Source organism: Acinetobacter sp. ANC 4216 (assembly GCF_004331195.1).
In the GTDB taxonomy this organism is placed as follows: domain Bacteria; phylum Pseudomonadota; class Gammaproteobacteria; order Pseudomonadales; family Moraxellaceae; genus Acinetobacter; species Acinetobacter kookii.
Window position 1 is genome coordinate 1 of sequence record NZ_SJOC01000018.1, and the last position, 49,718, is coordinate 49,718.

The following is a 49,718-nucleotide window of genomic DNA, read 5'->3' on the forward strand; positions in this document are numbered from 1 at the left end:
TTCCAATAAGTTGCTTCAAATTTAATAAAGAAATCATCAATTACACAGAATAATTGGGTACTATTAAACATCAGGACTAGAGTTGTGAGTTTTGTGTGGTAACTCAACTGATGGCTCTAGTCCGCTTATTTTTCAAGTCAATTTCTTATCCGAGATTCGGGTTATAATTAATTTTTTTAACAAAAGATAATTATTTTTTAATAATTAATAACTTACACACATAAAAAACCAAAAAAACTTTAAAAATTATGTCAATTTTTTACCTAAAATTTCACTTTTTCGACTGAAATTGTCAGGCATAAAAAAACCCGGCCGAAGCCAGGTTTTTCTCAATTTTTATCTTTTAGTAAAGACAAGTAACTAACTTAATTTCATTTTCTCGAACTCGAGATGACCATTTTCACCCTTAACATGAATGGTATCTCCTGGGATAAATTCACCACCCAGGATTTTTTGAGCCAAGCTATTTTCAATTTGCTGTTGAATGGCACGTTTCAATGGACGAGCACCGTACACCGGATCAAAACCAGCTTCAATCAACTGATCAAACGCACTGTCATCCACTGTTAGTCTCATATCTTTTTCACTTAAACGTTCACGTAAACGCTCCAACTGAATATCGGCAATACCACGAATTTGTGCTTTTTTGAGTGAATGGAACACGACCAACTCATCAATACGGTTAATAAATTCCGGACGGAAGTGTTGAGATACAGCACCCATCACCACTGCACGAACTTCATCATCAGATGCGTTGTCCCCCAATTCACGAACATCTTGTGAACCCAGATTGGAAGTCAACACAATCACCGTATTTTTAAAGTCCACTACACGGCCTTGTGAGTCGGTTAAGCGGCCATCATCCAGTACTTGCAGCAAGATGTTAAACACATCTGGATGCGCTTTCTCGACCTCATCGAATAACACCACGCTATAAGGCTTACGGCGTACCGCTTCAGTCAAGATCCCGCCCTCTTCATAACCAACGTATCCCGGAGGCGCACCCACCAGACGGCTGACCGAATGCTTCTCCATGAATTCACTCATGTCAATACGCACCATGGCATCATCACTGTCGAACAGGAAGTTTGCCAAAGCTTTGGTCAATTCGGTTTTACCTACCCCGGTTGGACCGAGGAACAGGAACGAACCACTTGGACGGTTCGGGTCAGACAAGCCTGCACGTGAACGGCGCACCGCATTGGACACAGCCACCACAGCTTCATCCTGCCCAACCACACGGCTATGCAGGAATTCTTCCATATTCAGCAGTTTTTCACGCTCACCTTGCAGCATTTTCGCAACAGGAATACCCGTTGCAGCACTGACCACTTCTGCAATTTCATTTTCAGTGACTTTGGTACGGATCAGTTTCGGTTCCTCACCGTTTTCCTCTGCGACTTCTTCAGCGGCAAGACGTTTTTGCAATTCAGGAATCACCCCGTATTGCAAACGGCTGGCTTCTGCCAAATCACCTTCACGCTGGGCTTTTTCAAATGCGGTACGTGCCTTGTCCAGTTCTACTTGCGCCTGACTGGTGCCTTCAACCAGCCGTTTTTCAGCAATCCACTGTTCTTCCAGATCGCTGTATTCTTTCTGCACTTCTGCAATCTGTTTTTCCAGGTGTGAAACTTCTGCTTTGCTGCCTGAATCTTCATCCTGCTTCACCGCTTCCAACTGCATCTTCAACTGGATTAAACGGCGGTCCAAGCGGTCGAGTGGTTCAGGTTTGGAATCAATTTCCATTTTAATCCGTGAAGCTGCTTCATCAATCAAATCAATGGCTTTATCCGGCAATTGACGGTCAGTGATGTAACGGTGAGACATTTTCGCAGCAGCAATAATGGCTGAATCCAGAATCTGCACCCCGTGATGGGTCGCATATTTTTCTTTTAAGCCACGCAGAATTGCAATGGTATCTTCAACGCTTGGTTCATCCACCAATACTTTCTGGAAACGGCGTTCCAGTGCGGCATCTTTTTCAATGAACTGACGATATTCATCCAGCGTGGTTGCACCTACACAGCGCAGCTCACCACGGGCCAATGCAGGTTTCAGCATATTGCCTGCATCCATGGCACCCTCACCCTTACCTGCGCCCACCAGGGTATGCAACTCATCAATGAACAGAATGATTTCGCCTTCATGTTTGGCCAGGTCTTTCAGAACAGCTTTTAAGCGTTCCTCAAACTCACCGCGATATTTTGCACCCGCCAGCAATGAACCCAAGTCCAAAGATAAAACGCGTTTACCTTTCAGGCCTTCTGGAACTTCACCATTAACAATACGCTGTGCCAAACCTTCAACAATCGCCGTTTTACCTACACCAGGTTCACCAATCAGTACCGGATTGTTTTTGGTACGACGTGACAACACCTGAATGGTACGTCGGATTTCTTCATCTCGCCCAATCACCGGATCCAGTTTGCCGGACATGGCGCGTTCAGTTAAGTCTATGGTGTATTTATTGAGTGAATCACGTTGATCTTCATGGGTATTACTCATGACTTTTTCGTCACCTCGAATTTTTTCAATCGCTTTGCGTAAACTTTCACTGGTTACGCCGACATTGTTGAGTAAAGTTTTGGTTGCACCGGTTTCAGCCAAAGCGAGTAGCACCCAGTCGGTAGATAAAAATTCATCTCCGGCTTTTTGGGCATAACTGTCTGCCAGATTCAAAGCGCGTACTGCTTCAGGATTAAGGTTGATATCTCCAGTCGGATTGGCAATGGTCGGTGCATCATTTAATGCTTGCTGCACTTTGGTTTGCAGATCACGCAGATTTGCCCCGGCTTGCTGAAACAGGCTGATATTGGCAGGCTCTTCCAGTAGCACCGATAAAATATGGATACCCGCGATGGCAGTATGGTCTTTACCCATGGCCAGAGATTGAGCATCTGATAGAGCTTGCTGCAAGCGGTTTGTAAATTTTTCAAAACGCATTCTTATTTTCCTCACAACAAATTTTGTACTTGGATAAAAGATGGGAATGGTTTGATATTTTTCAATAATATTTTTAAAAAATATTTTTAAATTTCAAGAACTAATATAATTAAAGTTAAATATAAACCTTAATTATAATATGGGTATTTAAGCTAGTTTTTTCAAGTTCATTTGGGTCATTTATATATGAAATTTTATTCCATATATATTTTTTTGTATCTTTTAAATAAATGCCATGAGACTTTTGAAAATTTATTTTGACTATGAGTCAATTCATCTGCTTGATGAACCTTCTAGGATTGAATGTTTGGAGGAAAAGATCTATTAAAATGCTATAGATTATTTTTAAATCCTTCTCAGGAGGGAATCTTTATCTTTATGGGTATTTTTTAATGCTGATACAGCATAAAAATGGCAATCCGGAAATGAATTGCCATCTAAAGTGGATTATTCCGCTTCAATAATTTCAAAATCGTGGGTAATTTCTACACCACCATCCGATAACATTTTGCTTGCAGAACAATATTTTTCAGCTGAAAGTTCAACTGCTTTAGCGACCTGTTTTTCTTTGACTGCTTTACCCGTTACCACGAAATGTAAATGGATTTTGGTAAACACGGCTGGGATGCTATCCGCACGTTCAGCTTTGAGCTGACACACGACATCCGTCACATCTTGGCGTGATTTTTTTAAAATCGTCACAATATCAAAGGAAGCACACCCACCAAGTCCCATTAATATCAATTCCATAGGACGTGGTCCACGGTTTTGACCGCCATATGCTTCAGCCCCATCCATCACGATTTGGTGACCACTTTCCGATTTTGCCTCAAAAGCAACATTCTCTAGCCAATGAACGCTTGTTTGCATTGCAACTACCTGAAAAAAACTATAAATTTACGATGTACCTGTACACTAACATAAATTGAGTTGAGAAGGAATTTCAGCTCTTCTGTGTGACAAGTTCACTTTAGGTCTTGTGCGATCTATTAATTATCCATATTCGGAACCGTTAGCATGACTTCAAACTTTTCACAACTTAGCACTGATGCACTGTCTCCAGGTCAACTTCCAGAGTCAGTGAAAGCATTATTAAAACGTGCCTATATAAATCGTTATCCAAAACGCACTGCAATTGTAGATGCAGGCTCAGAATCAAAATCGCTTTATTTGATTTTAAAAGGTTCAGTTTCCATTATTTTACGTGAAGATGATGAACGTGAAATTGTAGTTGCTTATTTGAATGCTGGAGACTTTTTTGGGGAAATGGGTCTTTTTGAAGCAAATCCACAACGTACTGCAGAAGTTCGTACACGTGACGTATGTGAAATTGCCGAAATCACCTATGAAAACTTCCACGAATTAAGCAAACAGTATCCAGACCTGAGCTATGCCGTATTTGCCCAGCTTGTACGTCGCTTAAAAAATACGACACGTAAAGTGACTGACCTGGCATTTATTGATGTATCCGGCCGTATTGCACGCTGCCTGATTGACCTTTCTTCACAACCAGAAGCCATGATTTTACCAAATGGCCGCCAAATCCGTATTACCCGTCAGGAAATTGGCCGTATTGTGGGTTGTTCGCGTGAAATGGTCGGCCGTGTCCTAAAAACCTTGGAAGAACAAGGCATGATTCAGACCGATGGTAAAGCCATCCTGATTTATGATGTTTCTGCTGAAGAAAATGATGCGTCTTTAGAAGACGAGGATGATGAAGAATAAGTTTTCTTCCATTCACCATAAAAGCAAATCCTGAGATTTGCTTTTTTTATGTCTATGTTTCTGAGCTGTTCTTTTTAAATTTTTATGACAACTTTAAAACAATTCATGATTTAACGCCGATCCGAAAATCAGTTAGCCTAGTGCACGATTTCAAACTTGATAAAAATTAAAGGATCCACCTTTATGCGACTCAAACCTTTAGCCAACACCGGGATTCTGCTTCCTGAAATTTGTTTGGGCACCATGACCTTTGGCGAACAAAATACCCAGGCAGAAGCCTTTCAACAGCTTGAATATGCTTTAGATCAAGGGTTATTTTTCTGGGATACGGCAGAAATGTATCCGGTACCGCCAAAGCCTGAAACTCAAGGAGCAACTGAAACCATCCTGGGCAACTGGATTGCACAGCGTGGTCAGCGCGACCAGCTGTTCATTGCTTCAAAAATTGCCGGTCCTTCACAAGGCGGCAGCCATATCCGTGACGGCAAAACCCGCTTTACTGCAGCTGAGATTAGCTCGGCACTTGATGGTTCCTTAAAACGTTTACAAAGCGATTATATCGACCTGTATCAGTTACATTGGCCACAACGCCCAACCAATTTCTTTGGCAAGCTTGGCTATGGCAACACAGAAGCGCAAAACCAGCAGCAAGTCACTGCCCTGGAAGAAACCTTAAGTGCCTTAAGTGATGAAATTAAAAAAGGCCGTATCCGTTATATCGGGCTGTCTAATGAAACCCCGTGGGGAACTTTAAAGTTTTTACATCTGGCTGAAAAATTAGGCCTGGAAAAATTTGTCAGCGTACAAAACCCTTATAACCTGCTGAACCGGACTTATGAAATTGGCATGTCTGAAATTGCCCATTATGAAAATGTCGGCTTACTTGCTTACTCACCTCTCGCTTTTGGTTACCTGACCGGTAAATTCCGTCATGGCGCTCGTCCAGCCAATGCACGGGTTACCCTATTTTCCCGTTTTAGCCGTTATAGCAATCCTGAAAGTGAATGGGCAAACGAACAGTATGCTCAGCTTGCAGAACGGCATGGTTTAACCCTGACCCAACTGGCATTGGCATTTATCAAGCAGCAATTCTTTGTGACCAGTACCATTATTGGCGCAACCAATCTGGATCAACTGAAAGAAAATATTCAGGCTTTTGACATTGATTTATCGGCAGAAGTTTTACAGGGCATTGAAGAGATTCACCGCCAGCAGCCGAATCCGGCACCATAGATATTCCGCCGCAACTCATTAAGGTGAAGCGCTGCTTCACCTGCGTCAAATAACTTATATTTTTTAAAATCAAAAACTTTGCATACAAAAAAAAGGATGCTTATTGCATCCTTTTTTGCTTAACGACTGATTAACGTCTGTTATAGATGGCTTGAGCAGCTGGCAAGTTTTTACGCATTGCTTCAATACGCTGACCATTTGAAGGGTGAGTCGACAGGAATGATGTACCGCCCGCACCTTCTAACTTGTTCATTTTTTCCCAAAGCGTGATTGCGGCTTGAGGGTTATAACCGGCACGCGCCATCAGCATCAAACCACCTTGGTCAGCACGGCTTTCAAGGCTACGTGAATAGGGCAAACCTACACCCACCTGTGCACCTAACTGAGCTGCTGCTGCGCCCAATTGACCGACATTATTGCCTGCATAGCCCAAACCAATGTTTAACGCCAGGTCCGTTAAAGCCTGTGCACCAATTTTTTGTTTGGAATGTTCTTCCAAGGCATGCACCATTTCATGGCCCATCACCGCTGCAATTTCAGCATCGGTCAGATTTAACTTATTCACAATACCAGTGTAAAACACCACTTTACCACCTGGTGCCACATAAGCATTGATCTGGTCTGATTTCAACACAGCCAGTTGCCAGTCGAACTTTTGACCTGTCTGGTTGATTTGGTCGCCATAAGGTTTTAGACGTAAAAATACCGAATTAATTCGCTTATAAGTCGCAGATGAAGTATCTAAGGTTTTATTGGCACTCGCTTCCTGAACAGTCTTATTAAAGCCCTGCGCAGCAGTAACATTTAATGTGGATGAGTCTGCCCCTGCCATGTCCGCTACAGTAGTACAACCGGAAATCGTGATTACACTTGCTGCACACAAACTTAAAATCAGCTTGCTGTTCATTATAATAATCTCCACCTTGAAAATAGATATCTCTTTTCAAGAGATTATATGAAATAGTGGATAATCTTTAAATTAATATTATCTCCACAATCATATCATTTATGTAAACAGGCTTATTTAAGAAATTGAAAACTAAGCCAATAAATTAAACACAATACATTCAGCCCCAAATATATCTGGCAAAGTGGTTTAATTTTCTGTTCCAGTTGTTCATTTTTACGCTTAAAAAATAAAAACGCATTTTGAATAAGCACGACCGGAACCAAAATACATGCAACGATGACACTTAATCCAATGAACGCCGCATTAATAATTGCGGGATCCTGTGTTTGTGCCTGAATAACCAGCATGGCAATCGTCGGTGCACCACCCATTGCAAACAGTAATGAATAAAACATCGTCGCTGATATATTTTTATGCATCATGCACAACCTTGTATTTGTTTTATATTCGACATTCTAGCAAGTGCAAGTGAATTAAACAGTATGCTCAGATGCAACTTTAGTCTGGCAAAATCCTTCGCATATGTCATGTTGCTATCTTTTCCAAATAAAACCGGCAAAAAAAAAGCCCCACAATTGTGGGGCTTTTTATACGTCCTGATTCTGGGCAGATTAAGCTTCGAATGGATGGCGAAGAATAATTGTTTCTTCACGGTCTGGACCAGTTGAAATGATGTCGATTGGACATTCAATCAATTGCTCAAGACGTTTTACGTAGTTAAGTGCAGCTTCTGGTAACTGATCAATTGATTTAGCACCAAAAGTAGACTCAGACCAGCCTGGCATGGTTTCGTAGATTGGTTTTAACGTTTCGAATGCAAGGGCATCAGAAGAACCTACGCAACCAGAATCAGCAGCTTCGTAACCGACACAGATTTTCACTTCTTCTAAACCGTCAAGAACGTCAAGTTTAGTCAAGCAGATACCAGAAAGTGAGTTTACTTCTACTGAACGGCGAAGAATTTCAGCATCGAACCAACCACAACGACGTTGACGGCCAGTAGACGCACCAAATTCTGAACCTACAGTACCCAAGTGTTTACCGATTGCATCACCAACATCGTTCGCAGCATCGTAAACAAGTTCAGTTGGGAATGGACCAGCACCTACACGTGTTGTATAGGCTTTAGTAATACCCAATACATAGTCAAGGTGTAATGGACCAAGACCTGAACCTGAGCTTACGCCACCGGCAGTCGTGTTTGAAGACGTTACATACGGGTATGTACCATGGTCAACGTCAAGAAGTGAACCTTGCGCGCCTTCAAACATGATGTTGTCACCGTTTTTACGGTATTTATGAAGTTCACCTGTTACGTCCACAACTAATGGAGCAACAACTTCACGCCATTGGTCGCAAAGAGCAAGTACATCTTCAACATTAACCGCTTCTACACCGTAGAATTGAGTCAACTGGAAGTTATGGTATTCAAGAAGCTCGGTAAGTTGAGCTTTAAGATGTTCACCACCACGTACCAGGTCAGCAACACGAATTGCACGACGTGCAACTTTATCTTCGTACGCAGGACCAATACCACGGCCAGTTGTACCAATTTTTGCATTGCCACGTTTTTTCTCACGTGCCTGATCAAGTGCAATGTGGTTTGGAAGGATTAACGGACAGTTTGGAGAAATACGTAAACGCTCACGTACTGGCACGCCTTCTTTTTCAAGAATATCCATCTCTTTAATCAGCGCTTCCGGTGAAAGTACAACACCGTTACCAATTAAGCACAGTACGTTTTCACGTAAAATACCAGATGGAATGAGGTGTAATACAGTTTTCTTACCACCAACCACAAGAGTATGGCCTGCGTTGTGTCCGCCTTGATAACGAACGACCGCTGCCGCTTGATCTGTGAGCAGGTCGACGATTTTGCCTTTACCTTCGTCGCCCCATTGGGTACCGAGTACCACAACATTCTTGCCCATAATAGCCTCATTGCATCATGCTGTTAAAATAGAAAACACAACTGAATGACATGAACATCCAGTTCTGCGATTAAATCGGTTCGACTGTCCACTCACCCGCCTTGTTCACCAACTGGTGAGTCGCAAACGGAATCGAGTTTAAATCATCATTACCTAATAACTGAATCACACTTAAGCCTTGTGCACGCAGAGCAGCGATCGCCTCAAGCAATGCTTTGTCTGTACCTTTCGGTGCAACCACTTTTTGAACCTGTTTGAACTGACCTGCACTGAGTGCATATAAGTCACAAGAGAAGCCTGTTGCCGGGCGCGCGCGTCCAAAATGTTCGCCAATGCCGTCATAACGACCACCTTGGGCCAGCGGTGCTGCACGGTTTGGCGCATAGACGGCATACATTAAACCAGTGTGGTAGTGATATGAACGAAGTTCCACAACATCAATACCAATATGCAAGTCTGGCCAACGTGTCTGAATTTCAGACCGGGTCGTTTTTACTGCATCAAATGCCTGTTTGAATGCCAGGTCTGCAATAATTTCAGCACTGAGGTTGGCTTCTAAGGCATTCAAATCACTTGAATAGCGGCCTAGTGCATAAAAATCTGCACCGAATTTTAATTCTTGTGTGAATTCAGCCAGTTCAGGCAAGGCTTTGCGCTGGTAAAGATCCGAAAGCTGATTTTCTTCCGCCTTGGTTAAACCAGCATGTTTAACCAGACTGCGGAACAAGCCCACATGCCCTAAATCCAGATGGATGCCATCCGCGAAGCTTGCTGTTTTTAATAAGTTGAGCATTACGTCAATCATTTCGACGTCAGCATCAATACTGTCTGAACCAAAAAGTTCCGCACCCAGTTGCAACGGGGCACGCGTGGTATTAAAACCTTGAGGCTTAGTGTGTAAAACCGTACCAGCGTAGCAATAACGCGCTACACCTTCGACCGGATATACATGCGCATCGATACGGGCCACTTGCGGTGTCATATCGGCACGCACACCCAGCAAACGGCCAGAAAGCTGGTCGATGACTTTAAAAGTGGCTAAGTCTAAATCTTGATTCGATTCTGAAAGAGAAGAAAGAGATTCGATGTATTCGATAAATGGCGTGTACACCAGCTGATAACCTCGAGATGCGAGGAAATCCAATGCTTCACGGCGCAAAGCTTCTATTACTTGCGCTTGTTCTGGTAATACATCAGCTACACCATCAGGTAATAACCATGTCTCTGAAATGGGCATGTTGTAAACCTAAATACTTGTCAGCGCGGAAGTAATCCGCATAAAAAAATCGGGAGCACACCCGATTTCTCCTAGTCTAGCACGATCATCTTTACTGTGCATCAGACTTTTGCATAAAAGATGTGATTCATTGCCAATTAAATAATTTTTATACTTTGACTCTATCTCGCGACTTTAAAATCAAATATAAGTTAGCCACTCCAGGCACTGGGATCACGTTATTTTGCCTGGATTAACATCAGAAATGCCCTCTGTTTTGCAATATAACTGGTCACTCTCCATGCTTGTGATGAACATTCATGTTACATGGGGAGCGCTAACAAGCACATCGCGCTCGAAGACTTTTTAGAGGGAATCAAGAAAACCCAGAAGTAGAGCATTGACCACATCGCACGATTCCTGCTGCAGCCAATGACCAGCCTTTGGGATGACTTGAGATATTTGGAGCTGAGGCACTAAAAAAGGCATTGCATTGATGATATCTTTCATCCCAGGAATGGCAAGTCCGGTATCTCGTTCACCAAAGAGATACATTGCGGGCACATTGACATGCAAGCCTTGAAAGCAACTTCTGATTCCCATTTTTGGTCTAGGTTGCGCTAGTAATTCAGACCACCGAAAGCCACTTTGCTCGAATGAGCGCACAAATAAGGTAAAGTCATCAAGACCAAGCCAACCTGGTAGGGTTTGAGGATCAGGCAGAGTGCTGAGCAATCCGCCAGAGCGAGGAACCATTCCAAACGGATTCGGTGTTTTGGGATCATCACGCGGGCCGGCATCCCCTGAAGCGGCAAAGTATATTTTTCGCAGGGTTGCAGCAACATTGGCTTCCAGCTCACGCTCCGCAAGCCCCGGTGATGCAAAGTAATGTGTGTAGAACCAAGCATCGGAAGTTTGTGGGAAAAGCTTGCTGGGTAGCATGGGTGCACGTCCCATCATAGGCACGCCCAGTGCCGTGACCGCACGAAATCGGTCTGGCCGGATAAGTGCTGCTTGCCAAGCTATCATCGCACCCCAGTCCCCTCCAACAATGACGGCTTGCTTCTCTCCAAGCGCATCCATAAGAGCGACCATGTCACCGATCACTTGCAGCACCGTATACGCGCCGACTGCCTCTGGCCGGTCGCTACCCCCATAACCACGGAGGTCAGGTGCGACAGTACGGTAGCCTGCAGCGGCTAGTGCGGACAACTGGTTACGCCATACATGGGAAGTTTCTGGAAATCCGTGGCAGAACAGGACCAGCGGGCCCTGACCTTTTTCTATCAGATTCAAGCGTATGCCATTTGCTTCGACCCGGCGATAAGAAGGTATGTCATGTTGCTTTCTTTTCAGGTGAACCTATGCTGTTCTGTAATATCTATCTGACACGTATCCTGCGCTATGTTTGACTCAAAAATAAAACACTCAGCAATAAGCAATCCCAAATTATAGAAGTTGTGCCCGGCAGCGTGCTGAACTCAGTCATTGCAACATATTTTGTCAATGACAACCCCGCGAATATGATTGCTATTACCATTATCCTGCTGGCAGCATCACGTTTTTCTTTATCACCTACGCTGGCCATAAGTATGGCATCCGCAGCAGTTTTAAGAATGCTACGGGCATAAAGCTTGCCTTTAAATTTTTAAATTAAAGTGAGGTTTTGTCGGTTGAATGAACCGTTTTTGCCAATAGTCCAATCAATTCGGCATTTTGGGATTCCACCTGACTCAGTTTAGTCGTGGTCTTATCAATTACCTCTTGCTGAATATGCATTTTCTTCGCCAGGTCCTGCATAATTTCCAGGGTTTTTTTAAGGTTTTCTTCCAGATGAATCACTTTTGTTTCCAATTGTTGATTCAATTGAATTTCACTGAGGGCAGCACCTTGATTGGTAAATTGTGCCCAAATCAAAAAAATTACTGCTATGGCTAAAAGGAAAATAAATCCCCAGATAAATATCAACATAGGTACGCTGCTCGTGTTATTGATTGATGACTGATCTGTGTCATGAATCGATGGGATTAAATTTCAAAAGCTTATAATTTTCATATAGTAATCGAAAATTGATTATAAAATTAACCGTGCTTAGATTTATATTTATTATAAGCATCATTATAAGTCGACTTCGGGTCGGCAATTCACTGCCACTGCTAAATCATCAAATAAAATGTAACTTCATGGCAGCCTATTCATCCTACTGAAACCTGCATCTTTACTCAAGAATTAACAAACCATTCGAACAAATTGATAATAATTGAGTTACAGGTCGCATTATTTACCCCATACGCTATAAAACCCCATGTCTTTCAAAAGTAAGCAAGATGAAAAATCCATCTTGCACTCTCTTTTAAACAAGGCCCACTATTTATGGGTAAAGGATTCGCAGAGGTCCAGCAAGCGATTCGCATAGCCCCATTCATTGTCATACCAGGCAAAGACTTTGGCCTGATGTCCCACCACCATGGTTTGGCTTAAATCCACGATGAGTGAATAAGGCGAATGATTAAAGTCTGAGGAAACCACCGGTTCATCGGTAACATCCATAATTTCCGCATAATCCTGACGTGCCGACTTGATCAGGATCTCATTGATTTTATGTGCTGTGACATGCGACTGCGCAACAAAAGTGAGGTCAATGGCAGCTACATTAATGGTCGGTACGCGTATGGAATAGCCATCTATACGCTCTGCCATTTTTGGCATCACCCGTTTTAATGCCCCCAGCGCCGAAGATGTGGTTGGAATAATGTTATGTCCCGAAGCACGGGCACGGCGTAAATCGCGGTGGGCATGATCCAGCACCGACTGATCTGCCGTCACTGCATGAATTTCTGTCATCAGTGCGGTATCAATGCCAAAAGCATCATCAATAATTTTAACCAAAGGCACCAAGGCCTGCGTGGTGCAGGATACACTGGAAATGATCTGGTCTGTGGCTTTGACTTCGTGATGGTTGACCCCATACACAATGGCCACATCCACCGTATCAAAGGGTGCAGCACCAATAATGACGCGTTTTGCCCCTGCGTGAATATGCCCTGTGGCTGCTGCACGCGAACGGAATAAACCGGTACATTCCAGCACCACATCAATATTTAAGTCCTTCCAAGGCAGGCTTTCAGGCTGTTGCTGACCAAAGACCTGTACTTTTAATTGCGCCAGACCTGCAGAAATGTGCAAAAAAATCTGTTCATCCTGTAAAAGCACTTCAACCTTGCCCTTAAAGCGGCCATGGGTGGTGTCGTATTTAAATAAATGCACCAGTGTTTCTACATCTGCAATATCGTTAATGGCCACGATATCAAAATGAAAATCCTTAGGATTTTCAAACCAAGCCCGTAATACATTGCGACCAATTCGCCCGAAACCATTAATGGCTACTCGTTGCATCAGATATCCTTAACTCTTGGGTAGATGTAAACACAGCTCTATGTTAATGGATTTTAACCAGATACCGATACCATTTATGCTGTTCTATGCATGAAAAATCTCGCTGCAAGGGTTTCAGCCTGCTGCTTTTAAGCTTATTTTGCCTCAAAATTTATTCAGAGAAGACCGCATCAAAATATTTACTTCACTTTTCATTTATTTTATATCCTATACCTAAAGCAGAATTCGGCTGATCAATTGAAGGCCAGAAAGCCAAATACCGCTTAAATAGAATTGTGATTAATTCGCCTTAAAGTGATTGGTGCATGCGGCTTTTTCCGTTATACTTTAGCGTTTTAAAATTTTAAGCCAGTATCTCAAGCCAGCTTTATAAAAGTAAGACTTGCTTGACGTGCTATTAGCCAAATACAAGATTTATGGAGTGACTTGGTTGTGAGTACTCGTTTTATGACATCAGCTGAAATTCGCGAAGCTTTTTTAAGCTATTTTGAATCGCAAGGGCATACACGTGTCGCGTCGAGTTCTCTGGTTCCTGCCAACGACCCAACATTATTGTTCACCAACGCTGGGATGAACCAGTTTAAAGACTGCTTCCTGGGTCTTGAAAAACGTGATTATGTACGTGCAGTGTCATCACAAAAATGTGTACGCGCTGGCGGTAAACACAACGACCTGGACAACGTCGGTTATACCGCACGTCACCACACATTCTTTGAAATGTTAGGCAACTTCTCTTTTGGTGATTATTTCAAGCGTGATGCAATCAAATTTGCCTGGGATTTTTTGACCAATGAGAAATGGTTAGGCTTACCAAAAGACAAACTCTATGCCACTGTTTACCATACCGATGACGAAGCTTTCGACATCTGGAACAAAGAAATTGGTTTAGATGCATCTCGCATCATCCGTATTGGCGACAACAAAGGCGGTCAATACGCATCGGACAACTTCTGGGCAATGGGTGATACCGGTCCTTGTGGTCCTTGTTCTGAAATCTTCTTTGACCATGGCGATCATATTTGGGGTGGCCTGCCAGGCACACCTGAAGAAGATGGCGACCGTTTCATCGAGATCTGGAACAACGTATTCATGCAGTTCAACCGTACTGCGGATGGCGTGCTCCACCCTCTTCCAGCACCATCTGTAGATACTGGCATGGGCTTGGAACGTATTTCTGCGGTATTGCAACACGTTAACTCAAACTACGAAATTGACCTGTTCCAGCACTTGTTAAAAGCTGCGGCTGAAATCATTGGCCTCGATACCACTGAAATTGAAGCTGCCGCAAAAGCAGCAAACAAACCTGTTGACTATCCTGCTTCCCTTAAAGTGGTTGCCGACCATGCCCGTTCATGCTGCTTCCTGATTGCAGATGGCGTAAACCCGTCGAATGAAGGCCGTGGTTATGTGCTGCGTCGCATCATCCGTCGTGCAGTGCGTCACGGTAACAAGTTAGGTGCAACAGGTTCATTCTTCCACAAAATGTTGCAACCTTTAATCGAAGCAATGGGTGCCGCATACCCTGAACTTGCGGCTAACCAGGCACGTATCGAAGCACAATTATTGAAAGAAGAAGAACAATTCGCGAAAACTTTAGAGCAAGGTCTGAAATTGCTTGAAGGCGAATTGGCTCAACTGAAAGGTTCTGTGATTCCAGGCGAAACCGTTTTCAGACTTTATGATACTTACGGCTTCCCGACTGACTTAACCGCTGACATCGCACGTGAACGCGACCTCACGATTGATGAAGCCGGCTTTGAAGTTGAAATGGCAGCACAACGTCAACGTGCACGTGATGCAGGTAAATTCGCCATCGACTACAACAGCATTGTAAAAGTTGAAGGTGAAACCCAGTTCGAAGGTTATAAAGCCACTCAAGCTCAAGGCCAGATTGTTGCAATCTATAAAGATGGCGAACAGGTTGACGAAGTGGTTGAAGGCGATGAAGCACTGATCGTATTGAACCAGACACCTTTCTATGCAGAAAGCGGCGGTCAGATTGGCGATACAGGTATCTTCAAAAACGATACCGGCATCTTCGAAGTTCAGGATACCAAGAAATCTGGTGGTGCATTCGTACACCAAGGTATCGTGACTATGGGTAGCTTAAAAGCCGCTCAATCTGTTGAAGCAATTGTTAAAGCAGACATCCGTGAAGCAACTGCACGCAACCACTCTGCAACACACCTGTTGCATGCTGCCCTTCGTCAAGTGTTGGGTTCTCATGTACAGCAAAAAGGTTCACTGGTTGCATCTGACATTTTACGTTTTGACTTTGCCAATGACCAACCTGTTTCATTCGAACAACTGCAGGAAGTTGAGCGTCTTGTTAACCGTGAAGTGATTGCCAACACCGCCGTTTCTACCGAGCTTCTCGACATCGAATCTGCCAAAGCAAAAGGTGCAATGATGCTGTTCGGTGAAAAATATGGCGATGAAGTTCGTGTACTTTCCATGGGTTCAATCATTGAAGATAAAAACTTCTCGATCGAACTGTGTGGCGGTATTCACGTGAAACGTACCGGTGACATCGGTCTGTTTAAAATCACTTCTGAAGGTGGTGTAGCGGCAGGTGTACGTCGTATCGAAGCGGTAACGGGCACAAAAGCGGTTGAAGTGGTTCAAAAAGCCGACCGTGATATCAACACCATCAACGGTCTGTTAAAAGCACAAAAAGAACAAACCATTGAGAAAGTTGAAGCGCTGGCAGATACAGCATCCAGCCTGCAAAAACAGATTGAACAGCTCAACCAGAAATTGGCAAACTTCCAGGCAGCTGAACTTTTAAGCCAAGTTCAAACTGTGGCTGGTCGTCAAACATTGATTACCACTGTGCAAAACATGGATGCGAAATCGCTTCGCAACCTGCACGATGGTGTAAAATCTAAATTAGACAATGCAGTGATTGTACTTGCGGCTGTAGAAGGTGATAAGGTCAGCCTTCTCGCTTCTGTAGCAAAAGACTTTACTGCAAACATTAAAGCAGGTGACATCATCAAACACTTGGCAACCGAGCTGGGTGGTAAAGGTGGTGGCAAACCTGACTTGGCACAAGGTGGCGCGCCACTTAACGAGAAGTTTGCGACAGTGATGGCAGATTTGACTGCTTGGCTTGAAGCAAAATAAAACTTCACCTTTTGTGTAACTGACCCTGACCGGAAAATCAGGGTCATGGTTTATATGGAACAACTATGGCATTAATCGTTCAAAAATATGGCGGTACCTCTATGGGTACTCCCGAGCGCATTTTAAATGTTGCTCGTCGTGTAAAGCGCTGGCATGACCACGGCCACAAGGTGGTGGTGGTGGTATCGGCAATGAGTGGCGAAACCAATCGCCTGCTTGCTTTAGCGAAGGCCATTACCGAAACCCCTGATCCACGCGAATTAGACCAGATGGTGTCTACGGGTGAACAGGTTACGATTTCTATGTTAGCGATGGCGCTTAACTCGATTGGAGTAGAAGCAAAATCACTGACTGGCCGCCAGGTTGGCATTAAAACCGACAGCGCATTTAATAAAGCCCGCATTGAGTCTATTGATACTGACGTACTCACTGAAAACCTGGATGCAGGCCGCGTACTTGTAGTTGCCGGTTTCCAGGGCTTTGATGAATTGGGCAACACCACAACTTTAGGTCGTGGTGGTTCAGATACCTCTGGCGTGGCACTTGCAGCTGCACTTAAAGCAGATGAATGCCAGATTTATACAGACGTAGATGGTGTTTATACCACTGACCCGCGCGTTGCACCAAAAGCGAAAAAAGTTGATCGTATTTCTTTTGAAGAAATGCTGGAAATGGCATCACTTGGTTCGAAAGTCCTGCAAATCCGTTCAGTTGAATTTGCTGGAAAATACCAAGTGCCTTTACGCGTATTATCAAGCTTCGATAACGACGATGATGGCGCATTTGACGAAGACTTCAAAAACAACGTCGGAACTCTTATTACTACTGAATTGGAAGACAACATGGAACAGCCAATTATCTCTGGTATCGCGTTTAACCGTGACGAAGCAAAATTGACTATCTTGGGCGTGCCTGACCTGCCTGGTATTGCATCCAAAATCCTGGCACCAATCGGTGCAGCGAATATTGAAGTCGACATGATCATCCAGAATGTGGAAGAAGACGGTACCACCGACTTCACTTTCACGGTCAACCGTGGCGAGTTTGCTAAAGCAAAAGCAATTCTGGAGCAAACTGCGAAAGAAATTGGTGCACGTGAAGTTGCGACCCGTTCAGACATCGTTAAAGTATCGATCGTGGGTGTAGGTATGCGCTCACATGCTGGCGTGGCAAGCAAAATGTTTACTGCTCTAGCTGAAGAAGGCATCAACATCCTAATGATTTCAACTTCAGAAATTAAAATTTCAGTGATCATTGAAGAAAATTATTTAGAGCTTGCTGTGCGTACTCTTCACACTGCTTTCGGTTTAGACCGTGAATCTGGTGAATCAAGCGCACGTGCTTAAATATGTAAAGTAACAAATCTGGTCATTGTTGGACAGAATTTGCGAAATACTACAAAAAGAACAGAGCCACTATAGTTTTTTTTATAGTGGCTCTGTTATATTTGTAACCGAGGATTTTGAAAATATTAACAGAATTATTTTGTGTCAACTTTTTGACAGAGCGTTCTGATAATATTTCTATGGTACTAAGGTTGTGTTTTTAACTTTTAAAATCAATTGCACGTTTAGCGTTTTGCAAGGAGATAAACATGCTGATTCTAACCCGACGTGTCGGTGAAACATTAATGATTGGGGACCAAGTCAGTGTCACTGTGCTTGGCGTAAAAGGTAATCAGGTTCGTATTGGCGTAAATGCTCCAAAAGAAGTATCCGTTCATCGTGAAGAAATTTACCAACGAATTCAACATGAACGCGCTATGCATGAACATCTGCAGCACCTAGATCAGGATTATCAACCTTCTTTTGAAGAAGATAATTTCCCACAAAATACCCAGAACGACTTTAATCGTTAAACCGTTAAAGGTTGTTCTAATATAAAGCGGCTATATAGCCGCTTTAAATTTATCTGCTGCTTATTTTTTTTCCAGCAAGGCCAACGCCTTTTTAACCGGTGCATAACTACGACGATGCTGATCAATCACGCCATGCTCAGCAATCGCCTCAAAATGGGCTTTGGTTGGATAACCCTTATGTTTGGCAAAACCAAAATGCGGATATTGCTGATCCAGCACCACCATCTCACGGTCACGTGTCACTTTTGCCAAAATACTGGCCGCTGAAATTTCTGCATGCAGCGCATCCCCACCGACCACCGCATCACAGCTCATGCTTAAGCCTTGTGGAACTTTATTGCCATCAACCAGTACATGTTCTGGCTGAAGCTGCAAAGCCTCTACAGCACGGCGCATAGCCAATAAAGAGGCCTGTAGAATATTGATCTGGTCTATTTCTTCATGGCTGGCTTCAGCAATGGCCCAAGCCAAGGCTTTCTCCTGAATTTCTATGAATAATTTTTCACGCTTTTTTTCAGTGAGTTTTTTAGAATCATTTAAACCTGCTATCGGATTATTGGGATCTAAAATAACTGCAGCCGCAACCACCGAACCCACTAGAGGCCCACGCCCCGCTTCATCTACACCCGCAATTTTCATCAATGCTTTACCTACAAAAAAAAGAGGCTGAATAACATCAGCCTCTTTAATTTTAACATGAATTTAATCGGTATTAGTTCACCGCTTCTGCAACACAAGCATTAATGGTTTTAGTCACTGCATTTGAAACAATAGTATTACGCGCAGCCGGGTCAATTGCAGCTGTCGCCAAATCGACTGCTGTTACGTTTTGCGGTGCTTTTTCACTGACACAACCACAAATTTCAGTCTGAATATTTTGCTTTTGAGTTGCGGTCATTAATTTTGTTGCATTTTGCCATGCCGGCATAGTATTCAACTCGGTGGTACATTTTGCATTAATTGCAATTTTAATTGCAGTCATACCAAGTTGTTGAGTTGCCGATTGTGTTGTAGGCGCTGTGCCGGTTGTGGTATTCGTTCCCACACAAGCAGTTAAAGCCAAAGCAAGAGGTACCAGGACAGCAATTATTTTTTTCACAGTTTAATCCTTGAGTCTAAAATCTGTTGAGCATATTTTGCCGAAACTTTTCTCAGGAAGAAATCTATATTTCAATTGAATTTTCCACACTCGGATGATCTGCTTAAAAAACCTGCATACACTCAGTGTTGCAAGAAGCACACGCTTCGTTCCATATCCATCATTTTCAAATATGGGCTTTTTGATTAGCATACCCAGACTTAAGAATGATATATGGATACATGGGTATAACATGAAAAATACCTCACAATACTATACGCGTACGGCACAAATGCTGCATTGGCTCATGGCTGCTATTTTTATTGCGGCATGGTGCATTGGCTTTTATAGTGGAAATTTTCTAAGTTATGAGGTCGATGGCAGCTTTAAAGGTCAGGTCATTACCTTACATAAGAACATCGCCACCACCATTATTTTTCTGGTTATGATTCGTATATTCTGGCGCTATACCCACCCTGTTCCAGCGCTACCCGACAGCATGTCACCGCTCATGAAAACTTTTGCACATCTGGGCCATTTCGCTTTATATCTCATGTTACTTGCCTTACCGATTACCGGCTGTCTATTTAGCTGGAGTGCGGGACATCCGGCACCTGTATTATATTTATTCGAAATTCCACGTTTGGTTCAGGATGATCCTGATCTTTTAGCCATCGTGAAACCTGTACACATTTATTTGTCCTGGTTTGCAGGCTTACTTGTCATCGGTCATATTGCCGCGGCATTAAAACATCATTTCATTGATAAAGATAACATCTTGCGCAGCATGACCCGACAAGCAAAATAATCAATGTTGTTGCCATAAAAAAGCCGCACTGGTGTATTACTGATGCGGCTTTTTATTGTTCAATTTATCGCGACAAGCTATTTCAAAGCGTCTTGGGCACAGCCTTTTACGCTATTGATCACCGCCTGTTTAATCAGACTATTCTTTGCAGATTCACTCATCGATGCCATAGCCAGTTCTTTGGCCGAGATATCCTGCAATGCATGCTCACCAACGCAACCACAAATTTGTTTTTGTGCTGTAGTTTGCTGCCCTGAACTCATGAACAAGGCTGCGGATTGCCAGACTTTTGAAGCATTTAATTCACTTTTACAACCTTGCTCGATCACCGGTTTCAACATCTTCTGGGTAAAAGTAGAATTTTTATCCGTTGCAAAAACCGGTACAGAACCAGCCAGTAAAGCGACAGCAAATAGCCAGCAAAAACTCTTTTTCACATTTGCCCCTAATATTTAACCCGTGATTATTCAGCAGCCCCATACATGAATCCGCTGAATCAGAAACATATGTCAAGATGCTCAATTATGCTAAAGCATCAATTTGCTTCGCCCATTTCTGCTTTTCAGCAGCAGGAATAAAGGAGGCTTCAAACGAATTTTTAGCTAACTGCTTCAGCTCATCATTTGACAGGTCTAAAGCTTTGGTAATTGCAATGAAATTATCATTCATATACCCCCCAAAATAGGAAGGATCATCTGAATTAACTGTTACATGCACGCCCTGTTGCAATAAACGGCGGATATTGTGCTGAACCATATCATCTACCACACAGAGTTTTAAATTACTTAAAGGACATACGGTTAAAGGCATTTTCTCTGCAATCAAACGCTGCATCAGCTTCGGATCTTCTTCAGAACGCACACCATGGTCAATCCGGTTCACTTTCAGCAAATCCAGTGCTTCCCAGACATATTCAGCCGGACCTTCTTCGCCAGCATGTGCCACCACCAAAAAGCCTTCTTCTCGCGCTTTGGCAAATACACGTTCAAACTTAGATGGCGGATGTCCAACTTCACTCGAGTCCAGTCCCACCGCAATAATTTGCTCTTTAAAAGGTAAAGCCTGCTCTAAGGTTTTAAATGCCGCTTCTTCACTTAAATGACGCAAGAAACACATGATCAAATGCGAGCTGATACCCAATTTGCTTTGTGCATCATCACAGGCACGTTTTAAGCCCTGAATCACCGTTGCAAAAGCAATGCCACGATCGGTATGAGTCTGCGGATCGAAGAACATTTCGGTATGAACCACATGGTCTTCAGCACATTTTTCAAAATATGCCCAGGCCAGATCATAGAAATCCTGCTCATGGATCAGGACATTCGCACCTGCATAATAAATATCCAAAAAAGATTGCAGGTTATGAAAGTTATAAGCCTGTTTCACTTCCTCAACAGATTTATACGGAATATCAATATGATTGCGTTGAGCAATCTCGAACATCAGCTCAGGCTCGAAAGTCCCTTCAATATGGACGTGTAACTCTGCCTTTGGCAGGGCTTGAATAAGCTCAAGTTGATTCATATCTTATCCTTATAAAATTTTTCAAAAATAAAAAAGGGTGCAACCCGAGTTTACACCCTATTCTAAATGGGGTGAATTAGCCGCCAAATACAGCAAATTTCAATGCCCAAAGTGCCGCAACAATCCAGACCATATAAGGCACAGTTTTCGCTTTACCTGTGAAGAGCTTGATTAATGCGTAGCTAATAAAGCCCATCGCGATACCATCGGCAATTGAATAGGTAAATGGCATGCATACGATGGTTAAAAAAGCAGGAACAGCTTCAGTAATATCATCCCATTCAATGTTGACGATGCCCTGAATCATTAACACACCTACAAATAATAATGCAGGTGCAGTAGCAAAACCTGGAACCGATTGCGCCAAAGGTGCCAGGAATAAGCACAGCACGAACAACACGGCAACAACCACAGCAGTCAAACCGGTACGGCCACCAGCCGCAACGCCCGCAGACGATTCGATATAAGGCGTAGTTGATGAAGTACCCAATGCCGCACCCGCCACAATTGCGGTCGAGTCAGCAAACAGTGCTTTTTTCAAACGTGGTAATTTGCCATCTTTTAACAGGCCCGCACGATGTGAAACCCCCACCAGCGTACCCGTCGAGTCAAACAGGTCGACCAGGAAAAATACAAAGATGACACCAATCAGGCTGGCTGTGAACAAGCCTTCAAAGTCCATTTGCAGGAAAGTTGGAGCAATCGATGGAATGGCCCCTACAACACCTTTAAACTCGTTCAGTCCCATTGCCGTAGCAATCGCGGTAATCACCAGAATACTGATAATGATTGCCCCACGGACTTTAAAGTGATGCATCACCACAATCATCAGGAAACCCAGCAAGGTCAGTAATACCGTCGGTTGTTTCAAGTCACCCAAGCCGACAAGAGTAGCAGGATTGTCGACAATAATGCCTGAATTCTTTAATGCAATCAGTGCCAGGAATAAGCCAATCCCCCCGCCTATCGCAAATTTCAGCGACATGGGAATAGCATTGACAATGGCTTCACGGATTTTAAACATACTGATTGCAATAAATACCAGACCCGAGACAAATACAGCAGCCAGTGCAGTTTGCCAAGGTACACCCATGCCCATACACACAGAATAGGTAAAGTAAGCATTCAGGCCCATACCAGGCGCAAGTGCAATTGGATAATTCGCAATCAGTCCCATAACCAGACAGCCAATTGCGGCTGCGAGACAGGTTGCAACAAAGACAGCCCCATGATCCATGCCGGTTTCGGATAAAATCATTGGATTGACAATAATGATGTAACACATGGTTAAGAAAGTGGTTACACCTGCAAGAACTTCTGTGCGAAAACTGGTTTTGTTTTCACTCAGCTTAAATAAGCGTTCAAGCATATGCTCTGAAGATGGATTAGGAGTCGTCATGACTTTACCCCTGTAAGTAAACTTTATGCCGTCAGCACGCTACAAAATTAATGATCCGTTTCTCAAATCACCATTAAGTTTATAGATGCCAGGCAACGGATATTTAAAAATTTCCTTTTAAAAACAATTATTTTGTACAATTTTTTATTCGGTTCGATACAACCGGATCACAAAAATTGTAAACAAAAAAGCCGCATAACTTTTATGCAGCCTACATAGATAAAATAAATCAAATACTTACAATATAAATATAATGATTCAATTAAAATCTTGGCAAATTATAACACAATGCTTTTTATTGTTTTTAAAATTTATTTTGAATTAATATTCAATAAGATAACAATATTTTTCAAACCTATAGTAAAAATCCGAGTGCTAAAACTGGCTAGATTTCACATGTAAAGGCCCTGCAGAAGAGATTTTTTCAGTTTCTAGCGGTTCTAGAACCATATTATTTGGATTCGCTTCTACAGTTTTCAAAGATTGATGAGCATCCTGAATCAATTGATCCATTTCCTGTCTTTTTTTCATTTGATTGTCGTGATAAACCCCATATCCCAGTAAAACCACAGCAAAAATAAGGGTGGGAACTAATAATTTTTTCATCATAATTTTTTATTGTTCATCATTTCTCATGATGTTAACAAACGCACACTAAAATATAATGATAAAATATTTCAAAATCCTGTTTATTTTTGAGCAATAAAAATCCCGAAATTTATCGGGATTTTTACCTCGTTATTCTCTCATTTAAGCGGCTTGCTGCTCGTCACGCTTAAAGACCAGCTCACCTTTTAGCGAACTGTCCGCATCAAAATAGTAACCATCCATATTAAATGATTTTAAGTCCTCAGCACGTTTTGCCTGGTTTTCAATGATAAAACGTGCCATTAATCCACGTGCTTTTTTTGCATAAAAACTAATCACCTTGTATTTGCCATTTTTCTGGTCCAGAAAAACCGGCTTAATGATCTCGGCTTTAATTTTGCCTGGTTTGACTGACTTGTAATATTCATCCGAAGCAAGATTCACCAATAGATCTGAATGCACCTCGGCTAAATCCTGGTTAATCAAATCGGTAATGATATTGTCCCAAAAATCATAAAGATGCTGACCACGTGGATTTTTGAGCTTGGTTCCCATTTCCAGGCGATAAGGCATCATCAAATCCAGAGGACGTAACAGGCCATACAGTCCGGACAGCATACGCAAATGCTGCTGTGCATATGCAATATGCTGATCATTCAGCGCATAGGCATCCAGTCCGGTATACACATCCCCTTTAAAGGCAAATAAAGCCTGCCGTGCATTAGAAAAATTGAATTCCTGTTGCCAGTCATTAAAGCGCTCGACATTTAAATTGGCGATTTTTTCACTCACACTCATTAAATTGGCAATCTCGGTCGCAGAAAGATGACGACTCACATTTATAAGTTCTTGTGAATGTTTCAGCAATCTTGGCAGTGTATGTGCATCGGTTGGAAGTACAGATTCGTAATCTAAAGTCTTGGCAGGAGAAATTAAGGCGAGCATGAATAACCTGTTCAAAAAACAATTAAACAGACTATAACAGTAGCGTTGTGTTATTGCCAATGTGTGTTTTTACTGGGTCTTAGCGCTAAAATAACCGATTCTTCTGTCATGAGTCGGTTTTACATGTCCGAACAAATTTTCCTTCAGGGTCCTGCAGGTCAGCTGGAAGTTTTTGTTGATTATCCACAGGGTGAAGTGAAAGGATTCGCGCTTGTATGTCATCCTCACCCCTTACAAGGCGGAACGCCCCAGCATAAAGTTCCAGAGCTGCTTGCGCAGATGTTTCTTGAGCGTGGCTGTATGGTTTATCGCCCGAGTTTTCGTGGTTCTGGCCAGAGTACGGGTGAGCACGATAAAGGCCATGGCGAAACCGATGATATTCTAGAAATTATTCAACAGATTCGCTGCAAGCATATTAGCCTGCCTTTTTATGCGGGTGGCTTTAGCTTTGGTGCCCATGTCATGGCAAAGTGTTTTCATGCCTTGCCCGATGAAATTAAACCCAAACAGTTGATTTTATGTGGACTACCTACTGCGACAGTTGCAGGTGTGCGTCATTACGTCACCCCACAGATTAAAGGAGATATTCTGTTCCTGCATGGTGAAGCTGACGAAGTGACCTTGTTGTCCGACTTGATTGAATGGGCCAAACCACAGCGACATTTACTCACCATCTTGCCCGGCGCGAATCATTTTTTTACTGGATATTTAAAGCAATTACGGGTGGCTATCTCCCGTTTTCTTGTAGATGAATAAACTCACAATAACAGCATAGAGCATCCATTTATATAGGGTTTCTGCATGGCTTCAAATAAAAGAGGAGGCTTAGCCCTCCTCTTGGTTTATCCATGTGGTCAAAATAAATATTTAACCTTTCCATGTAAAACCGCTAAAAGATTCATCTTCTTTTAAGGTGTTTTCTACGGCTTGGGCCAATTGATTCAATAAACTCTGTTCCGTAATACGGTCTAGCCAATCCTGATCTTCAGCTGGGTAAGAAGTAATCTCACAGACCAGGTGCCCTTCTGCATCACGACTCTGGCAGGTGACCGATAATGGCAAGGATTGATTGTCTACACTTACCGCAACCTGATCACCACTTTGTGACAAGGTCTGAAAACCGTATTGACCCAGTTCTTTAGACAATAAGTCCGCAACATATTCCTGAGTTACATGACAGTCATTCGGTTGCTGTGACACATGACTATGCTTTTCACAGTTTGCAGTAAATTGTAATTTTCTCATCTGTGTATCCAAAGGCTTTCTTGTTGTATGGTTTTAGCATAAGCAATAAAAGCAAAACAGCCAAGCAAAAGCTTAGCTGTTATTTAACAAATACACAAAATTAGACTAATTATTCACTGACCTGAATCGCCAGACCTGCCTGGTTAGCCAATTCAGTGAAGGTTGGGAAACTGGTTGCTACAGTTTCAGTACCGACAATTTTAATTTCGCCGGAAGTTCGCAAGCCCGCCATGGAAAAACTCATGGCAATACGGTGATCATGATGCGATTCAATTTCACCGCCTGTGAAAATTGCAGACCAGTCACCAGACTTACCCTTACCTTCAATGATGATGCCATCATCGGTTGGCGTGCAGTCAATGCCCATGGTTTTCAAGCCATCTGCCATCACCTGAATACGGTCGGATTCTTTTACGCGAAGCTCGGCAGCACCTGTCAAAATGGTTTGACCCTCTGCACAGGCAGCGGCAATAAATAAAGCCGGGAATTCATCAATCGCCAATGGCACCTGATCTTCCGGCATATGAATACCTTTTAAGGTGCGCGTACCGCGAATACGAATGTCGGCAATCGGTTCACCGCCTGCAATACGTTCATTTTCAACCGTTAAATCTGCACCCATCTGTTTCAGGATTTCAATCACACCTGTACGCGTTGGGTTAATCCCTACCGCTTCCAAAGTGACATCGGAACCTTCAGTAATGGCAGCACCCACCATAAAGAATGCAGCAGATGAAATATCGGATGGAACCTGAATGTCAGTACCCACCAATTTGCCGCCACCTTGCAGGGAAATACGGTTGCCTTCAGTTTTCACCTCATAACCAAAAGCACGCAGCATACGTTCCGAGTGGTCACGGGTCGGTTCCGGTTCAGTGACTACAGTTTCACCTTCTGCCCAGAGTCCAGCCAGTAAAATCCCTGATTTCACCTGAGCCGAAGCCATTGGCAAGTCGTAGTGAATTCCTTTAAGTGCCTGATTACCAGTAATAGATACCGGTGGCGTACCACGCTCACCTGTGGTTTGAATTTGCGCACCCATTTCACGAAGCGGTTTGGCAATACGCTCCATTGGACGCTTTGACAAGGATGCATCACCGGTCATGACTGAATCAAACTTCTGGGCACAGAGCATACCGGAAAGCAAACGCATGGAAGTCCCCGAGTTGCCCATGTATAAGGCACTTGCAGGTGCTTTCAAGCCATGCATGCCTACGCCATGAATGGTCACTTCACCATTTTTAGGCCCTTCAATGCTCACGCCCATATCGCGAAAGGCTTGTAAAGTTGCCAAGGCATCTTCACCTTCCAGGAAACCGGTGACATGGGTCGTGCCTTCAGCAATCGCACCAAACATGATGGAGCGGTGTGACACAGATTTGTCACCTGGCACGGTAAATTTACCTTTAAATGTCTTATCACCCGGCAAAATGGTAAATTGTTGTGTCACTTTATCGTTCTCCATCAAAGGTTTTTTAGCGAGCATATGATTGAAGTGTTGTCGAGCAGCTTGAGCATGCCCAAGCAGTCCCATCAATGCCTGTGAATCTTCAGTTTCAATGAGTTTGCGAATTTGAGCCAGTTGCTGCTCAAAACCATCCACTGCATTTAAAATTGCTTTTTTATTGGCAAAAAAGATGTCATGCCACATTTGCGGATCACTCGCCGCGATTCTAGAGAAATCACGGAAGCCACCAGCGGCATAACGGAAAATATCCAGATTATCTTCTCGGTTGGCCAGCTGCTCAACCAGGTTAAATGCCATCAAATGCGGAAGATGGCTGGTATGTGCCAACACTTCATCGTGCTTGTCTACATCCATGCAAATCACTTCTGCCTTGGCAGCTTGCCACAGTTGAACCAGTTTATCCACAGCCCAGTCACCACTGCTTGGTAACGGTGTCAAAATGACTTTGTGATTGGCAAACAAATCGACCTTACCTGCATGCACGCCAGTATGTTCGGCACCCGCAATCGGATGACCCGGAACAAAACCTGCCGGCAGGTTCTCACCATATACGGCTTTGGCTGCATCCACCACATTGCCTTTGGTACTGCCTACATCGGTAATGATGGTGTTCTCTGACAGATAAGGCTTGATGGTTTCTAACACCTTTTGTGTCGCACGCACAGGCAAAGCCAAAACCACCAGATCTGCACCTTGCACTGCGTCTACAGGATTGCTATAGCCCTCTTGAATCAGTCCAAGCGCCTTTGCATCTTCCAGCGTTTTTTGTGAACGTGTAGAGGCAACAATCTGTTTTGCCAGTTTTTCAGCAATGATGACACGCGCCAGACTTGAGCCAATCAGCCCAAGTCCAATAAAGGCAACTTTTTCAAACAGTGGCTGAGACATGGCTTAAGCTTTTTCCTCTACCGCATCAGGCGCTAAATCGAGTACTTTCGCCAGTGCTGTCAGGAACTTCGCATTTTCCGCTTCCGTACCAATCGATACACGCAGATGATTTGCAATACCCACAGGACGTACAATCACGCCTTCTTTTAACAAGGCATTGAAGGTTTGCGCAGGATCAGTCTGTACATCGACCAAAATAAAGTTGGCACGTGAAGGTACATAGTTTAAGCCTAGTGCCTCAAAGCCCTGTTCCAGCTGCTTCATGCCTGCTTTATTGACAATACGCGATTGCTCGATAAAGTCTTCGTCTTTCAGTGCGGCAACCGCAGCCACCATAGCAAGATGGTTAACGTTAAACGGCTGGCGAATACGGTTCAGGTAATCTGTCACTTCAACCGATGCCAAGGCAAAACCAACACGCAGTGCAGCCAGACCATAGCATTTAGACAAGGTACGGCTGACAATAATGTTTGGATATTGTTCCAAGAATTTCAGGCTGTTGAAGTTTTCCGGGAAATATTCCACATACGCTTCGTCCAGAACGACAATCACATTTGCCGGCACTTTTTGCATGAAGGCTTCAAATTCAGCTTCTTCAAACCAGGTTCCGGTCGGGTTATTTGGATTGGCAATAAAGACTAATTTGGTATTGTCTTTAATTGCTGCTGCCATTGCATCCAGATCGTGAGCAAAACCTTTGGCCGGCACTTCAATGGCTTCTGCATTAATGGCTTGAGTCACCAAAGCATACACGGCAAAAGCATGCTGGCTATAAATCACCGAGTCTTTCTCTGAAACGAATGCGCGAGCAAACATTTCCAGCAAGTCGTTTGAACCATTACCCAAAGTAATACGGTCAGCGGTCACACCGAATTGTGCCTGAATCTGGTCTTTTAAAATAAAACCACCACCATCTGGATAGCGGCCAATTTCTGCCAATTCAGCTGCCACAGCCTGTTTGACTTTGTCAGAACAACCCAACGGGTTTTCATTTGAGGCTAATTTGACAATATCAGTAATCCCTAACTCACGCTCAAGTTCACTAATAGGTTTACCTGGTTGATAAGGCTTTAACTTTGAGATGCCTTCATTGGCAGGGACAAACGACATGTTACTCTTCCGCTATTTCAAGTGATAAAAGAGATCAGCCTAAAATTAAAAAATCAGGCCGATCACCAGAGTGATTTATAAAACTGCAATCGGATAAGAACCCAATACACGAATTTCTTTGACCAAAGGACGAATTTCCTCAATGGCCGCTTTGACATTTTCTTGCTCGATATGGCCTTCGAGGTCAATAAAGAATACATAGGCCCATTTTTCAGGCAATGCAGGACGGGTTTCAATACTGGTGAGACTAATGTTGTGTTTGGCAAATGGCGCCAGGATTTCCAGCAAGGCACCGGCACGGTCATGCGCAGAGATCAGCAATGAAGTTTTGTCATTGCCACTTGGCGGCACTTTTTCACGGCCAATCACCAGGAAACGGGTGGTGTTTTCCGGATTGTCTTCAATATTGCTGTGCAGGATTTCCAGCTCATAAAGATTGGCAGCCACTTCTGATGCAATCGCTGCGGAATGCCATTCATTGCGAATACGGCGTGCCGCTTCGGCATTGGAACTAAGGGCAACACGTTCAACGCCCGGATAATGGGCATCTAACCATTTTCGGCATTGCGCCAAGGTTTGCTGATGGGCATAAATCTGTTTAATGCTGTCTTTACGGGTATTGGATGACACCAGGAACTGGTGATGAATGCGCAGTTCCACTTCACCAATCACATTTAGGTGCGAAGATTTAAAACAGTCTAAAGTATGGTTCACCACACCTTCAGATGAATTTTCGACCGGCACCAGACCATAATGTGCACCACCCGCTTCTACTTCACGGAACACTTCATCAATGGTAGGAAGTGGGTGAACAATGGCATCCTGACCAAAATGTTTCAATACTGCTGAATGGGTATAGGTACCGACTGGACCCAGGAAAGCAATGCTTTGTGGCGCTTCCAATGCCAGACAGGCAGACATGATTTCACGGAACAAACGTGCCATGGTCACATCAGATAAGGGCCCTTCGTTACGCTGCATAACATTGCGCAAAACTTGTGCTTCACGTTCAGGACGGTAAAACAATGGATTCTCTTCAGCTGCAAACTTTGCTTTTGCCACCGCTTCGGCCAATCTGGCACGTCGGTTAATAAGCTGTTGAATCTGTTGATCTACAGAATCAATATCCTCACGGATTTGAGCAAGGTCAAGAGAAGTCGTCGTGTTTTGATCGTCGTTGATCATTGTTATGTTGCCCTTCAAAAACGTTATGCAAACAGTATAACAATAGTTAGCTTTCAAATGTTACGCAATAAGACTTTGATTGATTCAGTCTTAAAAACATACAGTTGATTTAATCAGCAATTTTATTCCTCATGTTTTGCCCTGAGTATTTAAAATTGATGAGCTTTTGCCAGTTCGCTAAAAATGACAGCACAGCTGTACATTTATAATTCAGCAAAATGGCTAGCGATTTTATGTCATTTCATGGAATAAATTTATCGGTATTTGCAAATAAGATCATCGTTAAAAACGCTTAATACTGAGCAGGTTTGATTAAAGCGGTTCCGGCCCATAAACCTGAAATGCCGAAAATGACTTTGTGTAGTATTCCAGATAAATATATTCAAGCGCCCATCAAAACATTTATAGCTCCCAACCAAGCCGCCCAGTCTTGCCTTGTATCACAGGAGAAAATGCCATGAAGTCTAGCTGACCGCATACTCGCCATCTGAAAAATGCTGTCTGCCAGCTTTTGACACATACAGAAACAAAAGTTTTTTACTTAATTTTTTAACCCTTACAAATAGTTAAAAATAGCGCCAAAGCTTTATCCATAGGGACTTTCGCATATTCAAGAGTTATTTACCAAACTCCATCACAATAGCTTAATGATTAATTTATAGTCTGTTAACAAAGCAATTCGGAGAACAACAATGTCCAAAAGAATCGCCGTTTTAGTGACCCATGATTTTGAAGATGCTGAATATTCAGAACCCGTGCAAGCCTTTCGCGCTGCACGTCATAGTGTTTTAAATATCGAAACCAAAGCAGGCAATATTGTCTATAGCCATAAACGGAAATCGGCCATCACCATTGACCAAAGTATAGATGATGTCACAGTGCATGATTTTGATGCCTTGCTCATTCCTGGAGGGTATTCTCCCGACCGGCTTCGTGGCGATGACCGTTTCGTGAATTTTGTGCGTAATTTTGCTCATGCAGAAAAACCCATTTTGAGCATTTGTCATGGTCCGCAGCTCCTGATTACGGCCAAAGTCGTAAAAGGCCGCTTGATGACCACTATTAAAACGGTTGCCAAGGATCTGATTAATGCCGGCGCGGTCTATTATGATGTCGGTGTGGTCAATGATAACAATCTGTATATCTCATCACGCTCACCCGATGATTTGCCTGCGTTTATTGAAGAAAGTCTCATGGTTTTAAATCAATAAAAAAGCACCCCGCAAAGTCAGACCCAGGGTCCAGCCTTTAGGGTGCCGTTCTATTTATTCCGCTCTGTTTTTATTGTAGCGTCTTAATCATGAATTAACGCCCCAATAAACTACGCGCTACAATCTCTTTCATAATTTCATTGGTTCCACCGTAAATTCGCTGAATACGGGCATCTACAAAGAACCGTGAAATTGGATATTCCGTCATATAGCCATAGCCACCAAACAGCTGTAACAGCTTATCCGCTATTTTCATCTGCATGTCGGTGGCAAAACTTTTTAAAGCTGCGGCAGTTTCAACATCCAGTTTACCCTGCATATATAATTCAACGTTCTGGTTATAAAAAGCAGCCGTCGCCTGTTCCTCTATTTTTGCCTGCGCCAGAACAAAACGGGTATTCTGGAACTGGCTGATGTGCTGACCAAAAGCCTGACGCTCTTTGACATAAGCAATGGTGACATCAATTGAACCGCGAATGGCGCCAATCGCCGTTGCAGCAATGGCAGTACGTTCCCGTGGCAATTCCTGCATTAAATAGGCAAAACCCTGTCCTGCCTGTCCCAGCAGCTGCTCTTTAGGCACCTTGATGTTATCGAAGAACAGTTCGGAAGTATCTTGTGAATGCAAACCAATTTTGTTGAGGTTGGTGCCTTTTTTAAACCCTTCCAGATGTGTATCCAAAAGCAATAAAGACACGCCTTTTGCGCGTGCTTGCGGATCAGTTTTAGCTGCCAGCACCACCAGGTCAGCATGTTGACCATTGGAGATAAAGGTTTTGGAACCATTGAGCAAGTAGTAATCTCCCTGCAAGATGGCATTGGTACGCATTGCCTGCAAATCGGAACCGGCACCCGGCTCCGTCATGCCAATCGCACCCACCACTTCACCAGCCACCATTTTTGGCAACCAGTACCGCTTTTGCTCTTCTGTCCCTATATGCAAAATATAAGGTGCCGCAATTTCAGAGTGGCAGGAAATACCGGTGGATAGTGCGCTAAATCCGGCACGTGCCGATTCTTCTACCAGCATTAATGAATAATGGGTTGGTACGCCATAACCGCCATATTCTTCAGGCACATCCACACACAAGAAGCCATTTTCGCCCAGTAAATTCCAGATTTCACGCGGCATAATGCCTTGCTGTTCCCACTGTTCATAATGCGGTGCAATATGCTCATTCAAAAAGCGTCTGAAGTTGTCACGGAATAATTCTAAATCAGCATCATAAGCCAACATATAGCGTCCTTGTATTTCGTCATTGTTATCTGTTCTAGCTTCCCATCCTATTCATTTTATTGGATGCTGTCATGCGTTATGACAGTCTTCTTTTATGACTCCAAGGTCAATAAAAAGGAAGCCGAAGCTTCCTTTTTAGCATCAAAACCGATTAAGCATGGGTTTGATTCGTTTCATCCAGCATTTTCTGGTCAACCATTTCCGGGTTGTTTAATGCTGCATTTAATTGAGCTGTATCTAATTGACCGACCCATTTCGCAACCACAATGGTCGCCAATGAGTTACCGACCAGATTGGTCAAGGCACGTGCTTCTGACATGAAGCGGTCAATACCCAGAATCAGGGCCAGACCAGCTACAGGAATATGACCCACAGCAGACAATGTTGCCGCCATAACAATAAAGCCAGAACCTGTTACACCTGCCGCACCTTTAGAAGAAATTAACAACACTGCTAAAAGCGTAATTTCATGTGTTAAATCAAGCTGAGTATTGGTTGCCTGTGCAATGAAGATTGCGGCCATGGTTAAATAGATGGAAGTACCATCCAGATTAAATGAATAACCGGTAGGAATTACCAGACCCACGACCGATTTTTCACACCCGGCAATTTCCAGTTTCTTCAACATACGAGGAAGTACGGATTCAGAAGAAGATGTACCCAGTACAATCAATAACTCTTCACGAATCATGCGGATCATTTTCAGGATGCTGAAACCGCAGAAACGCGCGATACTACCCAATACAATAAAGATGAACAGCAAACAGGTAATATAAAAACAGATGATGAGTTGAGCGAGCTGAGCCAGTGAACCAATACCATACTTACCAATTGTAAATGCCATCGCACCGAACGCACCAATCGGCGCAAGTTTCATGATCATGTTTACGATGTTAAAGAACACATGCGAAATTTGATCGATGAGTTTAAGGACGGGTTTACCTGCATCGCCCAATTTATGTAACGCAAAACCAAACAGCAATGCAAATAAAAGGACCTGAAGAATTTCACCTTCTGCAAAGGCACCTACCACCGTATTCGGGATGATATTCATAAAGAAATCAACGGTCGACTGTGAAGCACCCGATTCCACATACTTGGTGATACCTGAAGTATCTAAAGATGCAGGATCAATGTTCATTCCTACACCCGGTTTGGCAATATTAATCACCAGCAAACCGATAATTAACGCCAGTGTAGAGACCACCTCAAAATAAAGCAGTGCAATACCACCTGTTTTACCCACAGATTTCATGCTTTCCATACCTGCGATACCGCTGACCACAGTACAGAAAATCACGGGGGCAATAATCATTTTGATCAGCTTGATGAAAGCGTCACCTAATGGTTTTAATTGTTCGCCCAAGCCGGGAACACTTTGCTTAACGCCGTCCACGATTACAGATGAACTTGGGTAAAAATGCCCAACAATCACACCTAAAATAATGGCAACGACGACTTGAAAATACAGCGACTTATAGATTGGTTTCTTAGCCATAACATTACTTCTTCAGATATTTCCAAAACTAGAAATATTCAGTTTTAGCCTATTCTTACGAATACACTGCCCTTAATCTCCAGGCAATCACACCCAAGAAAATTAAAAGTATTCAGCGACCTAAGATACTGGAATATATAGAAATTTATAAAAAAGTGATTACCATCAGAACACCATTAAAATTTATCAAAAATTTAAATGGTTAAATTGGGAGATGATAAGAACAATTAAAAAATTATATCAATTGTTTAAATTTTACCTGATTTTTAAAAGCTTATGCAGGTGGCATTGTTAATTTTGGCTAAAATATCATCACAAATTATTAAACATTAGTCGAAGACCACTAAAACACTTTTATATAAATTAAGCTGAAATAATTTTTTTGCCTTTATAAAATAGCATTACACTTATTTTTATCGCCCAGAAAACTCAGCTTATGCAAACCAAAAGAAATATCTATAAAGACTTTGAACATCCTTTTGCACAATATGTCCGTATTATAGGCAAAGGAAAAAACGGTGCCCGTTCGCTGACTTTTGACGAAGCCTATCAGGCATTCAGCATGATCCTAAAAGATGAAGTGCTTGATGTGCAGTTGGGCGCTTTCCTGATGCTACTTCGTGTTAAAGAAGAATCTGTCGATGAACTGGCCGGTTTTGTCCAGGCCACCCGTGACCAGCTCAATTTCAGGACCCTGGATGTAGACTTGGACTGGTCATCTTATGCCGGCAAGCGTAAGCATTATCCCTGGTTCTTACTGGCAGCTCTTACCTTAGCCCAACATGGCTACAAGGTGGTCATGCATGGTGCGTCCGGACATACCATTAACCGCCTTTATACTGAACAGGTCCTGGAATATTTAAGCTATCCGATCTGCCAGAATGACAGCGATGTGGAACAGCAGTTACAGCAACGCAATTTTGCCTATCTGCCCTTGCAAGCAATTTCACCTATTTTGAGTGATTTGATCTCACTGCGGAATGTGATGGGTTTGCGTTCTCCCATCCATACCCTTGCCCGTTTAATTAATCCATTTAATGCCAAAGCCACCATGCAGGCGATTTTCCATCCTGCTTATCGTAGCTCTCACCAACAGGCAGCCTTTAAACTGGGCTATCGAAATAGTGCGGTAATTAAAGGTGAAGGCGGTGAATTTGAACGGAATCCGGATGCCAAAACCTTAATCTGCGGAATTAAAAATGGTGAGCTGTACGAGCATGAACTCCCTAAACTAACCGATAACCGTAGTCCTGTTGAAGAAGAACTGGACTTGGCTGTATTTAAAGCCGTATGGGAAGGCAAACAGCATCATGAGTATGGTGAAGTTGCAGTAACGGAAACCATGGGAATTGCTTTATACACGATGGGCGCGTGTGCTTCTTATGAAGAGGCGATGTTAAAAGCCAAGGAACTTTGGGTAAATCGCAAGTCTAAAATCTAATTTGATGCAGAATAAATGATACGTGATAAAGCCATTCGCAATTGTTCGAGGCTAGACTTCATTTGATAAAAATGGTTCTGCGAAACATTCATCTAATAATAGTATCGAACGAGTTTTGCGATGAGAACACTTGAAACATGTTTCAAGTGTTCGCAAGATGACTTTGGCCTTACGAAGGAATACTTCTCAGGGCTTATCCAAAGTAACAGGATGAGCTTCTATATAAATTGAGATTTATCGGTAAGACACCGTCGTACCCTTCAAAAAATTAAGATATAAAAAAAGACACCGCAGTGTCTTTTTTATTGCAAATAAATATTTAAACAAAACGAATAGGCTTAAACTCTTCATCCTGCTTTGGATCATGGGAATCGCAGTGTTCATCTTCTTCTTTGGTACCGCGGTCAATATAGCCACTACGCTCAGTTTCAGGCAAGTTTTTCATTTCCCAGGCATACACCGCCTGCATACAGATTTGACGTTGCTCTGTGGTCAGCGCTACGCCATTTGGCCATTTACCAATTTCCACTGCTGTCTTTAAACGCGCAACAATTTCAGGATCTAGTACGGCCAGCATTTGTTCAATATTCATCATTTAATCCTGCTGTTGAAAAGAGTCAAAATCTTGGTTCCAGCCCAGCTTGGTACGACAAGCAATATAGAAATCATAACCAGGTGGATGAAGGAGATTCAATTTAAATGGATGTTTGCGGATATGCAAACTATCCCCGACACTGAGTGAAACGCTGTGCTGACCATCGGCACTGACCATCGGCAATACACGGTTTTCACGAATGATAATCTTGATTTCACTATGTCCACCAACCACAATCGGGCGTGAAGACAAGGTATGTGGGTGCATCGGCACCAAAGAAATGGCATCCATACTCGGATGAACAATCGGACCACCACCAGAAAGCGCATATGCCGTAGAACCGGTAGGCGTTGAAACAATCAAACCGTCACTATGCTGACGATAGACATATTGACCATCAATATTCAGTTCAAAGTCAATCATATGCACCGATTTTCCTGAATGCAGAACCACATCATTCAAGGCAATCGCATCATAAATGCTTTCGCCCTTGGAGCGGATTTCCATTTCCAGCAAAAAGCGGCGGTCAAGCTGAAACTCGCCTTTAAGTACCTGGTCCAGCTTAAAAATAACCTCGGTCGGCTTGATATCGGTTAAAAAACCCAGACGACCACGGTTTACCCCAATAACTGGGGTATTGTGTCTCACCAGGGCACGTGCAGCATGCAGTAAAGAACCATCACCGCCCACCACAATAACCAGATCAACCACTTCACCCAGTAAACTGCGGCTTACCGTTTGCGTATTGCTATAAGGGACTAAGGCTGCTGTTTCCGAATCAAAAACAGGATGTAAACCTAAACTTAAAAGATGGTCATGAATAAGACTTAAAGTTTCCACGACGGAGGATTTATCTGGACGCCCTATTAATCCAATGTTCCGAAAAGTTTTATGTGAAATTTGCACCTGGGTCATCGCTCCGCTACGATTCCTGCCTATCATAGCATTAACCCTGTTCATTTTAAAAAACTTTAAGTTCACATTGCACTGACAATGCTGCGATTTCAAAGACTCAACCTGATTTTAGCCAGCAGCCAGATGGGCGTACTTTACATATAGTGAACACCCCAAATCAGCATGGTTTTTTACGCTAAATGTCAGCCATTTTATAAAATTGCTTTTAACGGAATAACTTAGATGTTTAAAGCTGTTTTATTTGCTTTAATAGGAACATATTATTGGCAAATACGGTTTTAATTCCAGAAATAATATCTGTTATAAAATCAAAGACTCATTACCAATATTTTGTCCGGTTTCTTGTTATATTTTCTCTTCATTCACAGATTAATTATTGCAAAAAAATGAAAAGCTTCGCATGATTAGCACAATTTATTTGGATCTTATAATCATTGATGAAGTCTGAACGCGGGATCGGTTTACTGGCCCTTATTTTTTCAATATTAGTCATTGGCGTCTTCTTGGTTTTTAGTGTCTATTTAATCCGAATGGACAATATTGTACGCAATAAATTTGAAGGACAGCGCTGGGATATTCCGGCAAAGGTTTTTGCCCGTCCTTTGGAAATTTATACCAATGCACCGGTCAACCAGACAGACTTCACTCAGGAACTCAAACTTCTGGGCTATAAAAGTTCTGACAGCTATACTCAATCCGGCAGTTATGTAAGCTCTGGTGATGCCCTGTATGTGCATACCCGCGGCTTTGACTTTGGTGACAGCGTTGAACCCGAGCAGGTCTTAAAAGTTACCTTTAACAATAATCAGATTGGTGAAGTCAGTGCAACCAAGCCTTCGTCTACCGGCATTGCACGTTTAGAACCTTTATTGATTGGCGGAATTTATCCGCAACATAATGAAGACCGTGTGCTGATTAAGCTTAATAATGTGCCTAAACCGCTCATTGAAGCCCTGATCTCAACGGAAGACCGTAACTTTTATCATCACCATGGCATATCGGTTCGTGGTACAGCGCGTGCTGTAGTCAGCAATCTCACCGGTGGCAAACGTCAGGGGGGTTCTACCCTGACCCAGCAGCTGGTGAAAAACTTCTATTTAAGCCCGGAAAGAACCTTAAAACGTAAAGTCAATGAAGCCCTCATGGCCATGCTGATTGAGCTTCATTATGACAAAGATGAAATTCTGGAAGCGTATTTAAATGAAGTGAACCTTGGGCAAAATGGCAATTATTCGATTAATGGCTATGGTCTGGCTTCACAGTTTTATTTCGGCTTGCCGCTACGCGAACTGAACATTGCCCAGCAGGCTTATTTAGTCGGTCTGGTGCAAGGGCCTTCCCTGTTTAATCCGTGGAAAAATCCAGAAGGCGCAAAAAAACGTCGCGATATCGTGTTAAATAATATGCTGGTGATGGGATATCTGAGCCAAGAACAGTATGAACGAGAAATTGCACGACCATTAAATGTGATTGCAAAACCCACCTTGGGACCTGCCCGCTTCCCAGATTTCATGGATATTGTACGTCGACAGCTACGCACCGAATATCAGGAAGGCGATCTGACCAATCAAGGGTTAAAAATCTTTACCACACTGGATCCAATTGCCCAAACCAAAGTCCAGGAAGCATTTAAAGCTTCAGTTTCCGGTTTAGCCAATGCCAATCCCAAACGTTTAAAAGATTTGCAAGGCGCTGTTTTGATCTCTCATCCTGAAAATGGTGAACTGGTTGCAGCTTTAGGTTCTACTCAGGATTTTACCGGATTTAACCGTGCACTGGACGCAAAACGTCAGGTTGGCTCCTTGCTTAAACCGGTGATTTATTTAAGTGCGATTGAATCTGGCCGTTATAACTGGGCTACACCGGTTGAAGACAGTGCCCTGAACATTTATAGCGAAGGTAAAAACTGGACGCCTAGAAATTACAGTGGGGGCGAGCATGGTATTGTTCCTATGTCCGAAGCGCTGGCGAACTCCTACAACCTGGCTGCCGTACGTTTAGGTCAGGAATTTGGAATTTCGACCTTTAGCAATCACCTGAAAAAATTTGGCGTGACTGCCAATATTCCAAACTATCCGTCGATCTTTCTGGGGGCGATTGATATGTCACCGATGGAAGTGATGAGTATTTACGGCAATTTTGCAACTGGCGGTTTCAAATATCCTATCAAGTCCATTCGCTCGGTGGTTGATTCCAATGGACGCCTGCTCGATCGTTATGGCCTGACGCCACAACAAACCATCGATGCTTCTGCGGCCTATATTCTGAATTATGGTTTACAGCAAGTCATGAGCTCGGGTACGGGACGTGCCGCTTATAGCGCTTTCCCTACCGACCTGAAACTGGCAGGCAAATCGGGCACCACCAATGATACCCGTGACTCCTGGTTTGCAGGCTATTCAGGCAATTATCTCAGTGTGGTCTGGCTGGGTCTGGATAATAACAAGGTGACTGGCCTAACCGGTTCTTCAGGTGCGCTTCCGGTCTGGATTAATGTCATGAAACAGTTGCGTCAGAAACCGGTTAACCTGCGTCAGACCGAAAATGTGCAATGGCAATGGATTGACCGTTCTAGTGGATATTTATCTGCGCAAGGTTGTGAAGGTGCCATGTACATTCCCTTACTTCGCAGTAGTATGCCACGACAGGCCACTGCCTGCGGTTTACCGAACTATCAGGTAGAACCTGCTTACAATCCTGATACTGAAAACAATCAGGCACCTGTCGATCAAAACGATAGTATTGGTAACTATATTCGTGAAAGTGAGACTGAAACGCAGAACGAGGATTCTACGAATCAGGTCATTTCAAGTGGTAGTTATAACAATTAAGGGTGACAGTGAAGCATGAATGGGCAATGTAAACGGCATAAATACGGGCTCATTGCCCTGAGCTTGATTGGCTTGGTCGGCTGTCAAAGCCTGCCTGCGCCCGAAAGCAAACAGCCACCGAAACCGGTCCCGGCAGAAAAGCCGGACATTAAAACACCTTCGGGGGTGGTCATCACCCCTTATGAACGTGAAGAAATTCAGCGTAAAAAGATGCAGGTGATTGTTCCTGAGCAACACAGCAAACAGCAATTTGAAGATGGCCGCCAGCTGCCTGCATTTCAAAAGCTCATGCAAAAAACCCAACTCGCCTATAAGCAGGGAAAATGGAATGAAGCAGAAGCTGCGGCATTGCAGGCACAGCGCCTTGCGCCGCAATCCGCTGAAACCTTCTTGTATCTGGCACTAATTGCCAATAAAAAGAGTCAGCCTGCAAATGTCAAAGCTCTGGCGCAACGCGGGCTTAGTTATGCACAAACCAATCCAATGAAGAAACAGCTTTGGCAGGTCATTTTAAAAGCTGCACAACAGCAAAAAGATCAAAAAACCATTCAACAGGCGCAAAAAGCCCTGAAAGGCTTATAGACCTGAGGATATGTTGAACTGATATCCTCAAATATATGCTCTTTGTTTTTTATAAAAAGCGCATCCCTGCAATGCCATAGGCACCCTGCTCTTGAGCGCCCGCAAGATCACCCGACTGCATGCCGCCCAAGGCAAAAACAGGTAGATCGACCTGTGAAACCCAGTGCTTGAATTGTTCCCATCCCAATGCCACAGCCTCTGGATGGGTTGCAGTCGGCAATACCGGACTCAGCAGGAGTGCATCACACCCGATCTGCTGTGCCTGTTGCATTGAAGCCAGATCATGGCATGCTGCAATGGTACGCTTACCCAAGGGCAAATCACCCGGCTTTAACGCCATCAGTTGTGGCTGTTTTAAATGAATGGTGGAAATGGCTTGCTGCTGAATCGAGTTTAATTGCTGAAAAATATCGACATTGAGAATTAACTTCGCCAAATGCTCCACACTGAGTTCAGCCAATTCCGTTAGCTGCTGCTGAGTTCCCCTGACACGCCAATACAACAACTGATCCTGTTTTAATTGCGCCAGGTCATCCAGCTGCGCTGAAATTTTAATCTGATGGGGCCAATACAGGCGCTGAATTATGGCTTGATTGGCTTGAGGGAAATTAAGATTCAACAATTCTTCACGGCTGTACCAGGTCCAGGGCTGCTGAATCTCATTCAATAAAGCAGTCGGTACAATGGCATGAAATAAATGCAGCTTGACAATTACATCATCATATTCATGAACAATCACATCAAAGGCATGCCAGTCATGCAGACCAATGCCCACTTCTTCATAAATTTCACGGCGGCATGCCGCCAGGGGCGTTTCGCCCTCTTCCACTTTTCCTCCCGGAAATTCATGTTTATTGCCCTGATGCTGTTTCGCTTCACGCCAGCCCACCAGCACGTTGTTTTGATGCAGTAAAATTGCAATGGCAACATCAATTACGGGTTTAAACATTCCCTGTTCCTCAGCCTGAAAATATTACAGAGTGTAAGCAAATTTAAGTTTTTTATAAAATCTTAAATCATCCATTGACAGGTCTATTCGATAATGATTATCATTTAAAACATTCAATACATACCACGGAATCGACGGAATGAACGCACCATTTAGCCTATTTACCCGTAATCATGACAACGCTCACTCACTTCCCATGTTGCACTCGAACAACCTGTTTGCTCTGGGGCGAGAAATTCGGATTATGCATGCCGGAGAAGAATATCGTCTACGTTTAACTCGTAACAATCGTCTGATCCTGACCAAATAAAAATAATTCACTCAACAATAATAAACGTGGAAACAGGCAGTATGCGCGCAAACATGCTGCTTTTTAATGCTGGATAGGCAATGGAAATTGCAGTTCAACTTTTAATCCACCATGTGCCGATCGGGAAAATTGAATTTCACCGGCATGTAATTCAATAATTTTTTTACAGATCGACAATCCCAGTCCTGAACCTTGGGTTTTGGTACCCAATGCACGATAAAAGCGCTCACCCAGTCGTTGCAAGACTTCTTCCGTCACCCCCTGTCCATTATCTTCAATGCTAATGCTGAGCCGTTGCTGCTTTTGCTGCATCTTAATAAATACGTGACCATTTTGCCCGGCATAACGGATGGCATTGTCCAGCAGATTGCGCAGGCAACTGAAAATGAGTTTGTCATTGCCAGTAATCACCAGATGTTCAGCGAATTGGGTCTCGATTTGAATATTTTTCTCGGCAGCAAAGGGTTGCAAGGCTTGCATGACCTCGTTGATGACCCTGCTCACATCCATTTCAGACTTGGGCAATTGAGCGGTATGGGCCGGGTCCAGCCGTGCCAGTAACAGCAAGTTTTCTAACACCTGTGTACCACGGTTGACATCATTTTGAATACTCACCAAGTCTTGGTCGAGTTCCGGATATTTACGTTTCAGTACCTGCAATCGCATCTGGATGGCCGATAAGGGTGAACGTAATTCATGCGAGGCATCCGCAGTAAAGCGCTGTTCTGCCACCAGAGAGTATTCAAGCCGCTGTAATAACTGGTTCAGCTGCCATACCATCGGCTGCAATTCTTTTAATTCAGGCACCTGCTGATGAATCGGTGCGAGATCATCCGCACTTTTAGCTGAAATTTCTCTGGACAGTTGATGAATGACTTTAAATTGGCGTTTTACCGCAAAATGCAGAATCAGCCATTGAATAAACCAGAGCACAATTAAGATCAGGCCATACAGCATGACATTTTGAGCCAGATCCTTAAAGCGTTCAGCTATGGGCTGCAAGACCCATACCGACATATTCAGCTCAGCATCTTCAGTGCTGTAAATCCGCCATAATTGCCAATCTTGCCAAATAAAACTGTAGCCTTCAGATACGTGATTTGGGAGCTTAGAAGATGAATTGTGCAAATGAAAATTATTCGATTCACTCAGCACCTGTTGCCGATCTTTTAACTGGTATTGAATGTCAAATTCATCACTGAGTTCATCGACCTGTTGTCCTGAACTCGTGCTTAGATCTGACATCAACAGCATATCTGCAATTTCATCCATGAGCTGGTCTTGCAGCTGCATGGTCTGGTACAGGGAAATTCCCGTAAAAAGCAGCAAGGCCAAACCCCCAGCCAGCATTGAACTGAATAATGATGTCTTGATTAACCTTGTTTGTAGAGAAATGGCTTTGGACATATTAACCCTGACTCATGCGATAACCCAAACCACGAAGGGTCTTGATATATTGGCTACCTATTTTCTTGCGTAACTGATAGATAAACACTTCTATGGCATTGCTTTCTATTTCATCGCCCCAGGCATAAAGCGATTCCTCCAGCTGCTCACGGGTAATAACATGTTCCGGCTTTTGCATCAGTTTATGTAAAATCTGAAATTCTTTAGCCGTTAAATTTATGCTTTGACCATCCTGGCTAAGGGTCTTCGCCTGTGGATCCAGGACCAGATTGGCATAGCGCAGATATTGTCCGGCACTGCTTTGATGTTGCCGCAACTGCGAACGGACACGCGCAGAAAGCTCCTCCAGACTAAAGGGTTTGACCAGATAATCATTGGCACCCAAATCCAGCCCTTCAACACGGTCATGAATACTGTCCCGCGCGGTGATAAAAATCACAGGGGTCTGTTGCTGATGCGCACGCAAAGCTTTAAGAATTTCATCGCCAGTGGCTTTGGGTAGTCCACGATCAAGTAGGATACAGTCATACTGATGCTGTTCAATCGCCAAAATGGCATGATCGCCACACTCCACCCAGTCGATATTGTAGCCATCCATTTCCAGCCATGTTTTGATGCTTTCTGCTTGGGATACATCATCTTCTGCCAGTAAGATTCGCATGTCGGGTTCTCAGGTATTCTGTATTTTGTGATTTTAAAATAGCACGCTTTAAACAGCTGTTTGCATTAAAAAAACCACATGAGCCAATCATGTGGTTTTCATAAGAGACACTATTTGCAAGAGATAGCAACTCAAACTGATGATCTGTGTCGTTGAATAGACCGTATTAGAATTGAACCGCATCCACATCAATTTCAACGCGTTTAGCCGGTTTGTAATCGATGTCGACTTCACCAATGATGGTCACCGGAGTTTTGGCATTTACCGGTTTACCTTGCCATAACTCATCGTCAATATCGACGGTAATAGTGCCGGTATTGTCACGGAACTGGTATTTTTCATCCCCGACTGCTTTTACCACATAGCCTTTAAGCTGTACCTTGCTGTCATCTTTTAAAGTTAAAGCCTGTTTAACCGTAGTGGTTTTTTGTGGTGCAATTGCAGCCTGATTGACTGCCGTATTTGCCACGGCGAATGTTGTTGCACCGACCAAAGCGGTCACTAAAGCTGCTTTAGAAATCATGTTCATGTTCAAACCCTCGTTAAGTTGTTGCTCATTTCGATAGCATGATTAAAACAAATCAAGATGAGGTGAATCTTAAGATTTGCTCATTTTCAAACAATATTTCAATTCAGTGGGACAACGCGTAATACTTCTTCCAAAGTGGTCATGCCAGCCAGCACTTTGCGTGCGCCCGCGATACGTAGCGGTTCTATTCCCTCTTTTTTCGCCTGATCACGCAGCTGGTTTAAAGTCGCATCTGCACCAATCAGCTGTTTGGTCGCAAGGCTTAAAGGCATAAATTCATAAATGCCGACCCGCCCTTTATAGCCCGTCTGGCGACATGCTTCACATCCCACCGCCTTAAATACGAAGTTGGGCATTTGCAATGCATAATCAAAAGTTAAATGCTTCCACTCCTGTTCATTAATAAAGGTTTCCTGTTTGCAATGCGGGCAAAGCTTGCGTACCAGACGCTGTGCCAGCACCCCTAAAATCGTGGCTGACGTTAAAAAGGGCTGTACTCCCAAATCATGCAGTCGGGTCAGACTCGAGGGTGCATCATTGGTATGCAAGGTGGATAACACCAGGTGACCGGTTAATGCGGCCTGAATGGCCATATTGGCGGTATCCTGATCACGAATCTCGCCGACCATAATGATGTCCGGGTCCTGACGCATCAGCGCACGCACCCCATCGGCAAAACCTAAATCAATCCCCAGATTCACCTGCATCTGGTTAAAGCTCGGTTCCAGCATCTCAATCGGATCTTCAATGGTGCAGACATTGACTTCTTCTGTTGCCAGCTGTTTCAGTGAAGAATACAGCGTGGTGGTTTTGCCTGAACCTGTTGGACCGGTGACTAAAATAATGCCGTGACTGTGTGCAGTTAAAGCCTGCCAGTCACTCAGTAAACCGCCTTCAAAACCCAGCTGCTGAAAACTGCGCACCAACACTTCCGGATCAAAAATACGCATTACCATTTTTTCGCCAAAGGCCGTCGGCAAGGTAGATAGACGCAGCTCGGTTTCCTGTCCTTTAGGCGTACGGGTTTTTAAACGACCATCTTGCGGTTTGCGTTTTTCCGCCACATTCATGCGGCCTAAAATTTTAATGCGCGAAATCACGGCGGTAAGCGTATTGGCCGGCATTTTATAAATAGTATGCAACACGCCATCAATACGGAAACGCACCTTGCCGGTGTCTTTACGGGGTTCCAGATGAATATCGCTTGCGCCCTGTTCAAAGGCAAACTGCAACACCCAATCCACCAGCTTGACAATATGCTGGTCGTTGGCATCCGGGTTTTGCGTATCACCCAGTTGCAATAATGCTTCTACGCCTTTGTTATCCCGGTCATAGGCACTGGATTTTTGCGACGAATTAACGGCACGGCTGACCTGATAATATTCCACCAGATAGCGCTGCAACTGATCCGGACTAAGCAGTACCCGCTGAATTTTTTTCGGGGCAATCGTGTGTTCGAGATTGGCCACCCATTCCGTTTTAAAGGGTTGATCGGTAGCAATCAGGACTTTATCCGGCTGAATTTCGACGGCCAGAATTTTATTGCGCAGGGCAAATTCCTGCGACATGATATTGGTCAAAGCACCAACATCGGCCTTCAAGGGATCAATAATATAAAAAGGAATCTGGGCTTTGTCTGCAATCCACTGGCACAAGCGGTTTAAGGTTAAGGTCGATTGTGGATGTGCCTGATCGACCAGATTAAAATGTGCAATCCATTGTAGCGGATGCCATTTCAGTTGCTCACGCTGACGGTGTGTGGTTTGAATCAGCAGCTTGTTGCGCTCGGTAATACGTCCATCTTTTTGTAATTGTTCCAGACACCAGGAAGTATCCATTTCAAAATTAAATTTCATTGTTATATGCCCCAAAACATTCACACACTATAGCAAACTCAAGGTCATCTCGCTTCAGCCCGTTTTAGAAAAAAATATCCCCCTATCTTTTTCTAAACTGATCGATATGAGCGTTTACTGCAAAATAAACTATAGCCTGTTTTCATTTGCATTATGTTTTTACTTTCGGATATTTATAGCCAATAATGCTGAATGTGCTGTTTAATTCAGCAGCTGACTGTGCATAAACCAATAATTGGATTTTCCCTGTGAACAATATGCTGAATCTGCCCCTTCAAAGTACATCATTTCAAGACTTGCTGATGGTTATGGCAGCAGCATTGGGCTGTGGCTTGCTGATTGGTCTGGAACGCGAACGTAGCAAGCAGCGTGAAAATCAGCATAGTTTTGCCGGGGTTCGCTCATTTGCAATCTGCGCTTTATTGGGTGCCTTGTGTTTTGCTTTTGGCGATATCTTTGGCGTGATTGGCGCACTGATTGTGGGCGGTATCGGTATCTTTTCACTGAAGAACCAGCTGCAAGATCCCGGGGTCACCACCGAACTGGCTTTTGTCATGACTTATTTCATTGGTGCGCTGTGTGTCTGGAATATTACCCTGGCTGCCAGTCTCTCTGTGGTACTGACCTTCATTTTAATGATGAAACATTCCATGCATGGGATTGCCGGAAAATGGATTACCGGAACAGAACTTAAAGATGGCGTATTTTTACTGGCCCTGATCTTAATCGCCTTGCCGCTGACCCCCGATACGCCTTTATGGGGCAATGTGCTTAATCCGCATATCATTTTAAAACTGCTTACCCTGATTCTTGTGGTGCAAGCATTGGCTCACGTGGCCAAACGTTTACTTTCTAGCAAGAAAGCACTCATGCTTTCTTCAATCGCTTCCGGATTTGTTTCCAGTACGGCCACGATTGCACATTTAGGCATACAGGTACGTAATGAGGGGGCCGATGCTCGATCCAATGCCGGAGCAGCACTAATGTCATGTATATCCACTTTGCTGCTTTTATTTATTGTTGTAGGCGGTGTTTCCTTAACCTGGCTAAAGCTGCTGATCTTGCCTTCGCTCATTGCCCTCACCATTTTGGCACTCTGCGCTTACTGGCTTTTACGTAAAGCTGAACCTGTGGAAGACACAGAGCCTGTCGATAGTGCCATGTTTAGCTTAAAAGAAGCCGCCATTATTGCAGGGACATTAACGGTCATTCAGGCGGGTGTGCATGGCCTAGAACTCTTACTGGGTGATTCCGGTTTAATTGCAGGTACACTCCTGGCTTCACTGTTTGAAATTCATGCTGCTGCAGCCGCTGTAGTAATTCAGGGTGAACCGACAAATGCCAGCTTGCTCTATGCAATGATGTTAGGTCTGGCTGCGCATGCCGTTTCTAAATGCATTAATGCAGCCATCAGCGGAGGCTTAAAATTTGCACTTTATTTTGCACCTGTACAAATTCTGCATATGGCTGTTTTGATCGGTGTACTTTGGTGGCTTAATGCACTTTAAATCGAGTTTGATTATAAACTATTATTAATCAATTAAATTAAATCTTTAGTTAAATTTAAAATAATGATTTTGTTAATATTTCTTGAAGTAACAATAAGTCATTTACATTATTAGATGAATAATTAATCATCGACTTCGTTTTTTATCTTTTATCAAAAAACTTAAATTTTTAATTAATAATAACGGGGGTGTTTCATCATGAAGCTTAAATATCTGAGCTTATCAATTATAACAGCACTAACTTTGGTTGGCTGCGGTGGCGGCGGTTCAGACAGTACTTATCAAGGTACAGATTCTGGCTCTGCCGAAGAAAATAAAGATTTTCAACAATGGCACTATTTTGAAATTGAAGCTGGCTATGCAGTCAATGAACCCATTGAATTTGTTCATAACATAATCACTCTTGATCAGGGCAATGTATATGTTCAAGATGACTCGCCTACACCAGACAATGACATATTTGTTACTCAAGATGGTGTTTATCAAGAGTTAGGACCAAAAAATTCCCAATATGGATATTTAGTCGGAACAGGATCTTTGAATAATTTAGTGTTTACACATAAGCCTTATTCTCCTGTTGGCTCAACCGGTCTTGTATTTAGCACAAATTTCAAAAAAATTGACCTCAACGGCAAAAATGCTTTAGCGACATTAGAGTCCAGAGATCAATGGGATATTGTAAATAATTCAATTCCAAATATTTCTGCACAGCGCCTTGCTTATTATAATTCAGTCAAAGACTTAACTTTCCCTGCTGGTGCATATTGCTTACAAAATAGTATTCACAGCAATAATCAAGAAAATCTGTATCTCTATACCAGTGACAAGAGTGACGAAAAATTCGCTTTTGATGGTTATGCGGCACGTTTTGCTCAAAATGACACGCATATCTTTAAGAAAACCTATAAAGACACCATTGCCTACTTAGAATCCGATGACGGTACAGATGCAGACGCAACTTATGGCGCGGCAGAATATAAAGGCGACTACTATGGTGCTGGGCGTTATCTGAAAGGAGTTGAATACAGCCTAGCTCAGTACATTCAAGAACAAAAGGACAAATTAAGCAGTACATTAACTGAAGCAGAGCGCAAACTGGCTATTGAAGAGATTGAAACTTTGAACAATCAATGCAGCTGGTATAACGACACCGCTGCACAATTTATGCAAAACTCAATGAAACTTTAAACTGCTCAAGCGAGCGATATAAAAAGGAGCTTAAAGCCACTGCTGTCCCACAAATATCACAAGAAGAACCTCAATTGAGGTTCTTCTTGTTTTCGCCATTTTTTATCAGGCACAAAGAGTGACCTTAAAAGTTTCCTTTCAAATAAATTGACCTGAATAATTCGCAATAAACGCTGAATACTCCATTCTTCTTGTGCCATGTGTTTAGCGAAGTTCACCAGCAAATAGGCGATTAATGCAATCCATATTTGCGTTTGTATCGCATTGCGGCTTCGACCTAGAAATGACTTCAGTTTTAAATTCTGCTTGATGGCTTTAAAGAATAACTCAATCTTCCAGCGGTCTTTATAAATTGCAGCAATGGTGGATGCTGCCAGATGAAAGTTGTTGCTCAGAAATTCGAATGTTCTTTTCTTATCTGTAT

Annotated in this window: 44 protein-coding genes and 1 pseudogene; 15 read left to right on the top strand and 30 right to left on the bottom strand. The window is 43.3% G+C overall.

Translation table 11 applies throughout. From position 1 onward, the window contains the following. Nucleotides 1-360: 360 nt before the first annotated feature. Both clpB and E0H88_RS13785 read right to left on the bottom strand, forming a co-directional pair. A complete protein-coding gene (gene clpB, locus E0H88_RS13780) occupies nucleotides 361-2,943 on the bottom strand; it encodes an ATP-dependent chaperone ClpB (RefSeq protein ID WP_131274599.1) in 2,583 nt (860 codons plus the stop codon). 447 nt (nucleotides 2,944-3,390) lie between these two features. Continuing rightward, complete coding sequence (locus E0H88_RS13785; protein WP_131274600.1) at nucleotides 3,391-3,813, bottom strand: OsmC family protein; 423 nt, start codon at nucleotides 3,811-3,813, stop codon at nucleotides 3,391-3,393. Nucleotides 3,814-3,960: 147 nt separating this feature from the next. Between E0H88_RS13785 and crp the strand changes: the two genes are divergently transcribed. Beyond that, nucleotides 3,961-4,668 (top strand): cAMP-activated global transcriptional regulator CRP, encoded by a 708-nt coding sequence (gene crp, locus E0H88_RS13790; protein ID WP_092818482.1) that lies wholly within the window; start codon nucleotides 3,961-3,963, stop codon nucleotides 4,666-4,668. Nucleotides 4,669-4,851: 183 nt separating this feature from the next. Continuing rightward, nucleotides 4,852-5,901, top strand: a complete 1,050-nt coding sequence (locus tag E0H88_RS13795; RefSeq protein ID WP_131274601.1) for an NADP(H)-dependent aldo-keto reductase — start codon at nucleotides 4,852-4,854, stop codon at nucleotides 5,899-5,901. A gap of 130 nt (nucleotides 5,902-6,031) precedes the next feature. On the opposite strand, the gene E0H88_RS13800 is transcribed toward E0H88_RS13795, so the two are convergent. From E0H88_RS13800 to E0H88_RS13820, 5 genes are all read right to left on the bottom strand, one after another. Next, nucleotides 6,032-6,808 (bottom strand): M48 family metallopeptidase, encoded by a 777-nt coding sequence (locus tag E0H88_RS13800; protein ID WP_092818484.1) that lies wholly within the window; start codon nucleotides 6,806-6,808, stop codon nucleotides 6,032-6,034. Between the two features lie 113 nt (nucleotides 6,809-6,921). Next, a complete protein-coding gene (locus tag E0H88_RS13805; protein ID WP_092818485.1) occupies nucleotides 6,922-7,230 on the bottom strand; it encodes a hypothetical protein in 309 nt (102 codons plus the stop codon). A 192-nt stretch (nucleotides 7,231-7,422) separates the two neighbouring features. After that, the gene (locus tag E0H88_RS13810) at nucleotides 7,423-8,742 is read right to left on the bottom strand and encodes an adenylosuccinate synthase (RefSeq protein WP_131274602.1); all 1,320 of its coding nucleotides are present in this window, start codon (nucleotides 8,740-8,742) and stop codon (nucleotides 7,423-7,425) included. Between the two features lie 70 nt (nucleotides 8,743-8,812). Then, nucleotides 8,813-9,979, bottom strand: coding sequence for an ATP phosphoribosyltransferase regulatory subunit (locus tag E0H88_RS13815; RefSeq protein WP_131274603.1), 1,167 nt, complete (start codon nucleotides 9,977-9,979; stop codon nucleotides 8,813-8,815). A gap of 345 nt (nucleotides 9,980-10,324) precedes the next feature. After that, the gene (locus tag E0H88_RS13820; protein ID WP_213074931.1) at nucleotides 10,325-11,254 is read right to left on the bottom strand and encodes an alpha/beta fold hydrolase; all 930 of its coding nucleotides are present in this window, start codon (nucleotides 11,252-11,254) and stop codon (nucleotides 10,325-10,327) included. 68 nt (nucleotides 11,255-11,322) lie between these two features. On the opposite strand from E0H88_RS13820, the pseudogene E0H88_RS16170 reads away from it, so the two are divergent. Further along, a pseudogene (locus tag E0H88_RS16170) lies at nucleotides 11,323-11,589 on the top strand (AzlD family protein). A gap of 22 nt (nucleotides 11,590-11,611) precedes the next feature. Here the strand turns inward: E0H88_RS16170 and E0H88_RS13830 are convergent. Both E0H88_RS13830 and E0H88_RS13835 read right to left on the bottom strand, forming a co-directional pair. Next, the gene (locus E0H88_RS13830; protein ID WP_409976756.1) at nucleotides 11,612-11,929 is read right to left on the bottom strand and encodes a hypothetical protein; all 318 of its coding nucleotides are present in this window, start codon (nucleotides 11,927-11,929) and stop codon (nucleotides 11,612-11,614) included. A gap of 396 nt (nucleotides 11,930-12,325) precedes the next feature. Beyond that, the gene (locus E0H88_RS13835; protein WP_131274604.1) at nucleotides 12,326-13,354 is read right to left on the bottom strand and encodes a type I glyceraldehyde-3-phosphate dehydrogenase; all 1,029 of its coding nucleotides are present in this window, start codon (nucleotides 13,352-13,354) and stop codon (nucleotides 12,326-12,328) included. Between the two features lie 432 nt (nucleotides 13,355-13,786). On the opposite strand from E0H88_RS13835, the gene alaS reads away from it, so the two are divergent. The 3 genes from alaS (at nucleotide 13,787) to csrA (ending at nucleotide 18,338) form a co-directional block, all read left to right on the top strand. After that, on the top strand, nucleotides 13,787-16,480 hold the full coding sequence (alaS, locus tag E0H88_RS13840) for an alanine--tRNA ligase (RefSeq protein ID WP_171259619.1): 2,694 nt from the start codon (nucleotides 13,787-13,789) through the stop codon (nucleotides 16,478-16,480). Between the two features lie 65 nt (nucleotides 16,481-16,545). Continuing rightward, nucleotides 16,546-17,826, top strand: coding sequence for an aspartate kinase (locus tag E0H88_RS13845; RefSeq protein ID WP_092818491.1), 1,281 nt, complete (start codon nucleotides 16,546-16,548; stop codon nucleotides 17,824-17,826). 248 nt (nucleotides 17,827-18,074) lie between these two features. Then, the gene (gene csrA / locus E0H88_RS13850; protein WP_067723263.1) at nucleotides 18,075-18,338 is read left to right on the top strand and encodes a carbon storage regulator CsrA; all 264 of its coding nucleotides are present in this window, start codon (nucleotides 18,075-18,077) and stop codon (nucleotides 18,336-18,338) included. A gap of 60 nt (nucleotides 18,339-18,398) precedes the next feature. Here csrA and rnhB read toward each other — a convergent pair whose 3' ends face one another. Continuing rightward, a complete protein-coding gene (rnhB, locus tag E0H88_RS13855; RefSeq protein ID WP_131274605.1) occupies nucleotides 18,399-18,977 on the bottom strand; it encodes a ribonuclease HII in 579 nt (192 codons plus the stop codon). A gap of 73 nt (nucleotides 18,978-19,050) precedes the next feature. Next, on the bottom strand, nucleotides 19,051-19,437 hold the full coding sequence (locus E0H88_RS13860; RefSeq protein WP_131274606.1) for a hypothetical protein: 387 nt from the start codon (nucleotides 19,435-19,437) through the stop codon (nucleotides 19,051-19,053). A gap of 232 nt (nucleotides 19,438-19,669) precedes the next feature. Here E0H88_RS13860 and E0H88_RS13865 point away from each other — a divergent pair, with 232 nt between their 5' ends. Next, nucleotides 19,670-20,224, top strand: coding sequence for a cytochrome b (locus tag E0H88_RS13865; RefSeq protein WP_131274607.1), 555 nt, complete (start codon nucleotides 19,670-19,672; stop codon nucleotides 20,222-20,224). Between the two features lie 77 nt (nucleotides 20,225-20,301). On the opposite strand, the gene E0H88_RS13870 is transcribed toward E0H88_RS13865, so the two are convergent. The 5 genes from E0H88_RS13870 to yaaA form a co-directional block, all read right to left on the bottom strand. After that, complete coding sequence (locus E0H88_RS13870) at nucleotides 20,302-20,661, bottom strand: hypothetical protein (RefSeq protein ID WP_252152030.1); 360 nt, start codon at nucleotides 20,659-20,661, stop codon at nucleotides 20,302-20,304. 85 nt (nucleotides 20,662-20,746) lie between these two features. Then, complete coding sequence (locus tag E0H88_RS13875; protein WP_131274608.1) at nucleotides 20,747-21,748, bottom strand: adenosine deaminase; 1,002 nt, start codon at nucleotides 21,746-21,748, stop codon at nucleotides 20,747-20,749. 76 nt (nucleotides 21,749-21,824) lie between these two features. Continuing rightward, nucleotides 21,825-23,147, bottom strand: a complete 1,323-nt coding sequence (locus E0H88_RS13880) for an NCS2 family permease (RefSeq protein ID WP_092818498.1) — start codon at nucleotides 23,145-23,147, stop codon at nucleotides 21,825-21,827. A gap of 375 nt (nucleotides 23,148-23,522) precedes the next feature. Then, nucleotides 23,523-23,753: a hypothetical protein gene (locus tag E0H88_RS13885; RefSeq protein ID WP_131274609.1), complete on the bottom strand. Its 231-nt coding sequence runs from the start codon at nucleotides 23,751-23,753 to the stop codon at nucleotides 23,523-23,525. Nucleotides 23,754-23,897: 144 nt separating this feature from the next. Continuing rightward, nucleotides 23,898-24,680, bottom strand: a complete 783-nt coding sequence (gene yaaA, locus E0H88_RS13890) for a peroxide stress protein YaaA (protein ID WP_131274610.1) — start codon at nucleotides 24,678-24,680, stop codon at nucleotides 23,898-23,900. A 123-nt stretch (nucleotides 24,681-24,803) separates the two neighbouring features. Here yaaA and E0H88_RS13895 point away from each other — a divergent pair, with 123 nt between their 5' ends. Further along, the gene (locus E0H88_RS13895) at nucleotides 24,804-25,436 is read left to right on the top strand and encodes an alpha/beta hydrolase (protein ID WP_131274611.1); all 633 of its coding nucleotides are present in this window, start codon (nucleotides 24,804-24,806) and stop codon (nucleotides 25,434-25,436) included. A 111-nt stretch (nucleotides 25,437-25,547) separates the two neighbouring features. Here E0H88_RS13895 and E0H88_RS13900 read toward each other — a convergent pair whose 3' ends face one another. The 4 genes from E0H88_RS13900 to pheA all read right to left on the bottom strand — a co-directional run bounded on the left by E0H88_RS13900 (nucleotide 25,548) and on the right by pheA (nucleotide 30,576). After that, complete coding sequence (locus tag E0H88_RS13900; RefSeq protein ID WP_092818502.1) at nucleotides 25,548-25,925, bottom strand: hypothetical protein; 378 nt, start codon at nucleotides 25,923-25,925, stop codon at nucleotides 25,548-25,550. 109 nt (nucleotides 25,926-26,034) lie between these two features. After that, nucleotides 26,035-28,281: a bifunctional prephenate dehydrogenase/3-phosphoshikimate 1-carboxyvinyltransferase gene (locus E0H88_RS13905; RefSeq protein ID WP_131274612.1), complete on the bottom strand. Its 2,247-nt coding sequence runs from the start codon at nucleotides 28,279-28,281 to the stop codon at nucleotides 26,035-26,037. Nucleotides 28,282-28,284: 3 nt separating this feature from the next. Next, entirely contained in the window at nucleotides 28,285-29,391 is a 1,107-nt protein-coding gene (gene hisC / locus E0H88_RS13910) for a histidinol-phosphate transaminase (protein ID WP_131274613.1), read from the bottom strand. A 75-nt stretch (nucleotides 29,392-29,466) separates the two neighbouring features. Further along, on the bottom strand, nucleotides 29,467-30,576 hold the full coding sequence (gene pheA, locus E0H88_RS13915; RefSeq protein WP_092818505.1) for a prephenate dehydratase: 1,110 nt from the start codon (nucleotides 30,574-30,576) through the stop codon (nucleotides 29,467-29,469). A gap of 692 nt (nucleotides 30,577-31,268) precedes the next feature. Between pheA and E0H88_RS13920 the strand changes: the two genes are divergently transcribed. Further along, a complete protein-coding gene (locus E0H88_RS13920; RefSeq protein WP_092818506.1) occupies nucleotides 31,269-31,787 on the top strand; it encodes a type 1 glutamine amidotransferase domain-containing protein in 519 nt (172 codons plus the stop codon). A gap of 94 nt (nucleotides 31,788-31,881) precedes the next feature. On the opposite strand, the gene E0H88_RS13925 is transcribed toward E0H88_RS13920, so the two are convergent. Together E0H88_RS13925 and E0H88_RS13930 are read right to left on the bottom strand one after the other, a co-directional pair. Then, nucleotides 31,882-33,024 carry an acyl-CoA dehydrogenase family protein gene (locus E0H88_RS13925; RefSeq protein ID WP_131274614.1) on the bottom strand — a complete coding sequence of 381 codons (1,143 nt, stop codon included), beginning with the start codon at nucleotides 33,022-33,024 and terminating at the stop codon, nucleotides 31,882-31,884. 151 nt (nucleotides 33,025-33,175) lie between these two features. Continuing rightward, entirely contained in the window at nucleotides 33,176-34,522 is a 1,347-nt protein-coding gene (locus E0H88_RS13930; RefSeq protein WP_131274615.1) for a dicarboxylate/amino acid:cation symporter, read from the bottom strand. A 436-nt stretch (nucleotides 34,523-34,958) separates the two neighbouring features. Between E0H88_RS13930 and E0H88_RS13935 the strand changes: the two genes are divergently transcribed. Continuing rightward, nucleotides 34,959-35,963: a glycosyl transferase family protein gene (locus E0H88_RS13935; RefSeq protein ID WP_131274616.1), complete on the top strand. Its 1,005-nt coding sequence runs from the start codon at nucleotides 34,959-34,961 to the stop codon at nucleotides 35,961-35,963. A gap of 319 nt (nucleotides 35,964-36,282) precedes the next feature. On the opposite strand, the gene E0H88_RS13940 is transcribed toward E0H88_RS13935, so the two are convergent. Continuing rightward, nucleotides 36,283-36,555, bottom strand: a complete 273-nt coding sequence (locus tag E0H88_RS13940) for a YeaC family protein (protein WP_092818954.1) — start codon at nucleotides 36,553-36,555, stop codon at nucleotides 36,283-36,285. Nucleotides 36,556-36,558: 3 nt separating this feature from the next. Then, nucleotides 36,559-37,500, bottom strand: a complete 942-nt coding sequence (locus E0H88_RS13945) for an NAD(+) kinase (RefSeq protein ID WP_131274617.1) — start codon at nucleotides 37,498-37,500, stop codon at nucleotides 36,559-36,561. A gap of 410 nt (nucleotides 37,501-37,910) precedes the next feature. On the opposite strand from E0H88_RS13945, the gene mrcB reads away from it, so the two are divergent. Together mrcB and E0H88_RS13955 are read left to right on the top strand one after the other, a co-directional pair. Further along, nucleotides 37,911-40,304, top strand: a complete 2,394-nt coding sequence (gene mrcB, locus E0H88_RS13950; RefSeq protein ID WP_131274628.1) for a penicillin-binding protein 1B — start codon at nucleotides 37,911-37,913, stop codon at nucleotides 40,302-40,304. 15 nt (nucleotides 40,305-40,319) lie between these two features. After that, nucleotides 40,320-40,886: a tetratricopeptide repeat protein gene (locus tag E0H88_RS13955; RefSeq protein WP_131274618.1), complete on the top strand. Its 567-nt coding sequence runs from the start codon at nucleotides 40,320-40,322 to the stop codon at nucleotides 40,884-40,886. Between the two features lie 49 nt (nucleotides 40,887-40,935). On the opposite strand, the gene E0H88_RS13960 is transcribed toward E0H88_RS13955, so the two are convergent. Then, the gene (locus tag E0H88_RS13960) at nucleotides 40,936-41,835 is read right to left on the bottom strand and encodes an NUDIX domain-containing protein (RefSeq protein ID WP_131274619.1); all 900 of its coding nucleotides are present in this window, start codon (nucleotides 41,833-41,835) and stop codon (nucleotides 40,936-40,938) included. 139 nt (nucleotides 41,836-41,974) lie between these two features. Here E0H88_RS13960 and hemP point away from each other — a divergent pair, with 139 nt between their 5' ends. Next, nucleotides 41,975-42,145, top strand: coding sequence for a hemin uptake protein HemP (gene hemP / locus E0H88_RS13965; protein ID WP_092818514.1), 171 nt, complete (start codon nucleotides 41,975-41,977; stop codon nucleotides 42,143-42,145). Nucleotides 42,146-42,208: 63 nt separating this feature from the next. On the opposite strand, the gene E0H88_RS13970 is transcribed toward hemP, so the two are convergent. The 4 genes from E0H88_RS13970 to tfpB form a co-directional block, all read right to left on the bottom strand. Continuing rightward, nucleotides 42,209-43,552: a sensor histidine kinase gene (locus tag E0H88_RS13970; protein WP_131274620.1), complete on the bottom strand. Its 1,344-nt coding sequence runs from the start codon at nucleotides 43,550-43,552 to the stop codon at nucleotides 42,209-42,211. Nucleotide 43,553: 1 nt separating this feature from the next. Beyond that, complete coding sequence (locus tag E0H88_RS13975) at nucleotides 43,554-44,213, bottom strand: response regulator transcription factor (RefSeq protein ID WP_131274621.1); 660 nt, start codon at nucleotides 44,211-44,213, stop codon at nucleotides 43,554-43,556. Nucleotides 44,214-44,379: 166 nt separating this feature from the next. Beyond that, on the bottom strand, nucleotides 44,380-44,742 hold the full coding sequence (locus tag E0H88_RS13980; protein ID WP_131274622.1) for a NirD/YgiW/YdeI family stress tolerance protein: 363 nt from the start codon (nucleotides 44,740-44,742) through the stop codon (nucleotides 44,380-44,382). A 98-nt stretch (nucleotides 44,743-44,840) separates the two neighbouring features. Then, the gene (tfpB, locus tag E0H88_RS13985; RefSeq protein ID WP_131274623.1) at nucleotides 44,841-46,598 is read right to left on the bottom strand and encodes a type IV pilus assembly ATPase TfpB; all 1,758 of its coding nucleotides are present in this window, start codon (nucleotides 46,596-46,598) and stop codon (nucleotides 44,841-44,843) included. A gap of 257 nt (nucleotides 46,599-46,855) precedes the next feature. On the opposite strand from tfpB, the gene E0H88_RS13990 reads away from it, so the two are divergent. Further along, nucleotides 46,856-48,106 (top strand): MgtC/SapB family protein, encoded by a 1,251-nt coding sequence (locus tag E0H88_RS13990; protein ID WP_131274629.1) that lies wholly within the window; start codon nucleotides 46,856-46,858, stop codon nucleotides 48,104-48,106. 198 nt (nucleotides 48,107-48,304) lie between these two features. Continuing rightward, complete coding sequence (locus tag E0H88_RS13995; protein ID WP_131274624.1) at nucleotides 48,305-49,294, top strand: hypothetical protein; 990 nt, start codon at nucleotides 48,305-48,307, stop codon at nucleotides 49,292-49,294. A 56-nt stretch (nucleotides 49,295-49,350) separates the two neighbouring features. On the opposite strand, the gene E0H88_RS14000 is transcribed toward E0H88_RS13995, so the two are convergent. After that, on the bottom strand, nucleotides 49,351-49,718 hold a 368-nt coding region (locus E0H88_RS14000), incomplete at its 5' end, for a transposase (RefSeq protein WP_131274625.1).

Coding starts and splice junctions, on each gene's coding strand:
- clpB (WP_131274599.1), bottom strand. CDS start 2,943: ATGCGTTTTGAAAAATTTACAAACCGCTTGCAGCAAGCTCTATCAGAT.
- E0H88_RS13785 (WP_131274600.1), bottom strand. CDS start 3,813: ATGCAAACAAGCGTTCATTGGCTAGAGAATGTTGCTTTTGAGGCAAAA.
- crp (WP_092818482.1), top strand. CDS start 3,961: ATGACTTCAAACTTTTCACAACTTAGCACTGATGCACTGTCTCCAGGT.
- E0H88_RS13795 (WP_131274601.1), top strand. CDS start 4,852: ATGCGACTCAAACCTTTAGCCAACACCGGGATTCTGCTTCCTGAAATT.
- E0H88_RS13800 (WP_092818484.1), bottom strand. CDS start 6,808: ATGAACAGCAAGCTGATTTTAAGTTTGTGTGCAGCAAGTGTAATCACG.
- E0H88_RS13805 (WP_092818485.1), bottom strand. CDS start 7,230: ATGCATAAAAATATATCAGCGACGATGTTTTATTCATTACTGTTTGCA.
- E0H88_RS13810 (WP_131274602.1), bottom strand. CDS start 8,742: ATGGGCAAGAATGTTGTGGTACTCGGTACCCAATGGGGCGACGAAGGT.
- E0H88_RS13815 (WP_131274603.1), bottom strand. CDS start 9,979: ATGCCCATTTCAGAGACATGGTTATTACCTGATGGTGTAGCTGATGTA.
- E0H88_RS13830 (WP_409976756.1), bottom strand. CDS start 11,929: ATGTTGATATTTATCTGGGGATTTATTTTCCTTTTAGCCATAGCAGTA.
- E0H88_RS13835 (WP_131274604.1), bottom strand. CDS start 13,354: ATGCAACGAGTAGCCATTAATGGTTTCGGGCGAATTGGTCGCAATGTA.
- E0H88_RS13845 (WP_092818491.1), top strand. CDS start 16,546: ATGGCATTAATCGTTCAAAAATATGGCGGTACCTCTATGGGTACTCCC.
- csrA (WP_067723263.1), top strand. CDS start 18,075: ATGCTGATTCTAACCCGACGTGTCGGTGAAACATTAATGATTGGGGAC.
- rnhB (WP_131274605.1), bottom strand. CDS start 18,977: ATGAAAATTGCGGGTGTAGATGAAGCGGGGCGTGGGCCTCTAGTGGGT.
- E0H88_RS13865 (WP_131274607.1), top strand. CDS start 19,670: ATGAAAAATACCTCACAATACTATACGCGTACGGCACAAATGCTGCAT.
- E0H88_RS13875 (WP_131274608.1), bottom strand. CDS start 21,748: ATGAATCAACTTGAGCTTATTCAAGCCCTGCCAAAGGCAGAGTTACAC.
- E0H88_RS13880 (WP_092818498.1), bottom strand. CDS start 23,147: ATGACGACTCCTAATCCATCTTCAGAGCATATGCTTGAACGCTTATTT.
- E0H88_RS13885 (WP_131274609.1), bottom strand. CDS start 23,753: ATGAAAAAATTATTAGTTCCCACCCTTATTTTTGCTGTGGTTTTACTG.
- yaaA (WP_131274610.1), bottom strand. CDS start 24,680: ATGCTCGCCTTAATTTCTCCTGCCAAGACTTTAGATTACGAATCTGTA.
- E0H88_RS13895 (WP_131274611.1), top strand. CDS start 24,804: ATGTCCGAACAAATTTTCCTTCAGGGTCCTGCAGGTCAGCTGGAAGTT.
- E0H88_RS13900 (WP_092818502.1), bottom strand. CDS start 25,925: ATGAGAAAATTACAATTTACTGCAAACTGTGAAAAGCATAGTCATGTG.
- E0H88_RS13905 (WP_131274612.1), bottom strand. CDS start 28,281: ATGTCTCAGCCACTGTTTGAAAAAGTTGCCTTTATTGGACTTGGGCTG.
- hisC (WP_131274613.1), bottom strand. CDS start 29,391: ATGTCGTTTGTCCCTGCCAATGAAGGCATCTCAAAGTTAAAGCCTTAT.
- pheA (WP_092818505.1), bottom strand. CDS start 30,576: ATGATCAACGACGATCAAAACACGACGACTTCTCTTGACCTTGCTCAA.
- E0H88_RS13920 (WP_092818506.1), top strand. CDS start 31,269: ATGTCCAAAAGAATCGCCGTTTTAGTGACCCATGATTTTGAAGATGCT.
- E0H88_RS13925 (WP_131274614.1), bottom strand. CDS start 33,024: ATGTTGGCTTATGATGCTGATTTAGAATTATTCCGTGACAACTTCAGA.
- E0H88_RS13930 (WP_131274615.1), bottom strand. CDS start 34,522: ATGGCTAAGAAACCAATCTATAAGTCGCTGTATTTTCAAGTCGTCGTT.
- E0H88_RS13935 (WP_131274616.1), top strand. CDS start 34,959: ATGCAAACCAAAAGAAATATCTATAAAGACTTTGAACATCCTTTTGCA.
- E0H88_RS13940 (WP_092818954.1), bottom strand. CDS start 36,555: ATGAATATTGAACAAATGCTGGCCGTACTAGATCCTGAAATTGTTGCG.
- E0H88_RS13945 (WP_131274617.1), bottom strand. CDS start 37,500: ATGATAGGCAGGAATCGTAGCGGAGCGATGACCCAGGTGCAAATTTCA.
- mrcB (WP_131274628.1), top strand. CDS start 37,911: ATGAAGTCTGAACGCGGGATCGGTTTACTGGCCCTTATTTTTTCAATA.
- E0H88_RS13955 (WP_131274618.1), top strand. CDS start 40,320: ATGAATGGGCAATGTAAACGGCATAAATACGGGCTCATTGCCCTGAGC.
- E0H88_RS13960 (WP_131274619.1), bottom strand. CDS start 41,835: ATGTTTAAACCCGTAATTGATGTTGCCATTGCAATTTTACTGCATCAA.
- hemP (WP_092818514.1), top strand. CDS start 41,975: ATGAACGCACCATTTAGCCTATTTACCCGTAATCATGACAACGCTCAC.
- E0H88_RS13970 (WP_131274620.1), bottom strand. CDS start 43,552: ATGTCCAAAGCCATTTCTCTACAAACAAGGTTAATCAAGACATCATTA.
- E0H88_RS13975 (WP_131274621.1), bottom strand. CDS start 44,213: ATGCGAATCTTACTGGCAGAAGATGATGTATCCCAAGCAGAAAGCATC.
- E0H88_RS13980 (WP_131274622.1), bottom strand. CDS start 44,742: ATGAACATGATTTCTAAAGCAGCTTTAGTGACCGCTTTGGTCGGTGCA.
- tfpB (WP_131274623.1), bottom strand. CDS start 46,598: ATGAAATTTAATTTTGAAATGGATACTTCCTGGTGTCTGGAACAATTA.
- E0H88_RS13990 (WP_131274629.1), top strand. CDS start 46,856: ATGCTGAATCTGCCCCTTCAAAGTACATCATTTCAAGACTTGCTGATG.
- E0H88_RS13995 (WP_131274624.1), top strand. CDS start 48,305: ATGAAGCTTAAATATCTGAGCTTATCAATTATAACAGCACTAACTTTG.